Raw genomic sequence first — 57,671 nt, forward strand, 5'->3', positions numbered from 1 at the left:
TGATGAAATCAGCGTAGTAGAGCCCACTCAACCACTGCGTCTTGCTCGACAATCCAAAAATAATTGAGAGGCTAGGATTTTTGTCCCAGCCTCGTTTTTGCTTGGATCGATTTGAAAAGAAGCTGACCGATCTAAGAGAGCTTGAATGGATGAACACAATGAAAACTTTATGAGAATTTCACAATTTTGGTTGACAGTCTTGAAAAAAAGGAGTAGAATAACCCCTGTTTTATGAAAAGAGGCAGGGAATTCCCGGCCTCATGATCTTTTTTCAAGGAGTTTTTTATGTTTTCAACATTGAAAAAATGGTTTATTGGCCGTCCGTTGAAATCTGGTGCAGAAGGTGAAGGCGGATTGCTAGGGAAAATGCAGGCTTTGGCCATGCTCTCTAGTGACGCACTTTCTTCTATCGCCTACGGTCCAGAGCAAGTTATCCTGGTCTTGATGACCGTATCAGCAGGAGCCATTTGGTGGTCCATTCCAATTGGGATTGTGGTCCTGATTCTCCTAGCCAGTTTAACAATTTCTTATCGCCAGGTCATTCATGCCTACCCTCAAGGGGGAGGGGCCTACATGGTGACTACGGAGAACTTGTCTCCCAAAGCGGGTTTGATTGCTGGTGGTAGTCTCTTGGTCGATTACATGCTGACGGTAGCGGTATCTGTTTCTTCCGGTGCAGATGCCATCACGTCAGCGATTCCATCTCTTCATCCTTATAATCTTCACATTTCCATTTTATTGGTCTTGATCTTGATGCTGATGAACCTTCGGGGACTGCGCGAATCGGCTACTTCCTTGATGATTCCGGTCTATCTGTTCATTGTCAGTACCATTGCCTTGATCGGCTATGGTGTGATCCAAATCTTGACGGGTCACTTGGCCTATAACGCAACTGCTCATGTGGGTCAAACCATTTCAGGGGTTAGTGTCATTCTCTTATTGCGGGCCTTTACGAGTGGATCGGCTTCACTAACAGGGGTTGAAGCCATCTCCAATTCGGTTCCTTTCTTTAAGAAACCAAAAGCAAAGAATGCAGCCTCTACCTTGACCATCATGGCTTTGATTTTGGGGATTATGTTTGCAGGGATTACCTTCCTCAATTACTGGGTGGGTGTCGTTCCGGCAAAAGGGGTAACAACTCTAGCCCAAATGGCCCAAGCCATCTTAGGGAATTCCCCAGTCGGACAAGCCTTCTTTTACGTCTTCCAATTATCAACAGCCTTGATCTTGGCAGTTGCGGCTAATACCGGTTTCTCAGCCTTTCCAATGTTGGCCTTTAACATGGCTAAAAATAAATACATGCCACACATGTATATGGAAAAAGGGGATCGTCTGGGCTATTCTAATGGGATTTTGACCTTGGCGATTGGTGCCATCGTTTTGCTCTTGATCTTTGATGGGCAAACAGAAAGCTTGATTCCGCTTTATACCATCGGGGTCTTCATTCCTTTTGCCCTTTCTCAAACAGGGATGGTGATCCACTGGAAACGCCAATATCAAAAAGGATTTCTTAAGTATTCGCTTGCCAATATCCTGGGGGCAGCCATCTGTTATGGGATTGTCTTGATCCTCTTATTATTCCGTTTGCGTGAGATCTGGCCCTTCTTCCCTATTATTGGTCTCTTGCTTTGGATGTTCTTGAGTATCCGTAATCACTATGATAAAGTTGCGGCTCAATTGCGCTTGGGAGGTAAGATTGAAAAGACAAGTTATGCGGGCAATACCGTGATTGTCCTTGTTGGGAATGTCACTCAGGTAAGTGTGGGAGCTATGAGTTATGCAAATAGCCTAGGAAACGATGTTATAGCTATGCACGTCTCAACGGAAGAAACCAAGGTTAAAGATGCGGAAGTGGCGGAAGAATTTAAGCATTATTTCCCTCATATTCGCTTTGAAAATGTCATGACCAGTTACCGGGATATTATCCAGCCAACAGTTGAATTTGTCTCAAAAGTAGCTGAGGAAGCCAAGGAAAAAGGCAACACTGTTACAGTCTTAGTTCCTCAATTTATTCCTAAAAAACATTGGCAAAATATTCTCCACAACCAAATGAGTTTGAAATTGAAGTATGCACTTCGTTGGCATGAAGAAGTGGTTGTGGCAAGCTATTCTTACCATTTGTCTGAATAAACACCGTATATAGAAAAGATGTCTGCTTGAGCAGGCATCTTTTTGGATTTTCTTACACGAAAAAAACCACTCGAAAGTCTTGTAAGATACAGCCTTGATCTTGAAAAAATGTTTAAAAAATGCTAGAATAAAAAGAACATTTTAGATTTTGAAAAATTCAAAGTAAGGAAAAAAATGGCAAATTTATTAAAAACAATTATTGAAAATGATCGAGGCGAAATCAAACGCCTTGAAAAAATGGCTGACAAGGTCTTTTCTTATGAAGACCAAATGGCAGCTTTGACGGATGACGAATTAAAAGCGAAAACAGTTGAGTTTAAGCAACGCTACCAAGATGGTGAGTCTTTGGATGATCTCTTGTACGAAGCTTTTGCAGTTGTTCGTGAAGCTGCAAAACGGGTTCTTGGTTTGTTCCCATACAAGGTTCAGGTCATGGGGGGAATCGTCCTTCACCATGGTGACGTTCCAGAGATGCGTACAGGGGAAGGAAAAACCCTGACAGCAACCATGCCGGTATACTTGAATGCCTTGTCTGGCAAAGGGGTGCACGTTGTCACCGTCAATGAATACTTGACCGAGCGGGATGCAACAGAGATGGGAGAACTATACTCATGGCTTGGCCTTTCAGTAGGGATCAACCTTGCAGCAAAATCTCCAGCTGAGAAAAAAGAAGCTTACCTCTGTGATATCACTTACTCAACCAACTCAGAGATTGGTTTTGACTACTTGCGTGACAACATGGTTGTGCGTGCAGAAAACATGGTTCAACGTCCATTGAACTATGCCTTGGTCGATGAGGTAGACTCCATCTTGATTGACGAAGCCCGTACTCCGTTGATCGTTTCTGGTCAGACAGCTTCTGATACGAGCCAGCTCTATCACATGGCGGATGCTTATGTGAAGACCTTGACAGAGGACGATTACATTATCGATGTCCCATCTAAAACCATCGGTTTGTCTGATTCAGGAATCGATAAGGCAGAAAGCTACTTTAATCTTGAAAACTTGTACGATATTGAAAACGTAGCTTTGACTCACTTTATCGACAATGCCCTTCGTGCCAACTACATCATGATTTTGGATATCGACTATGTGGTCAGCGAAGATCAAGAAATCTTGATCGTCGACCAATTTACTGGTCGGACCATGGAAGGACGTCGCTATTCTGATGGACTTCACCAAGCGATTGAAGCCAAAGAAGGTGTTCCAGTTCAAGAAGAAACCAAAACATCTGCGTCGATTACTTACCAAAACCTCTTCCGTATGTACAAGAAGTTGTCAGGGATGACAGGGACAGGGAAAACCGAAGAAGAAGAATTCCGTGAAATTTATAACATTCGCGTGATTCCAATTCCAACAAACCGTCCGATTGCCCGTATTGACCATCCAGACCTTCTCTACCCAAGCTTGAAATCAAAATTCAAAGCTGTTGTGGAAGATGTCAAGTCTCGTCATGAAAAAGGTCAACCAGTCCTAGTAGGTACCGTTGCCGTTGAAACCAGTGATTACCTTTCTCAATTGTTGGTTCAAGCAGGTGTCCCTCACGAAGTTTTGAATGCGAAAAACCACTACAAAGAAGCGCAAATCATCATGAACGCTGGTCAACGTGGTGCTGTTACTATCGCGACTAACATGGCCGGACGTGGTACCGATATCAAGCTTGGTGAAGGTGTTCGCGAACTCGGTGGACTATGTGTTATCGGGACAGAACGTCACGAAAGTCGTCGGATCGATAACCAGCTTCGTGGACGTTCAGGACGTCAAGGGGATCCAGGTGAATCTCAATTCTACTTGTCTCTTGAAGATGAATTGATGCGCCGTTTCGGTTCTGAACGGATCAAAGCAGTGCTTGATCGCTTCAAGTTGAGCGAAGAAGAATCGGTGATCCGTTCAAATATGTTCACCCGTCAAGTAGAGGGTGCACAAAAACGGGTTGAAGGAAACAACTACGATACCCGTAAACAAGTCCTTCAATACGATGACGTGATGCGGGAACAACGGGAAATTATCTATGCTGAACGCTATGATGTTATCACAGCTAACCGTGACTTGGCACCTGAGATCAAGGCCATGATCAAACGGACCATCAAACGGATTGTTGAAGGAGCCAGCCACTCAAGTAAGGAAGAACGCGTTGAAGCGATTCTGAACTTTGCCAAATACAATTTGGTTCCAGAAGATACGATTTCTGAAAGCGATATTGAAGGAAAATCTGACAAGGAAGTTATCGATTACTTGTATGGACGAGCAGAAGAAATCTATGCCAGTCAGGTAGCGAAATTGCGTGACGAAGAGTCTGTACAAGAGTTCCAAAAAGTCTTGATCCTTCGCGTGGTGGACAGCAAGTGGACAGACCACATCGATGCTTTGGATCAATTGCGAAATGCCGTTGGACTCCGTGGGTATGCGCAAAATAACCCAGTAGTGGAATACCAATCAGAAAGTTTCCGTATGTTTAACGATATGATCGGATCGATTGAATTTGATGTGACTCGTCTTATGATGAAAGCCCAAATTCACGAACAAGAACGTCCACGTACGGAACACAGTATTTCAACAACTGCGACTCGCAACATTGCAGCGCAACAACAAGATATTCCAGCAGATATTGACTTGTCACAAGTGAAACGCAACGATTTGTGCCCTTGTGGTTCAGGCAAGAAATTTAAAAACTGTCACGGACGTAAATTTTAAGAGCTCCTCTGAAATAGAAAGAGGATGGGTCTAGCTAGCATAAGGAGGCCGTATGGTATTCATTACGAAGAGCAATAAGATTGATGAGCAAGAGATCACTTCGCTTTACCGCTTGGAAGGTCCAGCCTTGGAGCGCAAAGAAGCGCGTGATCGAGAATTGGAAGCTATTATCAAAGGAGAAGACCAACGGATCCTTCTTGTGATCGGGCCTTGCTCTTCTGATAATGAAGAAGCTGTGATGGACTATGCCCGTCGTTTGGCAGACTTGCAAGAGCAAGTCAAAGATCAGATTTTCATTGTGATGCGGGTCTATACGGCTAAACCTCGGACCAATGGGGATGGCTATAAAGGCTTGATGCACCAACCAGATACACATGCAGCACCAAGCTTTGTGGACGGTTTGAAAGCAGTCCGACATCTCCACTACCGTGTGATTACAGAAACTGGTTTGACAACTGCGGATGAGTTGCTTTATCCAGCAAGTCTTCCGTATGTTGAGGATTTGATTTCTTATCATGCCATTGGAGCGCGTTCAGTTGAAGACCAGGAGCACCGCTTTGTATCTAGTGGGATCTCTGCTCCGACAGGCATGAAGAATCCAACTTCTGGAAATCTTTCTGTCATGTTCAATGCGATTTATGCAGCCCAACATCCCCAAAACTTTTTGTTCAATGCCCAAGCAGTGGAAACATCAGGAAATCCTTTAGCTCATGCGATCCTTCGTGGAGGCTTGGATGCAAGTGGTAAGAATATTCCAAACTACCATTATGAAGATTTGCTAGCGGCAGCAAAACGCTATAGCGAAATGGGCTTGCAACATCCCTTCATCCTGGTGGATACCAACCATGACAATTCTGGCAAACAATTCGAAGAGCAAGTACGCATCGTGAGAGAAACCATGATGAACCGTGCTTGGAACAAGGATTTGGCAACTTTAGTTCGTGGTTTCATGATTGAATCCTATCTAGAAGATGGCCGTCAAAATGAACCAGTGGTTTATGGTCAATCCATCACAGACCCTTGCCTGGGTTGGGAAAAAACACAGGCCTTGGTCAAAGAAATTGCAACGATGAATAAGTAAAAGGCAGGGGCGGAAGGAGTGATTCTTTAGCCTCTTCTCTTTTGTCAGTAAAACGATACTGAAACGATAAATAAGGATAAAACAAGATGATCAAAGGACATGGCATCGATATCGAATCGATCGCTGCGATTGAAAAAGCCTATCAGAAGAATACCCGATTCGCTGAAAAAGTCTTAACCGAGGCTGAGCGAGAGCGCTTTGAGGAATTGTCTGGAAAACGGAAAATGGAATACTTAACGGGCCGATGGTCCGCCAAAGAAGCCTTTTCAAAGGCAATGGGAACAGGGATTGGACCGGTTGGTTTTCAAGAGTTAGAAATTTTAAATGATGCCCACGGAGCTCCCTATTTTTCCAAGTCTCCTTTTTCTGGGAAGGTATGGATTTCGATCAGTCATAAGGGAGACCTAGTGTCGACCAGTGTCATTTTGGAGGAAGAAAATGAAAGCAAGTAAACATAGACCAACGGTTGCAAGAGTCGATTTGGATGCCATTGCCTTTAATGTGCAACAAGTCAGTGAGCATATTCCAAGTCAAGCCTTGAAATATGCAGTCGTCAAGGCCAACGCCTATGGTCATGGGGTCGTTGCGGTGACCAAAAAATTGGCACCTCAGGTAGATGGTTTTTGTGTTTCCAATATGGATGAAGCCCTTGAAATTCGTGAAGAAGGTTTGCAACACCCTCTTTTGATTTTGGGAGTTGTGCCGAGTGAAACAGTGAATCTAGCCAAAGAGCATGACATCCGCTTAACGGTGGCTAGTCTTGCTTGGTTGGACCAATTGCTTGGACAAGAAGCAGATCTTTCAGGATTGAAGGTCCATATCAAGGTGGATTCAGGAATGGGGCGGATTGGATTCCGAAGGATCGAAGAGATCAAAGAAGCTGAACGCCTTCTCTTAGCAGCTGGAGCTGAAATTGAAGGGATCTTTACTCATTTTGCGACAGCAGATGAGGCAGATGATCGAAAATTTCAAGCGCAATACCAGTTTTTCAAAGAAGTATTGGCTGCTCTTGAAACCCTTCCTCCCATTGTCCATGCGAGTAATTCTGCCACCTCTTTGTGGCATGCGGATACGATTTTCACAGCTGTGCGCTTGGGAGATGTCATGTACGGTTTGAATCCCAGTGGTTCTGTGTTAGACTTGCCTTATGAAATCAAGCCAGCCTTGAGTTTGGTGAGCGAATTAGTTCATGTGAAACAGTTAGAAGCTGGTCAAGATATTGGTTACGGGGCAACCTATACGACGGAAGAACCCCAATGGATTGGAACGATTCCTATCGGCTATGCGGATGGTTGGATCCGAGAGATGCAAAACTTTCATGTGCTGATTAAGGGGGACTATTGTCCCATTGTTGGTCGCGTTTCGATGGACCAGATTACTGTTCGCCTTCCAGAAGAATTGCCTCTGGGGACCAAGGTTACCCTAATTGGCCGAGATGGAGAAAAAGAAATTACGGCAACAGAGGTTGCAGATTACCGTGGGACCATTAATTATGAAGTGGTCTGTCTCTTGAGTGATCGGATTCCTCGTGACTATACAGGTGAAGAATAAGAAGAAGCAGGTGGGATTTTCCCGGATGGGCCTGCTTTTTTATAAAAGAAAGGAGGAAAAATGAATCTACACCAACCCTTATCCGTACTTCCTGGAGTCGGTCCAAAATCGGCGGAAAAATTTAAAAAGTTAGGGATTGAAACCTTAGAAGATCTGCTCTTGTATTTCCCCTTTCGCTATGAAGACTTCAAAACGCGCAATGTTTTAGAGTTGGAAGATGGTGAAAAAGCCGTCATCTCTGGGGTGGTAGCAACACCAGCCAATGTCCAATATTATGGCTACAAACGAAATCGCTTGCGTTTTTCGATCAAACAGGGAGACCAGGTCATTGCGGTTAATTTTTTCAACCAACCCTATCTAGCAGACAAAATTGAGGTTCAGCAGACAGTGGCGATTTTTGGGAAATGGGACAAGGCCAAAGGCAGTTTGACAGGAATGAAGCTCCTGGCTCAAGTGGAAGATGATTTGCAGCCGGTCTATCGAGTGACGCAAGGAGTCAGCCAAAACAGTCTGGTGAAATTGATCAAAATAGCATTCGACCAGGGCTTGGACCAGCTTTTAGAAGAGAATGTACCCCAAATCTTACGAGAGCGTTATCAACTCATGTCCCGTTCCCAAGCAGTGCAAGCTATGCATTTCCCTAAGGATCTGGCAGAGTACAAGCAAGCCCTTCGCCGGGTAAAATTTGAAGAGCTCCTCTTTTTCCAGCTGCAACTCCAAGTGCTAAAAGAAGAAAATCACGATGCAAGCCAAGGGATTTCCTTGGCCTGGGATCCAGAAAAATTAGCAGAACGAAAAAAACAGCTCCCTTTTGAGCTAACGCAAGCTCAAGAAAACAGCTTGAATGAAATCTTGACAGATATGGCTTCTCCTTATCATATGAACCGCCTCTTACAAGGGGATGTGGGAAGCGGGAAGACAGTCGTGGCCGGTCTTGCCATGTATGCAGCCTTAAGCGCTGGTAAGCAAGCTGCCTTGATGGTTCCAACGGAGATTTTGGCAGAGCAACACAAGGAAAGCTTGCAAAATCTTTTTCCAGATTTGCCAATTGCCCTTCTAACAGGAGGATTAAAGGCGGCTGAGAAACGAGAAGTCTTAGAAGAGATCGCCTCAGGAAAAGCCCAATTGATTGTGGGGACACATGCCTTGATTCAAGAGGGAGTTCACTACCAAGATCTAGGCTTGGTCATTATTGATGAACAGCACCGTTTTGGGGTTTCCCAGCGCCGTATCCTTCGAGAAAAAGGACAAAATCCAGACGTCCTGATGATGACGGCTACCCCTATTCCCCGGACCTTGGCTATTACAGCCTTTGGAGATATGGATGTGTCCATCATTGATCAGATGCCTGCGGGACGCAAGGAAATCATCACACGTTGGGTCAAGCATGAGCAGTTAGAAGTGGTCCTCGACTGGTTAGTCAAAGAACTTGGCAAAGGTTCTCAAGCCTACTTTATTTCTCCATTGATTGAGGAGTCAGAGGCGCTAGATTTGAAAAACGCCCTTGCCCTCCAAGAAGAGCTAGAGACCTTCTTTGGACAGCGAGCACGCGTTTCTCTGCTTCACGGGAAGATGAAAAGTGAAGAAAAAGATGCCATCATGCAGGCCTTTAAAGAGCACCAAGTCGATGTTTTGGTGTCTACGACCGTTATTGAAGTAGGAGTCAACGTACCCAATGCAACCGTTATGGTCATTATGGATGCAGATCGGTTTGGTCTTAGCCAACTTCACCAGCTACGAGGCCGGGTTGGTCGGGGAAACAAGCAATCCTATGCTATTCTAGTAGCCAATCCTAAGACAGATAGTGGCAAGCAGCGCATGAAAATCATGACAGAGACAACCAATGGGTTTGTGCTGGCGGAAGAAGATTTGAAAATGCGGGGTTCAGGTGAAATCTTTGGAACCCGTCAATCTGGGATCCCAGAATTTCAAGTGGCGGATTTGGTAGAAGATTATCCCATTCTGGAAGAAGCGCGGAAAGTTGCCAGCAAGATCGTAGCCACGCCAGATTGGCGCGAACACCCCGATTGGCATTTGCTCTCGCTTTATTTAGAAAAGAAAGAACATTTAGACTAAAATATAAAAAGGGAGTAGAGTGGAAATTCTTTGGATTCCACTCTACTCCCTTTAAGATGGCATTTTACGGGCTTTGTATCTTAGTTTACCCTTCGATATAGTCTTTGAGTTCTTGTCCTTTTAGGCCGGCATTGAGGGCGATGAGGAGTTTGATGCGCGCTTTGGGTGCATTTAATTCTTTGATGAAAAAGACACCTGCTTGATGGAGTTGGACGCCTCCTCCTTCATATGCGTAGACGGGTTCAGCGATTCCATTGAAGCAACGGGATACTAAAGCGATTGGAAGGCCTGCATCTATAAACTCTTGGAGTTTATGTGCCGTTTCTTTAGGGATGTTTCCAGCTCCAAAGGCTTCGATAATGAGGCCATCGAGCTTTGAAAGATCCAGCATGTCCAGCAGATCGGTTTTCATCCCTGCATAGGTAGCAATGATCGGAACGAAACCATCGATTGTCTCGAGATCAAAGCGCACCCTTGGCTCGGCTGTTTTAAAGAAGAGGATCTCCTTTTTCATGACCAAACCTAGTGGACCGTGGGTTGGTGTCTGAAAGGTGCTGACATTGGTGGTATGGGTTTTGGTGACGTACTTAGCCGCATGAATTTCATCGTTCATGACGACTAAGACGCCTTTATCGCGTGCTTTTGGATCGGCAGCTACTCGAAGGGCTGTCAGAAAATTGTAGACACCATCGCTTCCGAGCTCGTTGGAGCTTCGCATAGCTCCTGTAATGACCACAGCGATCTCTGGTAACTCCATGGTATCCAAGAAATAAGCCGTTTCTTCCAGCGTATCTGTTCCGTGGGTAATAACGATGCCGTCGTAGTTGTGAGCTTCCTCTTTGATTTTTTGATATAGAGCTAACATGTGACGAGGAGTCATTTGAGGGCTGGGAAGGTTGAAGAAGTCCTCTGAGGTGACTGCAATTCCTTCAATTGGTGAAGTAACTTGGGTCATGGGATTGACTTCATTGGTAATCACTGCCCCAGAGTCATCTGCCGCCATCGAAATGGTTCCTCCGGTATGTAGTGCTAAAATTTTCTTAAACATGTGAAGCTCCTTGGAATATGTGATATAATTTATTTTATCATAAAAAGAAAGAAACAGTAGACATGGAAATAAAAGCAGTCTTTTTTGATATCGATGGAACCTTGGTTAATGATAGTCGAGCGGTCCTAAAATCAACAGAAAAAGCCATTCAGTCTTTAAAGGAAGAAGGGATCTATGTAGGCCTTGCGACAGGGCGGGGACCGGCCTTTGTCAAACCCTTTATGGAACGCTATGGTTTTGATTTTGCAGTGACCTATAATGGTCAGTATATTTTGACCAAGGACCGCGTGCTGTTTACTAGCCCAATCGATAAAAAGAGTCTGCACCAGCTAATTGACTATGCTCGAGAACACCGCAAGGAAATTGCTCTCGGTAGCAAGGATGGGGTATTTGGTTCTCGGATTATGAGTTTTGGGATGAGTCCTATTTCAACCTGGTCCAGTCGCTTTGTGCCCCGCAAAATGGCCCGTACAGTCAGTCGTGGATTTAACAAAGTGGTCAGCAAGGTTGTCCCACAAGATCAGGACACCCTCTATGCACTAGCGCAAGAACCAATCTACCAAGTGTTGATCTTATCGAGTCCAGAAGAGACTGCAAAAATTGAAAAAGAGTTTCCACATCTGAAATTCACACGTTCTAGTCCTTTTGCAGCAGATGTCCTCAACCCAGGGATTTCCAAGTTAGAAGGGATCCGCATCGTTGGTCAGGAATTTGGTTTTGACATCGATGAAGTGATGGCTTTTGGAGATTCTGATAATGACTTAGAGATGCTGTCAGGTGTTGGCTTGTCTATTGCGATGGGAAATGGGACGACCAGTGTCAAGGCAATTGCCAAGCATACCACGACCAGTAATGGCAAGGATGGCATTCAAAAGGCCCTGCAACACTTTGGTATTCTCTCAGAGAAAGAACTCTTTCTTTCTAAGGATGATCACTTCAATAAGGTCAAAACCTTCCATGGTGTGATGGATGGGGAAACCCAGGAGAAACCAGTTGTTTGGCAGCCTCAAGATGCCCTTTATCGAACCATGTTCAAGCAAGAGGAGTTGGTAGAATTTGTTCGAGCAGCTAGCATAAGTGAGGAAGAATTTGATCGCTCGGTAGCAGCTCTTCACGAAGCCTTGGATAAGGCTGCAGATAAGGTTCGTGGCAAGCATCCAGCTGAGATCTCCATGGTAGGGCAGGTTGATGCCTTAATTGATACCCTCTATCTGACTTATGGTAGCTTTGTACTAATGGGGGTCGATCCTGAAGAGGTCTTTGAGATTGTTCACCGGGCCAATATGGGCAAGATTTTCCCAGATGGAAAGGCGCACTTTGATCCAGTAACCCACAAAATTCTGAAGCCAGATGATTGGGAAGAAAAATACGCCCCAGAACCAGCCATCAAAAAAGAACTCGATCGCCAGCTCAAGGCCTACGAAAAACATGCAAAACAAAAAGAAGCAAAAAAAGACAACTAAAAAGAGAGTGGGACAGAAATCGGTAATTCGTTAGAATTCGATTTCGTCGTCCCACCTCCGCACAGTTGAGTAGGGCTGTAAAAGCTGATGAAATCAGCGTAGTAGAGCCCACTCAACCACTGCGTCTTGCTCGACAATCCAAAAATAATCGAGAGGCTAGGACTTTTGTCCCAGCCTCTTCAGATTGAAGATAAAGTCTTCTGAAAAACTTTCCTTAGGTGAGTACGGACGTCAGCGAACTTCTACGAAGTTCCATGACTTAGTTTTGAGCCTAAGGTCTCAAAACTCCCGAGTGCTAGAAACAATAGCGTTTCTAGCACTTTTCTCACGGCGGAAAGTTTTTAATCTTCAAAAAATAAAAGTCATTTTTTGAAAATCATCTAGCTGTTTTATGTAAAACAATAGTTTGTCTACATTCAAAAAGTTTGGAACAGAAGTTCCAAACTTTTTCTTTCTTACATGGTTTTATCCTTATCACGTACCACTAGTAAGTCTACTTTGGCGTGGCGAAGGATATATTCTGAGGAGGATCCGACCATTAACCGTTCGAAGGCATTGAGTCCGGTAGCTCCGACCATAATAAGGTCAACCCCTTCTTTACTTGGGATATCATTGGCTAAGAGGACTTTTGGATTTCCCATTTCTACAACAGTCACAACATTTTGAACGCCGACTTTTTCAGCACGTTCCTTGTAGCCCTTGAGCAATTCGTTGGCTTCTTCTTGCAATTCTTCGTAGACCTCAGCATCAAAAGTTGAGACGCTTTGAAGGGCACGGGTATCGATGACGTGGGCAATCGTCAATTTAGAGCCGTTGCGAAGAGAAACGTTAACCCCTTTTTCAAAGGCTAATTCTGCTTCATGAGAACCGTCGACAGCGACCATAATGTTTTCGTATTTTTGAGACATAATCCTACCTCCTTATAGCTTGAAAACATGGATAGAATAGAAGGGAATCCTATTCTTTATACACTTATATTTTATCTCTTTTGAGCTAGAATGTAAAGGTAAAGTCTCTCTTTTCTGCTATAATTTTGCAGAATTTTTAAAGTCCTCGGTTTGTACTCTATTTCAACTAGTGGTATAATAGAGATAATTTCGTGAATCGAGGCAGAATATGAAGGAATATAATAAATCAAGCAAACTCGAACATGTCGCTTATGATATTCGTGGTCCAGTCTTGGAAGAAGCCATGCGCATGCGAGCAAATGGAGAAAAAATTCTCCGTTTGAATACAGGGAATCCTGCTGAATTTGGCTTTACAGCTCCAGATGAAGTTATCCATGATTTGATCATGAATGCGCGTGATAGTGAAGGCTATTCAGACTCAAAAGGAATCTTTTCAGCCCGCAAGGCTATCATGCAGTACTGCCAGTTGAAAAAAATTCCAAATGTGGATATTGATGATATTTACCTTGGGAATGGAGTGAGTGAGCTGATCGTCATGTCCATGCAAGGACTGCTCGACAATGGGGATGAAGTCTTGGTTCCCATGCCGGACTATCCTCTTTGGACAGCAGCCGTCAGCCTAGCTGGTGGGAATGCGGTTCACTATCTTTGTGATGAAGAAGCAAACTGGTATCCAGATATTGAGGATATCAAGTCGAAAATCACCTCAAACACCAAGGCTATTGTTGTCATCAACCCGAATAACCCAACAGGTGCCCTCTATCCGGATGAGATCCTGCTTGAGATTGTAGAGATTGCTCGTCAAAATAACTTGATCATATTTGCGGACGAGATCTATGATCGCTTGGTCATGGATGGGGAAAAACACACAGCTATCGCAAGTTTAGCGCCGGATCTCTTCTGTGTGAGTATGAATGGCTTGTCAAAATCTCACCGGATTGCCGGTTTCCGTGTTGGTTGGATGGTTCTGTCCGGACCCAAGCATCACGTGAAGGGCTATATCGAAGGCTTGAACATGTTGTCCAATATGCGTCTTTGTTCAAATGTCTTGGCTCAACAAGTTGTACAAACCTCTCTTGGAGGCTACCAATCTGTGGATGAACTCTTGCTTCCAGGTGGTCGCATCTACGAACAACGGAACTTCATCTACAAAGCTATTAATGATATTCCAGGCCTCTCAGCTGTTAAGCCAAAGGCTGGTCTCTATATCTTCCCTAAGATTGATCGGGACATGTACCGCGTGGATGATGATGAACAATTTGTTTTAGAATTCTTGAAGCAAGAAAAGATTCTCTTGGTTCATGGCCGCGGCTTTAACTGGAAAGATCCAGATCACTTCCGGATCGTTTACCTTCCACGTGTCGATGAGTTAGCTCAAATTCAAGAAAAAATGACTCGTTTCTTGAAACAATACAAACGCTAATCAGATGAAAGATTGAAGATGAAGGTCTTCAGTCTTTTTTGATTCATTTTATAAAATCCATGTCATCGAATCGACATTTTTCTGAATTGCGCATAATTGTAGAAAAAATAAATAATTTTCAGATAATTTGATTGAAATTCCCACACTTATATGATATACTTGAGCTGACTATATGCGAGGTTTATTATGGCAAACTTATTAGAAAAGACACGTAAAATTACATCCATCTTGAAACGGACTGATGAACAGTTGCAGTTCGAGATGCCTTACAATGATATTGCCCAACAATTAGCGGATATTATCCACTGTAATGCCTGTATCATTAATAGCAAGGGAACCCTTCTTGGTTATTTCATGCGTTACAAGACCAACAATGACCGGGTAGAAGCTTTCTTTCAAAATAAAAAATTACCAGAAGATTATGCCAAGTCAGCTAGTTTGGTCTACGATACAGAAGCTAATTTAGATGTGGACCATGATTTGAGTATCTTTCCGGTCGAAACCAAGTCTGAATTTCCTGATGGCTTGACGACCATTGCGCCTATTCATGTTTCTGGGATTCGATTGGGTTCCTTGATCATTTGGCGCAATGATAAACAGTTTGCGGATGATGATTTGATCTTGGTTGAGATTGCGAGTACCGTGGTAGGGATTCAAATGTTGAACTACCAACGCGAGGAAGACGAGAAGAATATTCGTCGTCGGACAGCGGTGAATATGGCTGTCAATACCTTGTCTTACTCTGAATTGCGTGCTGTTTCTGCCATCCTTAGTGAATTGAAAGGAAATGAGGGACAGTTGACTGCTTCTATCATTGCAGATCGGATTGGTATCACCCGCTCTGTGATTGTCAATGCACTCCGGAAATTGGAGTCAGCTGGTATTATTGAAAGCCGTTCTCTTGGAATGAAGGGAACCTATCTCAAAGTGTTGATTCCAGATATCTTTGAGGAAATTAAGAAAAGAGATTACTAATGACTAAAGCTTTGATTTCAATTGACTACACTGTCGATTTCGTAGCAGATGATGGTAAGCTTACAGCAGGTGCTCCTGCACAAGCTATTTCTGAGACTATTGCTCAGGTGACTCAGTTGGCCTTTGACCAAGGAGCCTATGTCTTTTTTGCCATTGATGCGCATGATGTAGAGGATCCATTTCATCCTGAAAGCAAGCTCTTCCCACCTCATAATATCATTGGGACTAGTGGACGTGATTTGTACGGCCCTTTGGCAGATTTTTATCAGGAGCACAAAGCGGATCCACGCGTCTTTTGGATGGATAAACGTCATTATTCTGCTTTTTCAGGAACGGACCTAGATATCCGCCTGCGGGAACGCCATGTAGATACCGTTATTTTGACAGGTGTCTTGACTGATATCTGTGTCCTTCATACAGCGGTTGATGCCTACAATCTCGGCTACCAGATCGAAGTCGTAGAACCTGCAGTGGCGTCGCTCACTCCTGAAAATCACCAGTTTGCCTTGAATCATTTCAAGCATGTCTTAGGGGCAAGCTTGGTAGACGGCGCACTAGCTGTATTAGATACTAAATAAGAAAACATTGTAAAAGAGGTCATAGACGGTTGTCTAGGCCTCTTTTTCGGGCCTAGAAATTGTTTTCCTCTCTTGAAAATGGTATTCTAATGAAAGAAAAAAGGGGAAGTTATGAGTAAAAAAGCTGTCGTGTTTTCAGCCAATCTGTCTTATATGGAAAAGTTGGAAACCGCTATGAAGTCACTGTGTGCCCATCAGGACCGGTTGAAAATTTATGTCTTAAATGAAGATCTACCAACTGAGTGGTTTACTATCATGAATCAGCGCTTGCGCCAGTTGGATTCAGAAGTGATCAATTGTCGGATGTCTCCCGAGCAATTCCAGTCCTTTTCGCTTCCAAGTGACCATATTCACTATGCGACCTATTTCCGTTACGCTATTCCAGAGATGGTGGAGGAAGAGCGGATTCTCTATCTGGATTGTGACATGATCTTTACACAGGATTTATCGCCTTTGTTTGCGGTCGATCTACAGGGTTATGGACTGGGGGCAGTGGTCGATAAGCCAACGACGACAGATGGATTTAATGCTGGACTTTTGGTGATTGATAAGACTTGGTGGCAAGAGCACCAAGTAACAGAGGCTCTTTTTGACCTCACTCGTGAACACCATCAGCATGTTTATGGAGATCAAGGAATTTTGAATCTGTATTTCAAAGATGCTTGGTATCCATTACCTTGGACCTATAATTTACAAGTAGGTTCTGATAAGGATCAATACCTCTATGGAGATCTAGACTGGTATGATGCCTTTCAAGGGATTCCGGCGGTCATTCACTACACCTCTCATAATAAACCATGGACCTCCAAACGCTTCAATCGTTTTCGGGAACAATGGTGGTTTTACTATGCCCTCTCTTGGGAGGAAATTGTGCTTCGAAAGCCGATTTTGAAGCAAACCTATCAAGACCTAGTGGGAGAATTTCCTTATCATGCTGCCATTTATACCCATACAGCAGATATCCACGAGTTGGAGACGTTGTTAAAAGAGTTGCCAGACGTAGCGATTCATGTCCTTGCCCATAGCCATTTTGGTTTTAATTTGGTGCAATTGGAACGCTACCCCAACCTCTTTCTTTATCCCTCTTTTGATCCCTTGACCAGTCGAAAGGTCCTAGAAAAATTGGATTTCTATTTGGATATCAATCCTTATGATGAGGTGGATCAGATGACGCAAACGATCCATCAATTGGGCTTACCGATTTTTTCTTTTGAAGGAACCAATCATGTAGAGAATAGAGAAAATCAAGTGTTTGCGGATGATCAGGTGCAAGAGATGGTGGCAGCGATTCGCGATTATTTAAAGAGAAATGAGAAGAAGCATGGAAACAAATGAAGTAGTGAGTATCATCATTCCCATCTATAATGTAGAAGCTTATTTGAGACAATGTTTAGAAACGGTTATCCATCAGACCTACCCTCATTTGGAAATTATCCTGGTCAATGATGGTTCGCCAGACCAGTCAGAAGAGATCTGTAAAGAATTTTTTAGGAAGGATGCGCGCATCCGCTACGTTCGCCAAGAAAATGGGGCCTTATCTGCTGCTCGGAATACAGGGATTGAGCTAGCGACTGGTGATTACCTCACCTTTATTGATCCAGATGACTGGGTGACGGAGGATTATGTAGAAGTGCTCTATCGCCAACTTCAAAAGTATGATGCGGATGTTTCCGTAGCCAACTATAACCTCTATGATGACAGTAGTAGCAAATACTTGATCAAGGTAACGGACGACGATTATTCAGAGACCCTTTATGAGGGACGTGAGATCATGGACCACGATGCCATTCAGGAAACTAGAGATATGGCCTGGGCTTGTGCCATGATGAAGCTCTATAAGCGTAGCTTATTTGAAGGGCTTCGTTTTCCAGTTGGAAAAAATGTCGAAGACAACTTCCTCATGTACAAGCTCTTCTTAAAAGCCCATCGGGTAGTTCATACGGAGAAATGTATTTATTGGTATCGCGTGGGCCGTGCAGATACTCTGTCCCAGGTTTGGACAGAAAAGCGAGTCGTCGATGAGATGGAAGCTAAGCAGGAGAAGTTGGCTCTACTGGGGATGTTGGGCTATGATTTGACTTGGCATCGCTATATCTACAAAACGCGCTTGAAACGGGCCCTTGAAAAATTAGAGGAAGCAGGCTTGCAAGGGACAGAAGCCTATGAGCGCGTGGTGACCAACCTCCGTTTTATTGAAACGATGGAATAACCCCTTATTGATGAGAAAGGATCAGCATGTTCATTATTGCATCAGAGCAGACCAGAGAGCTGGATCGTTTGCAAAAATACTTGGACAAACTTAGCCAGCCCTACCGAGTATTTGTGACCAATCTGGAAACAGATTTGGACCAACAGACAGAGAGTCTTGCGACCTTTTTTACCCAAAAAGACCCAGCATCAAAAATTGGAAAACCTTTATTTTTCAATGATCTAGCAGTTCCAGAATTATGGGAATGTTGGACACTAGGGATCACAACCTATCTTTTTGATGGGGAGGAACGTCGTGCCAACGTGGTTTTGCGAGAGGATATCTTGTCTCGAACAGTTGAAAGAGTGGAATGGTTTGGTCAGGGAGAAGAGATCGTATCCATTGATGTCTACAACCGCTATGGCTGGAGAAGCAAACAGAGTCTCCTTACGGAATCTGGCCAATCCTATTTAGACATCTATTTGAACCGTCAACAAGAAGAAGTCTTGCTTCACTTTGTCTCACAAGGAACCTTTTTGCTTCAAACTCCTAAAAGACGGGATCGCCTGTATGCCAATAAGAAAGAGCTGCAAAGAGCTGTCCTAGAACAAGTCTTACCGGAAGATGAAGCCGTTCTTTTGATGGACAAGGCATTGCTAGATGTTGTGAAAGAGAAACCAAAGGAAAGACTCGCCTACTGTGCCAGTGACGCGCATGATCTAGACGAGATCAAAGAACAAGTCAGTCAGATTTTGTTGGTAGAAGATGGTCTGTTGAGGGAGAAAATAGACGGAATCACAGCCTTGTCAGGATTTGTAGATGTGGAGCAGGAAAGTTTTCAACCAGAAGCGCTGGTTATGACGGCTTCTCAAGAGGTCGAAGGCCTATCTAGCCTAGTCCATCAATTCCCACAAGTCACCTTTTACATTGCTGCCTTGACGGCTATGGGGCCAAAATTAACAGACTTAGCGACTCGCTCCAATGTGCGCCTCTATCCAGGGATTTCGCTGGACAAATATGAGGACTTGTTATCCAGCTGCTCTATTTATCTGGATTGCAACCAGGGAGAAGAAGTGTGGAGTAGTAGTCTTCATGCTCTTGAAAATGGGCAAGTCTTATTTGGTTTGAAGAGCACGGTGCATCAGGAAGCCTATAAAAACTTGAGCACAATCACAGATACAGTCGAAGAAATGGAACAGCAACTAGATACCTTGCTCCAGCAGCCAGAGACCTACAAAGAATTGGTAAGAGAGCAGGCACGAATCTTGAAATTGCCTGAAAAAGAAACTTTGGAAGAGCTGTTTAAGCGATTAGAGGGAGGGACCGCATGACCATTTATACCTTTAATCTATTAGTGGGATTCGAACCCAATGGGGTCGATGTTGCACAAGCCTCTCGGGCAAAGATGCTCCGAGGACTAGGAGTGGCAGCGAAGTTTGTCTTTACCACTTGGCCCACTCCAGAAAAATTGGCCTATTACCTCTCATTGGGGCACCGGGATGAGGAACTGCTTTTTGCTCATTTAGCTTTTACGGATCAACAGACTACGGTCCCTCAAAAGACGGTTGGGGCCTTGCAAATGGAGTTTCAACTGACGCGCCTGGATGTTGTTGAAAAAACGGAAAGAGCCATTCGCTACCAATTTGCGGATGGAAACGCCCTGACCTTTCATCTGGATCCCTATCATCCAAACTGTGTCCGCTATGTAGACTATCTTTTGGCTGGAAATAGAATCAAGCGAGAGTATTATGGAGCTTGTAAACTTGTCACAGAGTATTTTCAGTATGGTAGTGTACTCAGACGGACCTATCACCATCAAGATGGGACTATCGCTTTTGAAGAATCGAGGTTCGGTGGTAGCTGGCTCTATAAACTGGGGCCTGAGGTTTTGAGCAACCATACAGAAGTGATGAGACGTTTTTTGTCGCAGCTGTCGCTAAAAGAAGAAGATTTGATTCTGCTTGACCGGGCTTCGCGCATGGATTTTGCCCGTCCTTTGTTGGAGAAACCTGCCCCTTCAAAGCTCGCCATGGTGTTTCATTCGGAGCATGAATTTGAAAATGGCCATCTCAACTATGAGTATTATTATGTGTTCAAGTATGCCAAACGCTTCGATTATTTCATCACAGCAACGGATCTTCAAAAAGAAGTCTTGGAGCAGACACTTGCTAAACAAGGATGCCAAGGAATTCCAATCTATAGCATTCCAGTAGGGCATCTAGAAGAATTGACGGAATCACTAGGAGACAGACCTCCCTTTAGTGTGCTCACAGCTTCCCGTTTGGATCCAAGAAAACGCATCGATTTGGCCATTCGAGTAGTGGCCCAAGCTCATGAACAACTCCCAACCCTTCAGTTTGATATTTATGGAAAGGGTGGAGAAGCGGACAACTTGTGCCACCTGATTCAGGAGCTTGCAGCACAAGATTATATTCACCTACGAGGTCATGCGGATCTTCAGCAGATCTATCCTTGCTACCAAGCCTACCTCACTACTTCTCAGTGGGAGACCTTTGGTTTGACTTTGATGGAGGCGGCTGGAGCAGGTTTGGCCTTGCTGGGCTTTGATGCTCGTTATGGCAATCCGACTTTTATAAAAGAGGGTGAAAATGGCTTTTTGGTAGCTTATAGCGAGACAGTGCCAGAAGAACAATTGGTGAAAGAGTTGGCGGACAAGCTGGTCCAGCTCTTTAAAAGCGACCTTGCTCCATTTCACCAGGCTTCTTATGACTTGGCCTCTTCCTACCTCGCTTCTAACGTCCAGGAAGTCTGGAAAGAGACTCTAATGGAGATGGGGCAATTCGGCGGAAAAGAAATATAAAAAGAAGAATCTGTAGCGACAAAAAAGTCCTACAGATTTTTTCTAAGGCAAGCAAATTGGGCTAAATTATGGTAAAATAGAGGGTATTGAATAATCATCATTTCACGAAAGGAAGCAAGATGAAAATTACGCAAGAAGAGGTAACCCACGTTGCCAATCTTTCAAAATTGAAATTCTCTCCAGAAGAGACAGCTGAGTTTGCGACAACCTTGTCTAAAATTGTCGACATGGTGGAATTGTTGGAAGAGGTGGACACAACCGGTGTTGCCCCAACAACGACCATGGCGGATCGTAAAACCGTATTGCGTCCGGATGTTGCTGAAAAAGGGACTGACCGAGACCGCTTGTTTAAAAATGTACCTGAAAAGGATAACTACTACATCAAGGTACCAGCTATCCTAGAAGATGGAGGAGATGCCTAATGTCATTCAACCATAAAACCATTGAAGAGTTGCACGACCTCCTTGTCTCTAAGGAAATCTCAGCAACGGAATTGACACAAGCGACGCTTGACGATATCAAGGCGCGTGAAGAAGCGATCAATGCCTTTGTAACGGTGGCTGAAGAAGCTGCCCTTGCGCAAGCCAAGGCTATTGATGAAAAAGGAATTGATGCAGATAACCTTATGTCAGGGATTCCGCTCGCAGTCAAAGACAATATCTCAACAGATGGCATCTTGACCACTGCAGCTTCAAAAATGCTCTATAATTACGAGCCAATCTTTGATGCGACAGCTGTTGCCAATGCCAAAGCCAAAGATATGATTATCATCGGAAAGACCAACATGGATGAGTTTGCCATGGGTGGATCTGGTGAGACTTCTTACTATGGACCAACCAAGAATGCTTGGGACCAGAGCAAGGTGCCTGGTGGATCTTCTAGTGGTTCAGCAGCTTCTGTCGCTTCAGGTCAAGTCCGTTTGTCCCTTGGTTCAGATACAGGTGGTTCTATCCGTCAACCAGCTGCTTTTAACGGGATTGTTGGTCTCAAACCAACTTATGGAACGGTTTCCCGTTTTGGTCTCATTGCTTTTGGTAGCTCACTCGACCAAATTGGACCTTTCGCTCCAACGGTTAAGGAAAATGCCCTCTTGCTTAATGTCATTGCCAGTGAAGATGCCAAGGATTCAACATCTGCGCCTGTTCGTGTAGCAGACTTTACTTCTAAGATTGGTCAAGACATTAAAGGCATGAAGATTGCACTTCCTAAGGAATACCTCGGTGAAGGGATTGATCCAGAAGTCAAAGAAACCATCCTCAATGCGGCTAAACACTTTGAAAAATTGGGAGCAACTGTCGAAGAAGTCAGCTTGCCTCACTCTAAATACGGGGTTGCCGTTTACTACATCATCGCTTCATCTGAAGCTTCTTCAAACTTGCAACGTTTTGACGGGATTCGTTATGGTTTCCGTGCGGAAGATGCTAAGAACTTGGATGACATCTATGTGAACACTCGTAGCCAAGGCTTTGGTGATGAAGTGAAACGCCGTATCATGCTGGGAACCTTCAGTTTGTCATCTGGTTACTACGATGCTTACTACAAGAAAGCCGGACAAGTTCGTACCCTCATTATCCAAGACTTCGAAAAAGTCTTTGCGGATTACGACCTCATCCTTGGTCCTACAGCTCCAAGCGTGGCCTTTGATTTGGATTCGCTTAACCATGATCCGGTTGCCATGTACTTGGCGGACCTCTTGACCATTCCAGTTAACTTGGCAGGTATTCCAGGGATTTCGATTCCTGCAGGATTTGCGCAAGGTCTTCCAGTTGGTTTGCAGTTGATTGGTCCGAAGTATTCGGAAGAGACCATCTACCAAGCTGCAGCTGCCTTTGAAGCAACGACGGATTACCACAAGCAACAACCCCTTATTTTCGGAGGTGACAATTAATGAACTTTGAAACAGTCATCGGACTTGAAGTCCACGTTGAATTGAATACAAACTCAAAAATTTTCTCACCAACCTCTGCTCACTTTGGGAACGAGCAAAATGCCAATACCAATGTGATCGACTGGTCTTTCCCAGGGGTGCTTCCTGTCTTGAACAAGGGTGTTGTGGACGCTGGTATTAAGGCTGCTTTGGCCCTGAATATGGATATCCACCAGCACATGCACTTTGACCGTAAGAACTATTTCTATCCTGATAATCCAAAAGCCTACCAAATCTCACAATTTGACGAGCCAATCGGTTACAACGGTTGGATTGAAGTGCAATTGGAAGACGGCTCAACCAAGAAAATCGGGATTGAACGGGCCCACTTGGAAGAAGATGCCGGTAAAAACACCCACGGAACAGACGGTTTCTCTTATGTAGACCTCAACCGTCAAGGAGTGCCATTGATTGAGATCGTATCTGAAGCAGATATGCGTTCTCCGGAAGAAGCCTACGCCTATTTGACAGCTTTGAAAGAAGTCATCCAATATACTGGTATTTCTGACGTCAAGATGGAAGAAGGATCGATGCGGGTCGATGCCAACATTTCTCTTCGCCCATACGGTCAAGAGGAATTTGGTACCAAGACGGAGTTGAAGAACTTGAACTCCTTCTCAAACGTCCGTAAAGGTCTTGAATACGAAGTACAACGCCAAGCGAAAATCTTGCGTTCAGGTGGGATTATTCGTCAAGAAACACGCCGTTATGATGAGGCCAACAAGAGCACGATTCTTATGCGTGTCAAAGAAGGGGCAGCGGATTACCGTTACTTCCCAGAACCAGACCTTCCCTTGTTTGAAATCTCAGATGAGTGGATCGAGGAAATGCGTACGGAGTTGCCAGAGTTTCCAAAAGACCGCCGTGCGCGCTATGTGGCAGAGCTTGGTTTGTCTGACTATGATGCCAACCAATTGACAGCGACGAAAGTCACTTCTGACTTCTTTGAAGCAGCGGTAGCCCTTGGTGGAGATGCCAAACAAGTGTCTAACTGGCTCCAAGGTGAAGTCGCACAATTCTTGAACGCAGAAGGCAAAACGCTGGAAGAAATCCAATTGACACCAGAAAACTTGGTCGAAATGATTGCCATTATCGAAGATGGAACGATTTCATCTAAGATTGCCAAGAAAGTCTTCGTTCACTTGGCGAAAAACGGTGGCGGTGCGCGTGAATACGTCGAAAAAGCCGGATTGGTACAGATTTCAGACCCTGAAGTCTTGATTCCAATCATCCACCAAGTCTTCGCAGACAATGAAGCAGCCGTAGCCGACTTCAAGTCAGGGAAACGGAATGCGGACAAGGCCTTCACAGGCTTCCTCATGAAAGCAACCAAAGGCCAAGCTAACCCACAAGTAGCCCTCAAGTTACTTGCTCAAGAATTGGCGAAGTTGAAAGAAGAGTAATAGAGAAAAAACCAGCCGAGAGGTTGGTTTTTACTATCCATAAAATTGTGTTAGAATAGGAAAGACCATTACATATCAACTATCATTAGGAGGAGTCACATGAACAAATTTTTAAGAGTTTTATTTATCCTAGTCATTATCGCCATGTCTGGAGCGATTATCTTCCAACTATTCTTTCCATCCTATATGGGAAGTCATTCGGGATATGGTATTTCTGTCGGTTGGCAACGGGAGATTGGGATTTGGAATATGGCAGTCCTTGTGATCTTGATTGCCGTCAATCTCAAATACGATTGGTTTTATCTTCGGACGGTACTAGTGGCCTTGATCATTGGTGGGTTTGGAATTGGGACCAATCATCTTTTCAGTTATTTTCACTATCATCTGCCGGTCAATGGGATTGGTGCGCTTGAAAATTATCTCCTTGTCCTTGGTTGGATTGTGGGCTGGAGAATAGAGAATTCACGAATCAAGAAGAGGTAAGAAGGAGCAGTCGAAGGGCGGCTCTTTTTTCATCTTCAGTTTTTTCTTGACAAAGTTTGTGAAAAGGCTTACAATGGATTTGTTGAGTTTCCTGAAAAGGAAAATGCAAATCATGGAAATATAAAGGAGATTATCCTATGGCTACTATGAAAGCAGCTCGCTGGCATGCAGCAAAAGACGTTCGTATCGAAGAAGTGGAAGTACCTGAAGTACAACCACATCAAGTAAAAGTGGCAGTTAAGTTCACAGGGATCTGTGGGACGGACTTGCATGAATATTTGGATGGACCGATCTTCATCCCAACTGAAGAACATGTGTATTCTGGTCAAAAAGCACCGGTTACTTTGGGACATGAATTCTCTGGTGAAATTGTAGAAGTCGGAAGTGATGTGACTCGTGTCAAAGTTGGGGATCGCGTGACGATTGAACCAATTTTGGCAAAACATAACCTAATCGGTGACTATAACCTTGATCCAAACTTGAACTTTGTCGGCCTTGCTGCAGATGGTGGTTTTGCGAAATACTGTGTCCTTGACGGTGACATTGTCCATGTGATTCCAGATGGCTTGAGCTATGAACAAGCTGCGCTTACAGAACCTGCTGCTGTAGCTGTGTATGCCGTTCGTCAATCTGCATTGAAAACTGGGGATACAGCCGTTATCTTTGGCTTGGGTCCAATCGGTCTTTTGATTGTTGAAGCCCTTCGTGCAGCAGGAGCATCAAAAATCTATGCGGTTGAATTATCTCCTGAACGCCAAGCGAAAGCGGAAGAATTGGGAGCAATCGTTGTTCGCCCAGAAGAAGGAGAAACAATCGTCGAAGCCATCCATCGCTTGACAGGTGGTGGAGCAGATGTTTCTTATGAAGTGACTGGAGTTCCAGTTGTTTTAGGTCAAGCCCTTGCAGCTGTTCATAAAGCTGGGGAATGTATGGTCGTATCTATCTGGGAACGTGAAGCTAGCATCAATCCAAATGAATTCGCTATCCAAGAAAAATCTCTCAAAGGAATTATTGCCTACCGTCATATTTTCCCTAAAGTATTGGAATTGATGGAACAAGGCTACTTCTCTGCTGAAAAATTGGTTACCAAGAAAATTAAATTGGAAAATATCGTTGAAGAAGGATTTATTGAATTAACACAAGATAAATCTCAAATCAAGATTTTGGTTCAACCTGAATAAGCGAATAAATTTATATGAAATATATGAGGCTGAAACGTTTCGTTTCGGCCTTTTATGATACAATAAAAGTAAGGAACAGATTTAGGAGGGGACTATGTCAAAGACGATGAAAGGAACACTCATGACCTTGATCGCCGGGATCGCTTGGGGACTATCCGGAGTTAGCGGGCAATATTTAATGGTTCATGGATTTTCGGCTATTGAGTTAACAAATCTCCGTTTGCTTTTTTCTGGAATTGTCCTTATTCTTCTTTCCTACGTTGCAGATAAGGAGAAGTTTTTGGCCTTTGCCAAAGATAAATCTTCCTACCTTCCCCTTCTTATTTTTGCCTTTTTAGGATTGTTATTGACTCAGTTGACCTATTTAGAGGCGATTGCTGAAACCAATGCTGGGACTGCTACGGTGTTACAGTATCTCTGTCCAGTGGGAATTTTAGCCTATACCTGTATCATGGATAAGGTGGCCCCTACACTAGCAGAAGTGTTTTCGATGCTTCTAGCGATTGGTGGCACATTCTTAATAGCAACCCATGGTCAACTCAATCAATTGGCCATCAATCCCAAAGGTTTGGCTTGGGGAGTGGTGTCAGCATTTGCCTATGCCCTTTACATCATTCTACCTCTGAACTTAATTCAAAAATGGGGAAGCATGCTGGTGATTGGAGTTGGGATGACTATTCCAGGAATCCTAATGCTCCCTTTTAGTGGTCTTCTCTCTTCTTCTGGAAACTACAGACTCGATACCTGGATGGCCCTTTTTGGCTTGGTGGTGATTGGGACGATTTTTGCCTATACAGCCTTTCTGAAAGGAACCTCTTTGGTAGGAGCCGTTAAAGGAAGCTTGCTGGCGTCCTTTGAGCCTGTTTCGGCAGTTTTCTTTGCCTTTGTCATTATGAAGGAGCATTTTTTTATGGTTGATGTGATTGGGATGGCCATGATCCTCCTTGCAGTTCTCTTGATTTCCCTCAAGGATTTCATGATTCAAAAAGAAAAAGGAATCTTGTAAAACCAAAACCAATCATATTTTAGTTAAAAGGTTGAGACGAAGGTCTTGGCCTTTTTGTAATCCTCGCCCTCTGAGGGAGAGTTATCACTATATAGCGTATACATCGCTAGAAAAAGATGTTAAAATAGAACAAAACTTTTTTAAGGAGATGAGGATGAAAAAGATTTTTAAATGGACCCTATTTGCTGTAGCGACCTTGAGTTTAGCGGCTTGTGGAATCAGTGCTCAAAAGACAAATTCGCAGCAAGCAAAGACAGAAAAAGCAGCGAAAAGCTCTGCATCTGACGGTCAAGTCGAGGTGAGTTTAAAAGGAGGGCAATACATCAAACCACCTGTCCTCAATGACTCAGAAGACGGAAGCTATTTAGCCCTTCAATTGGAATTTAAAAATGTTGCCAAAGAATCTATCAACGTGTCAGATTCAGATATCACCATTTACGATGCGAATAATAACAAGGTCAAATTGCAGTCAGGAATTTATGACCACAGTGAAGCCTTCCAACTGCTCAAGAGTGATCAGTTGGCCCAGGATAAAAAATTAACCGGCTATATCGTTTTTCCAGTCGAAAAAGGTAAAAAATATGAAGTGCAGTATGAACGAAAAACCTATAGCTCTGATAAAAAATCCAAGCCTTTAAAATTTGCGGTGGATTCTTCTCAGTATGAGGACAAGGTGGAAGCTTCCACTATTCTAGCAGATGAATACATCAATCAAGTTTACTTCAGTGGCCAACGAAAGGTCAAAAAGGATGACGCTTTTGTTTTGGGAACTGATTTGAAAAAGGAACGCAGTGATTTCCGTGCGAAATTTGCGGCTGATTTTACCCGTCAATTGCATGATTACCAATTCCCTGAAGAAGAAGTGACCCAGTTTATCGATGCTTATGAAAAAGAAAATGCTAAGCGTGCGAAATTAACCTATAAGGTTAAACAATATCTCCCGGACAAGGTGGTCATTAGTCTAAATCCTGAGACGGTCAGCATGGAAAAGACGATTTTAAACCACATGCAGACCTTCTATCAAGAACATCGGAAAGATTATTCGAGTATCATTGAGGCCAATCAGGCTCAAAACAAAGCCTATAGAGAGGAAATGATGGCTTCTCTTGCAGATCGCCCCTTGACGACGCCGGATCGATACGACTACCAGTTGACCTTTGTTAAGAAAGATGGCAAATGGGAAGTAGAAAAAGCCTACAATAGTGATAGCTTTATGGAAAAATTCGAGGGAAATCTTTCTTAATGCTGAAGTTGGCACTCCTAGGACATGAATCTAGGAGTGTTTTTGTCTATAGCTTTAAACTATATCAAAATCCAAGAAACAGGAATTAGACGGAAACACCTATTAGTGATAAAATAATTTTAAGTTTGAAAGGAGATGAAGGCTTGTGTCTTTTTCTTATGAAGAGTTAGCAGAGATTCGCCACTATATCCACCAACACCCAGAATTGTCTGGTCAAGAATACCAGACAACCGCCTTTCTAAAAGAGCGTCTCGAAGAGTTTGGGATTCGTATTTTAGAGAGTGGATTAAAAACTGGTCTGATTGCAGAAATTGGGTCCGGCCAACCGGTGGTGGCACTTCGAGCAGATATCGATGCCCTTCCAATTTTGGAACAAACGAATCTGCCCTACCAAAGTCAGAATCCAGGCGTCATGCATGCCTGTGGCCATGATTTTCATCAAACCAGTCTTCTGGGAGCAGCAGCACTTCTCAAGGAAAAAGAAGACCAGCTGGAAGGAACTGTACGCTTGATCTTTCAGCCAGCAGAAGAAATCTCAGAAGGTGCTTCTGATGTTTTGGCAACAGGACTGTTGGAGGATGTTCAAGGAATTATTGGTTTTCACAACATTCCCCAGCTAAAAGCAGGGCAACTTGCCTTGAATGCTGGAGCCATGATGGCAGGGGTTGAGAAATTCAAGGTTACCGTGACAGGGGTTAGTAGTCATGCTGCAAGACCGGATTTAGGAGTTGATACGGTAACAGCCGTCACAACCATGGTTCAGAATGTACAATTATTAATTTCACGGACCGTTTCTCCTTTTGAAACAGCTGTTTTGTCCATTACGCACCTGGATGTGGGCTCAACCTGGAATGTACTTCCTAAATCAGGCTATTTTGAAGGAACCATTCGTTCCTTTAATCCGAGTGTGCAAAGAGAGTTGAAGGAACATTTCATTTCGATTATTCGTCATATAGCAAAAAGCCTGGAAGTAGATGTGGCTTTTGAGTGGGGTGTGACCCCGCCCGTTACCTTTAATGATGAGGAATTGACGCAGGTGGTTTGGGAAGCTTCACAAGGTTTGGCTGAAGTGATTCCAGCAAATCCTTCTACTGCTGGAGAAGACTTCGCCTTTTACCAAGAGCGAATTCCTGGAGTCTTTGCCTTTATCGGTTCGAATGGAGAGCCGGATGCGCCAGACCTCCATCATGATCACATGACCATCGATGATGCAGCCTTTGAGGTATCGGTTCCCTATTATGTTGAAAATGCGCAAGCTTTATTGCGATATTTTAAGGCCAAAGAAGTGTGATAAAGAAAAACTATCACCTCCATAAAAAATATATATTAGGCAAGTAAATGCTTTTTTGATAAAATTAAAAAATACTTTTAAAATGGCGTTTTATGTGCCTGAAACGAATAAGGAGATCCTATGAATCTAAAAAAAGTGATTAAGTATTCTGCTTTAGGATTAGTTGCAGTCCTTGCAACCAGTGCTTTAGTAGCATGTTCATCTGGTAAATCAGCCAGTGGTAAGAAAACCATTGAAGTTGGGACCGTTGGAACAACCAAACCATTCTCTTACGAAGAAAAAGACGGCAAGCTAACCGGTTATGAAATCGAAGTTTTGCGTGAAATCTTCAAAGGTTCAGACAAATATGAAGTAAACTTTAACAAAACAGAGTGGTCTTCAGTCTTTGCTGGCTTAGATAGTGACCGTTTCCAAATCGGTGCCAACAACATTAGTTACTCAAAAGAGCGGGAAGAAAAATACCTCTATCCAAATCCATATGCTCGCAATCCATTAGTATTGGTCGTACCAAAAGATTCTTCTATTAAATCTTTGGATGACATTGGTGGCAAGAAAACAGAAGTTGTTCAAGGAACATCTACTGCTAAACAATTAGAAGATTACAATAAAAAACATTCAGATAATCCAACTGACTTGCAATACACAGATGGAACGATTCAAACCATTATGGCTAATCTAGCGGATGGTCGTACAGATTACAAGATCTTCGAACGGATCTCAGTGGATACCATCATTCGTGATCAAGGCTATGACAACCTGAAGGTTATCGAGCTTCCAAGCGACCAACAACCTTATGTGTATCCAATTATTGCAAAAGAAGATAAAGACCTTCAAAAATTTGTCAACAAACGTATCAAGGAACTCTATGACAATGGAACCCTTGAAAAACTGTCTAAAAAATACTTTGGTGGAGTTTATCTACCAGAAGCAAAAGATATTAAAGAATAATATTTAATTAAAGGAGACTTCAAAATGAAATTGAAAAAAATTCTTGGTTTAACAGCTCTTGCAGCTATTGCAACATTTGCTCTTGCAGCATGTGGTTCTTCAAAATCATCTAGCAAAGATGGTGAAACAACTGTAAAAGTGGGTGTTATGACTTTGAGCGACACTGAAAAAGCTCGTTGGGATCAAGTTCAAAAGAACTTGGATGACGCTAAAACGGGAATCAAATTGGAATTCACTCAATTTACAGACTACTCACAACCAAACGTGGCTGTAAAAGATGGTAGCGTGGATATCAATGCTTTCCAACACTACAACTTCTTGGATAACTGGAATTCTAAAAATGACAATGCCCTTGTTGCAGTAGCAGATACCTACATCGCTCCAATCCGTCTTTACTCTGGTACAGAAAACGGTAAAAACAAATACACTTCAATTAAAGAAATTCCTAAAGGTGGAACAATCGCTGTACCAAATGACCCAACAAATGAAAGCCGTGCCTTGTATGTCTTGCAATCAGCAGGTTTGATTAAATTGGATACCAAAGATGGTCAATTGGCAAACGTGTCAAACATCAAAGAAAATTCAAAAGATTTGAAGATTTCTGAATTGGATGCTTCACAAACACCATCTGCTCTTCCATCAGTAGATGCTGCAGTCATCAACAATACCTTCGTTCGTGAAGCAGGCGTTGATTTCAAAAAAGCTATCTATGTTGAAAAGAAAGACAACAACTCAAAACAATGGTACAACGTGATCGCTGCTAAGAAAGATTGGGAAAAATCTGATAAAGCAAAAGCAATCAAAGAAATCATCAAAGCCTATCACAAAGACAATGTGAAGAAAGTGATCGAAGAATCTTCAGAAGGAATGGACCAACCAGTCTTCTAAGATTTGATCTCAAGTGTATGAAGGAGGTGGAGAAGCAATTCTCTACCTCTTATCGTGTATTAGGAGGAATGCATGCCTTTTGCAACAGAAGCGGAACAAATCCGTAAATTTGAAAATGATGAGGTCGCACAACATTATTTTGAAGTGTTGCGAACCTTGATTTCAAAAAAATCCATCTTTGCCCAACAAGTTGGTCTCAAGGAAGTAGCCAACTATTTGGGGGAAATTTTTACAGCTGCAGGAGCCAAAGTCGAAGTGGATGATAGCTATACAGCCCCTTTTGTGATTGCCAAATTTTTCTCGCCAAATCCTGAAGCCAAAACCATCATTTTTTATAACCACTATGATACAGTACCAGCGGATGGAGACCAACCTTGGACGGGAGATCCTTTTACCTTATCAGTTCATTATGGAAACATGTACGGTCGAGGGGTTGATGATGACAAGGGGCATATCACGGCTCGTCTCACAGCTCTTCGAAAATACATTCGTGAAAGTGGCGATTTGCCAGTCAATATCACTTTTATCATCGAAGGGGCAGAGGAGTCTGCATCGACTGACTTGGATAAATACTTAGCTAAACATAAGAAACACTTGCGTGGGGCAGACCTCCTAGTTTGGGAACAAGGTACCCGAAATAATCAGGGTCAGTTGGAAATTTCTGGTGGTAGCAAAGGGATCGTCACCTTTGATATGGTGGTGAAGAGTGCAGAAGTGGATATCCATTCCAGCTATGGTGGTGTCGTAGACTCTGCTTCCTGGTATTTGTTAAATGCCATTGCAAGTCTACGTGACAAAGAAGGTCGAATCTTGGTGGATGGGATTTACGATCAGATTCAAGAACCCAATGAACGCGAGCTCGCTTTGATTGAACAATATGCCAACAAAGGCCCAGAAGATGTTGCAGAAACCTATGGTCTTACTCTCCCCGTCTTGAAGGAAGACCGGAAAGAATTCTTGCGCCGTTTCTATTTTGAACCAGCCTTGAATATTGAAGGTTTTGGTTCTGGTTACCAAGGTCAAGGTGTCAAGACCATTCTTCCAGCAGAGGCGCGTGCCAAGATGGAGGTGCGCTTGGTTCCTGGACTAGATCCTAAAGATGTCTTAGAAAAGATCAAGCAGCAATTGAAGAAAAATGGCTATGATCAGGTAGAATTGGTCTACACTCTCGGTGAAATGAGTTACCGAAGTGATATGAGTGCCCCATCGATTTTAAATGTTATTCAGCTGGCCAAAGATTTCTATAGAGAAGGAGTTTCTGTTCTTCCAACAACTGCCGGAACCGGCCCCATGCATACAGTCTTTGAGGCCTTGCAAGTCCCCATGGCAGCCTTTGGAATTGGCAATGCCAATAGCCGTGATCACGGGGGGGATGAAAATGTGAAAATCGCCGATTATTACACCCATATTGAATTGATAAAGGAGTTAATAGCAAGTTATGAGTAAAGCAATGATTCAGCTGGACCACATTGATGTGACTTTCCAGCAAAAGAAACGTCAGATCCAAGCCGTTAAAGATGTGACCATTCACATCAATGAAGGGGATATCTATGGGATTGTCGGGTATTCAGGAGCTGGAAAATCAACCTTGGTTCGGGTAATCAATCTCCTCCAAGTACCAAGCGCAGGGACTATCACTGTTGATGGAGATGTGATTTATCGAGATCAGGTGACCTTAAAACCAGCTGCTCTTCGGGAGAAACGTCGGGATATCGGGATGATCTTTCAACACTTCAACTTGATGGCTCAAATGACCGTCGCAGAAAATGTGGCCTTCGCTCTCAAACATTCTAAATTAAATAAAGAACAAAAGGATGAAAAAGTTGCGAAATTATTGGATCTAGTAGGTCTAGCAGACCGTGCAGAAAATTACCCAGCCCAATTGTCTGGTGGACAAAAGCAACGGGTGGCCATTGCACGTGCCCTTGCTAATGATCCAAAAATCTTGATCTCTGATGAATCAACTTCAGCCTTGGATCCGAAGACGACCAAGCAAATTCTAGCTTTGTTGCAAGAGTTGAACAAAAAGCTTGGCTTAACGATTGTTTTGATTACCCATGAGATGCAAATTGTCAAAGACATTGCCAATCGCGTAGCCGTGATGCAAAATGGTGAACTGATCGAAGAAGGTTCTGTTTTAGATATCTTCTCCAATCCTAAAAATGCTTTGACCCAAGACTTCATCACAGTCGCAACAGGAATCGATGAAGCCATGGTGAAAATCAATCAACAAGCCATTGTTAAAAACTTGCCAGATGATTCGATCTTAGCGCATCTCAAGTATGCAGGCTCTGTAACAGATACAGCCATCATGAATGATATCTACAAACAGTACCAAATCTCTGCCAACATTTTATTTGGGAATATCGAAATCCTTGATCACACTCCTGTCGGAGAATTGGTGGTTATCTTATCAGGTGAGACTCAAAATCTGGAAACAGCTAAATCTGAGTTAGAAAATGCAGGTGTTTCTGTGACTATTGTGAAAGATGGGAGAAAAGCATGATCCAATTAATTCAAACGTATTTACCAAATGTTTATAAATTAGGGTGGTCTGGCCAGTATGGATGGGGAACCGCTATTTACTTGACTCTTTACATGACCGTTATTTCCTTCATTATTGGTGGATTTTTAGGTTTGGTGACAGGACTTTTGTTAGTCTTGACCCGTCCAGGTGGTGTCATCGAAAATAGAATCGTTTTCCAAATTTTGGATAAGATTACTTCCTTGTTCCGCGCCATTCCCTTCATTATCTTGTTGGCCTTTATTAATCCATTGACCTACTTGCTCTTGAAAAATACCATCGGACCTACAGCAGCCCTTGTTCCATTGTCCCTAGCTGTCTTTCCATTCTTTGCTCGCCAAGTCCAAGTGGTCTTGTCAGAATTGGATGGAGGCGTGATTGAAGCGGCCCAAGCCAGTGGGGCAACCTTCTGGGATATTGTCGGTGTCTACCTTCGTGAAGGGCTTCCTGATTTGATCCGTGTGACAACCGTGACCATCATTTCCTTGATCGGGGAAACCGCCATGGCGGGTGCCGTTGGTGCAGGAGGACTAGGAACCTTAGCCATCAACTACGGGAAAAATATGTTTAACAATGATGTCATCTTTGTAGCGACCTTGTTGATTCTCATTCTGATCGTTCTGGTCCAATTTATGGGGGACTTCCTTTCGAAGAAAATTAGCCACCGTTAGGATCAGTATCCAATGAATAGAATAAATGTGAATCAAATAAAACAAGTTGGAGCCTTCACTTTCCTCTATTTTCTTGCGATTGGACTGGGGGTCTTAGTTGGAAATCTGGTCGATCATCAAGGAAATATGTTTTATGCTCCTGCCTTTTCAGCCTTGTTTGGCGGGACGATCTACCGCTATTATCTAGAAAAAATAAAAGGAGTTGGATCTATCTTTATAGTTGGCTGCGTGATCGGATCCTTCTTCCTCTTTTCACGTCACGGCGCAGGGGCCTTTATTCCAGCCTTGATCGCCGGAAGTTTTGCGGAGATGGTCGCCTCAAGTGGTCGTTTTCGCTCGAATTTACGAAATGCCTTGTCTTTTGTTATTTTTGCCTTTGCGACAACAGGGCCCATTCTTATGATGTGGTTCTATCAAGCCAGTTACCGCATGTCGTTACTGGATCGTGGTAAATCGATAGACTATGTCAATCGGGTGATGGTATCACCAGATCTAGCGACCATCACTTGGTTTGTCCTCACAGTTATACTGGGTGCTGGATTAGGGTGGGGACTATCGAACATCCTTCTTCCATTATTGGCCAAAAAAGGAGATAAAGATGCACAATAATTTACTAGTTCTTCAGTCAGACTTTGGTTTGGTGGATGGAGCAGTATCAGCTATGATTGGGGTTGCTTTAGAAGAATCACCAACCCTTAAAATTCACCACTTAACTCATGATATTACCCCCTACAATATTTTTGAAGGGAGTTACCGTCTCTTTCAGACAGTAGATTACTGGCCAGAAGGGACAACCTTTGTTTCGGTGGTCGATCCTGGTGTCGGTTCCAAACGAAAGAGTGTGGTAGCTAAAACGGCGAAAAATCAATACATTGTCACTCCGGATAATGGAACTCTCTCTTTTATCAAGAAACATGTAGGGATTGTTGCTATCCGTGAGATTTCAGAAGTGAAGAATCGTCGAGCTAATACAGAGTTTTCTTATACCTTCCATGGGCGTGATGTCTACGCCTATACAGGAGCTAAGTTGGCCAGTGGCCATATTAGTTTTGAAGACGTCGGACCAGAACTCAGTGTCGAACATATTGTGGAAATCCCAGTGGTTGAGACAGTTCTGGAGGACAATCTTGTTAAAGGTGCGGTTGACATCCTAGATGTGCGCTTTGGTTCTCTTTGGACTTCCATTACTCGGGAAGAGTTCAATCATTTGGCACCCGAATTTGGGGAACGTTTTGAAGTAACCATCTATAACAATGACATGCTGGTTTACCAAAACCAAGTAACCTACGGTAAGTCTTTCGCCGATGTGCGAATTGGACAGCCAATCCTTTATATCAATTCCCTTTATCGTGTTGGTCTTGCCATCAACCAGGGATCCTTTGCCAAGGCCTATAATGTAGGAGTTGGGGCTTCTTGGCATATCGAGATTAGAAAAATGGAAAATTAACAGGAGATATCAGAATGAAACAGAAATCATTATTTTCAATTAAAGATGTTGTAGCTATTGGGGTTGGAGCAGCCCTCTTTGTCGTGATTGCTATGTTGCAAATCCCTGCACCTGCACCGAATACGAGCATTCAGTTGCAATATGCCCTTCAAGCTCTCTTTAGTGTAGTTTTTGGTCCGATTGTCGGTTTCTTAATCGGCTTGATTGGTCATGCCATTAAGGATGCTATGTCAGGTGGTCTTTGGTGGACTTGGATCATTTCAAGTGGTTTGTTTGGACTTTTTGTTGGTTTCTTCCGCAAACAAATCGGTGAATTCAAAGGGGAAGTGACAAAGAAAGAATTAATTGTCTTTAACATCGTTCAAATCGTATCCAACCTTGTGATCTGGGGCTTGATTGCTCCGGTTGGAGATGTCTTGATCTACAAGGAAAGTGCCAATAAAGTCTTCCTACAAGGTGTTGTTGCGGGTTCTTTTAATGCATTAACAGTGGCTGTTGCAGGTTCTCTTCTCTTGATCGCTTATGCACGGACTCAAACAAAAGATGGAAGTTTGACCAAAGATTAAATGTACAGAAGATAAGAGAGTGGGACAGAAATCGGTAATTCGTTAGAATTCAATTTCGTCGTCCCACCTCCGCACAGTTGAGTAGGGCTGTAAAAGCTGATGAAATCAGCGTAGTAGAGCCCACTCAACCACTGCGTCTTGCTCGACAATCCAAAAACAATTGAGAGGCTAGGATTTTTGTCCCAGCCTCTTTTTTGTTTTATCAAAAATATTTTTTACAAAATGGAAGATATATATTGCAAAATAGAAAATATAGTGTATAATAAAGCTATAAAAACAAGAAAGGAAAAGCCTGTGGCGAAAAATCTCAAATTAAAAATGGCCCGGGTCGAGCATGATATGACCCAGGGGGATCTTGCAGATGCCATCGGGGTGACACGCCAGACCATTGGCCTGATCGAGGCAGGGAAATACAATCCAACCCTCAGCCTCTGCCTTGCCATTTGTAAGACCTTGGATAAGACGTTGGATCAACTGTTCTGGGAGTAACAGTTTTAACATAGAAAGAGGAAACATATGAAACAAAAGAAAGAACCAATTGTAAAAGATGAACGGACCATGCTACTTGATGGAAAAATCGCAGGAGAACTTGTCCTTGGCATGACCTGCTTTATTGCCCTATCCGCCTTTGTGAAATCCAGTATCCTGGACTTAGACCTAGTCGCTTATCTCCCTGAGATGTTCCTTCTGATTGCCATGGGAGCCTATGCCTTTGTGAGAAGGATCAGTTCAGGGATTGATGTTCGAGATATGTTAGAAAAAGATAGCTGGTTGAGTCGCCTTGGGTCAGGTCTATTCTTTGCTGTGCTGATGACAGCTATGGATGTGATTGGAAAGAGAGAAGCAATGAGCTTTATCTTGAGTCCCAAGTATCTGGTCAAAATTCTATTAGAAATTCTCGTCTTTGCCATCCTGACAGATCTGCTTGAAAAACCACTTGCTCTTATCAATCGGAAAAAACAAGCAAAGATCGAGGCAGAATTAGAGGATGAAGAATAAGGAGGAAGAGATGAGATTACAATTGCTGAACAAACAAATCATAGATGAACGAGAAGAAGGCCTAGCTAATAAGGCTGGTGCTGAGACAGCTGGTTTTCTTTTCCTTGCCTTAACTGTTTTTAGTGTAGGATCCATTTTTACATCTAAGGTGGGGCTGAGTCCAATCATGGTGGTAGCCTTACTCATCGTCTCAGGATTGTATTATTCGGTGCGTTGTCAACGATTGGGTGTGAGATTTATCAGTTATAGCTATCTAAATGTGACGGGAATTGTAGTAGTAACCTCTATTCTCTCCTTGTTCATCTGGGCTCAAAATTTTCAATTAAACCAAGCTGTCTATCAGGCAAATCCCTTCCATTCAAAATTCTTACTAGTACTTCCTATTACCTTTTTACTAAATCTTCCAATTGTATGGGGAGTGAATACCCTTGTGACGCTTCTTGCAAAAGTTGAGAAAAAACGCTATGAAGCCTATCTGGATCAGTTGGAAAAGGAAGAGTAGAAAGTTGAAACCCTGGTTTCGTCCTATAAAAGTCTGGGAAACCAGGCTTTTATTTTTCAGTCAAATAAATTGCATTCGTTTTCTTGGGAGAGTATACTGGTATAGTTGAATGAAAAATTCTGATAATTTAATCTTAGAAAAGAGAATGACATGGCAAAACCTATTCGTGTATTACTTTACTATAAATATGTTCCCATCGAAAACGCGGAACAATTTGCGGCTGATCACTTGGCCTTCTGTAAATCAATCGGCCTTAAAGGACGTATCCTAGTTGCTGATGAAGGGATTAACGGAACCGTTTCTGGTGACTACGAAACAACGCAAAAATACATGGACTACGTTCACAGCCTTCCAGGGATGGAAGACCTCTGGTTCAAGATCGATGAGGAAGAAGAGCAAGCTTTCAAGAAGATGTTTGTACGTTATAAGAAAGAGATTGTCCACCTTGGTTTAGAAGATGATAACTTCGATAACGATATCAATCCCCTTGAAACGACAGGTGCTTATTTGTCTCCAAAAGAGTTTAAAGAAGCTCTTCTCGACGAAGATACCGTTGTCCTTGATACTCGGAATGACTACGAGTACGATCTTGGTCACTTCCGTGGGGCTATTCGTCCAGACATCCGCAATTTCCGTGAATTGCCGCAATGGGTCCGTGATAACAAGGAAAAATTCATGGACAAGCGTGTTGTCGTCTACTGTACTGGTGGAGTCCGTTGTGAGAAATTCTCGGGTTGGATGGTGCGTGAAGGCTACAAAGATGTTGGTCAATTGCACGGTGGTATCGCGACTTACGGAAAAGACCCAGAAGTTCAAGGCGAACTGTGGGATGGGAAAATGTACGTCTTTGACGAGCGGATTGCAGTCGATGTCAACCATGTCGATCCAAGCATTGTCGGAAAAGACTGGTTTGATGGAACACCATGTGAACGCTATGTCAACTGTGGAAATCCTTTCTGTAACCGTCGCATCTTGACCTCAGAAGAAAACGAAGACAAGTACCTCCGTGGCTGCTCACATGAGTGCCGGGTTCACCCTCGCAATCGCTATGTAGAAGAACACAACTTGTCACAAGCAGAGGTTGCTGAGCGTTTAGAGATTATCGGTGAGACGCTTGATGGAGCACCTGCATAATGGAAACAAGCAGTCTGAAAACTCAGGCTGTTTTTTATATGGAAATTGATTGAAAATTGTGCTATACTTTAGGTAAGCGATTTCACAAAGGAGAAAACAAATGAGTATCGTGTTTTCAATCAAAAATAAAAAGAGCTTATTTGGCTATCAGAAAGTACTCGCAGCACAGGAAGTTCTTAAATTAGTGGAAGGGTTGACGACCTACAACTATGATCCTGCCACCCTTCATCGTCCCTTAAATGATTTTGAAAGCTTGAACTGTATCGTATTTGGCAAGAGCGGTCTTCCTCTGCAGTTACGCTATTTTGATGAGGAAGAGTCTTATCAGATTCAGGTGCCCTCTTTTGCGATAGAAGAAGATTGGCAGTTGGCCCTTCGCTGGATCAGTCGCCTAGGAGAAGTATTAGGAACGGAGATTGTGGCTAGCGACGGCGTGAGCTATACTCCAGATTCTATTTTCCATTTTGATTATGAAGTCGTTATCCTAGAAACGCTGGGTAATGTGACAAAAGAAAAAGATCTAAAAGAGTTTGAAGTGCAAGGCTTCGCTCATCCAGTCTATTTGGATCGGGATACAGTGCAGGAAGTATTGAACCATGTCCATCCACTAGAAGCCTACTCTGCCTTTATCAAGAAGATTCAATATAGTGCAGCTTATTTCAGTCAAGTCCGTTTTTATCAACAGGAGGAGACAGGAGCCTTCTTAGCCAGCTATAGCTTGACAGAAGATACGGATACGGTCTTGCCAAGCGTGCCACATGTTCCTGCAGAATATGTAGAAATTGTGGGCTTAGCGGGTATCATTGATTGGCGGGTTCTATTGGTAGCGATCGATGGAGATCCTGATAAGCCAGAAAATTACCATCCAATTGGGTCTCTTGCACTGAAGAATCTATTGGCAACGCTAGAGCCAGATGAATTCCAGCTGCTAGATGCTAGTCAAATTGAAATCAAAAAATTGTCCAAAGAACGGTTGCTAGAATTAGCGCAATTGGAAAACAAGAAAAAAATATCGAAGTGAACTGTCCTTCCGACGTTTGATCCGAAAAATCTAACGTCTGGAAGCAGTTCTTTTTTATGCTCCTTCCTTTGATCAAAAACCAATGACTAGGCTAATTGTGGTATAATAGGGGCCTAGAAGTAGAATGAAAGAGGTGCACGAAATGCTGTTAGAAGAATTTGATGCCAATCGACAGGCGATTATCAATCCACAAGACTTACACCAACCAATTGAAGGATTTCCCAAAGTAGTCATCTCTTGCTTTTCAAGAGTAACTTTTGCTCGCCTCCTTGAAAATTATGAACATGGGGTCATTGCAAGAACCTCCATGGCCAATTTTGAAGTCGTGGTCTATGGGATCACTATTGGAGACCAACAGATTGGTGCCTTTAATGCACCCGTTGGGGCTGCTTCCTGTGTGGGGATTATAGAGGACCTGATTCAATTTGGGATGGAAAAACTGGTGCTCTTTGGAACCTGTGGGGTTTTAGACCGTGATATCGAAGCGACTTCCATCATCATTCCAACGGCTGCTCTTCGCGACGAGGGGACCAGTTACCACTATCTTCCGGCTAGTGATGAAGTGGAAGTAAACAAGAAAACCCTCCCTCTCTTCCAAGCCTTTCTGGACAGTCACAAGGTTTCTTATCAGTCAGGAAAAGTGTGGACGACAGATGCCCCCTACCGGGAAACCATCGACAAGATGAAGAGACGAATGGAAGCAGGAGCCATCTGTGTGGATATGGAATGTTCGGCAGTGGCAGCCTTAGCAGCTTATAGGGGCTTTGAGCTCTGCCATTTCTTCTATGCAGCTGACCACCTCTCGGAAGAAAAATGGGATATCCGAACCTTATCTAGTCATGAGGATTTAGATAGCAAGGATCGCATCGCGGAGTTAGCCATCCAATTTGCGCTCTTTTGGGAAAAGGCAAACTAAATGAAAGAAGCAATGATTGAACTGAAGGATTTTTCCTTCCAATACAAGGCACAGTCTGAGCCAACTTTAAAAAATCTCAACTTAACCATTTATAAGGGGGAAAAGGTTCTGATTGTTGGGCCATCTGGTTCTGGAAAATCAACGATTGGCCAGTGTCTAAATGGGATTATCCCCAATATCTATAAGGGAACCAGTAGTGGAAAATTCCTCATTCAGGGGAAAGAAGCCTTTGATCTCAGTATTTATGAGAAATCTCATTTGGTCAGTACGGTTTTGCAAGATACAGATGGCCAGTTTATAGGTTTGAGTGTCGCAGAAGACTTGGCTTTTGCCCTTGAAAATGACATGGTGGATCTGAGAACGATGAAAGAGCGTGTGCAGAGTTGGGCAGAACGCTTAGATTTGATGAAGCTCTTGGATCATCGGCCACAAGATTTGTCCGGTGGGCAAAAACAGCGAGTGAGCTTAGCAGGTGTCCTGATTGACGAAAGTCCGATCCTGCTCTTTGATGAGCCACTGGCTAATCTAGATCCCAAATCGGGTCAGGATATCATAGATCTGATTGATCAGATTCATGAAGAGCAGGGAACGACAACTATTATCATCGAACACCGTTTAGAGGATGTACTCTACCGTCCGATTGATCGGGTTATCTTGATCAATCAAGGTCAAGTTCTCTTTAATGGTCAACCTGATGATTTATTGAGGACGACACTGCTGGCTGAAAATGGGATTCGTGAACCTCTCTATTTAACGACTCTTCGCCAGTTAGGCCAGGATATCAGCAAGCTACCGCATTTGGACAAGGTAGAAAAACTACCACTTGGTGATGTATCAGTGGATATCCCAACTCCTCATTTTGAAAAAGGAGCAGAGGCAGAGACAATCCTAGAACTTGGTCATTTGAACTTTGCTTATCGAGAAGGCCAGCCCATTCTAAAAGACCTTTCTCTAACCATTCCAAAAGGCCAACGGTTGGCTATTGTTGGTAAAAATGGGGCTGGAAAATCAACCCTTGCTAAGGCGATTTGTGGCTTCATCCAGACGGAAGGAACCTATTTCTCAAAGGGAGAGGATATCAAGGGTGATAGTGTCAAGGAGCGGGCAGAGCGCGTGGGCTATGTCCTGCAAAACCCCAACCAGATGATCTCGACCAACATGATTTTTGATGAGGTGGCTCTGGGTCTTCGCTTGAGAAATGTTCCAGAGGCCCAGATTGAAAGTCGTGTCCATCAAGCCTTGAAGACCTGTGGTCTCTACGAATTTCGTAAGTGGCCGATTTCTGCTCTATCTTATGGTCAGAAAAAGCGGGTGACCATCGCCTCTATCCTTGTCTTGGGACCAGATGTTCTCGTCCTCGATGAGCCGACGGCTGGTCAGGACCAACGAAACTATACGGAAATTATGGATTTCCTTGATGAACTCCATCAAAAAGGGCATACCATTGTCATGATTACCCATGATATGCAGCTCATGCTGGATTATTCGGACCGGGCAGTCGTGGTCATGGATGGGCAGGTTTTGGCTGATTTGACACCGGCAGAGCTCTTGACCCAACCAGAAATTTTGAGACGGGCTTATTTGAAAGAAACGTCTATTTTCGCCTTGGCAAATCGACTTGGTGTCGATCCTCTTGCCTTGACCCAGTTTTATATGAATCAGAAGGGGGAAGGTCATGAATAATCGCTTAGTCGGCTACCATGCCGGAACCAGTTTTCTGCATCGCCTTTCAGGCGCTAGCAAGCTTCTTTTCTTACTCTTGGTATCATTAGCTGCCATGTTGAGTTACGATACTCGCTTGTTGTTGGTCATTGGTCTAGGTGCCCTCGCCTTATTTGCAACCTCAGGCATTCGTTTGAAAGACATCTCCTTTGTTCTGAGCTTTGCCCTAGTCTTTGCCCTTCTCAATGTCTTGATGGTCTATCTTTTTGCCCCTCAATATGGGGTAGAAATCTATGGAGCAAAGACAGTTCTTCTAGATGGTTTAGGGGCATATAGTATTACAGCCCAAGAGTTATTTTATCTCTTCAACCTCGCTTTGAAGTATGTGTGTACCATTCCCTTAGCTCTCATTTTCTTGATGACCACCCATCCCAGTCAGTTTGCTTCGAGTCTCAACCAGATTGGGGTGTCATACAAGATTGCTTATTCAGTGAGCTTGACCCTGCGCTATATTCCAGATGTGCAGGAGGAATACCAGATTATCAAGCTCTCGCAAGAAGCCAGAGGCTTGGAGTTGTCCAAAAAGGCCAACTTTGTCCAGCGGGTGAAGGGAAATCTTCAGATGATTTCTCCCTTGATTTTTAGTTCTTTGGAGCGGATTGAAACGATCTCTACGGCCATGGAACTGCGTCGCTTTGGAAAAAATAAAAAACGGACCTGGTACACCTATCAGGAGATGACCACTCGTGATCGCTTGATTATCTTGGGGTCAATCTTCATGGTGATTTTGAGTATCGTCCTGATTTGGGTAAACAAAGGTCGCTTCTATAATCCTTGGAGGTAAGAAAATGGCAGAAACAATTTTAGTAACGGGAGCATCTGCTGGCTTTGGCCAAGCCATTTGTCACCGCTTAGTTGCCGATGGGCATCGAGTGATTGGCGCTGCTAGACGCATTGAAAAACTACAGGCTCTTCAAGAAGAGCTGGGAGAAGCTTTTTATCCCCTTCAAATGGATGTGACGGATCTTTCTCAGGTGGATCATGCACTTGCCAGTTTGCCAAAAGCTTGGGAGAGAGTGGATGTTTTGGTCAATAATGCTGGCTTGGCCCTAGGTCTCGCTCCAGCTCATGAAGCAGAGCTTGCAGATTGGCTGACCATGATCCAGACCAATATAATCGGTCTGACCTATCTGACAAGGAAAATCTTGCCTCAGATGGTGGAACGAAATGATGGTTATGTTATCAATATGGGGTCAACTGCTGGGACGGTGCCTTATCCAGGGGCCAATGTTTATGGTGCTTCCAAGGCCTTCGTTAAACAGTTCTCATTAAATCTGCGTGCGGACTTGGCTGGAAAACAAATTCGGGTGACCAATATTGAGCCAGGTCTCTGTGAAGGGACCGAGTTTTCGACGGTACGCTTTAAAGGGGATGAAAAACGGGTAGAGGCTCTCTATCGAGATGCCCATGCCATTCAACCAGAAGATATTGCCAATACCGTAGCTTGGCTCATTCAACAGCGCAAGCATGTCAATGTCAACCGCATTGAAATCATGCCGGTTTCCCAAACCTTTGGACCACAACCGGTCTATCGGGGAGACTAGTTTTACTAACCAGCACGATCCGGTGCTGGTTATTTTTCCATGTTGAGGATAGAGAATAGGAGGGAGGAAACCCATGTCAAAAGCCTTAGTGATTGGTTCTACTGTTTGTGATGTTATGGTCTATCTGGATCGACTACCGAGTCGGGAAGGAGACGCCCATATCCATGAGCAGACTTGGTCTCTTGGAGGGTGTGCCTTTAATGTCGTCACCGTACTTCATGCTTTGGGTCAAAATGTTGACTTCATCTCGCCAGTGGGGACGGGTGTCTACGGGGACTTTGTCAAGGCAGAACTCAAGAGGCTGGGCATCCAGACTCCAATCTCAGTAACCGGAGCAAATGGTTGTTGTTATTGCTTTATTGAGTCGGATGGTGAACGGACCTTTTTATCAGATCATGGAGTAGAATATAGTTTTCAGAAGGAATGGCTCCAGTCTCTGGAGCAGGAAAGCTACGAATTTATTTATCTCTGTGGCCTTGAAGTAGAAGAGCCGACTGGATCGGAACTGATTCAATCTGTGTCAAAAGTCAAAGGCCAAGTCATCTTTGCACCAGGACCTCGAGGACTCTTGATTCCTGAGGAGCGTTTGGAAGCCATCTATGATCTCCACCCCATTCTCCATGTTAATGAAGCAGAAGCCAAGGCTTTTTCAGCTTGTGAAGAGATTGCTGACGCAGCTAAGAAACTCTACCAAAGAACGGGGCAGTTAGTCATCGTCACCTTGGGAGAAAAAGGAGCGATCGCATACGATGGTATGTTCTACGAGGTGGCCGGATTTCCGACAGAAATCGTCGATACTGTAGGCGCAGGAGACAGTCATCTGGGAGCCTTTTTAGCGGCATCTTTGCAAGGGCTAGATGTGAAAGAAGCGCTAACCTTTGCTAACCATCTAGCAAGTATGGTTGTGGCGACCAAGGGAGTTCATTTAGAGCGCCATCACTACCATACCCTAGAGCAAGAGTTAAAAAAATTAGTTTATTCAAAAAGAAGCTGACAAACTGTCAGCTTCTTTTTAGTATCATCTTATAACGGACGCTTATTGGGCATGCCTGCTTTTCTTGGGTATTTATTAGGGGTTTCTTTTTTCTTTTCTACAAGAGTGATATAGCGTGGATCCCCATTAGGCAATTCATACTGTAGATTGTCTTCAACCTTGCTAAACAGTAAGTTAAGGGCATTTTTAGCTTCTTCCAACTCTTCTGGAGCATTGCTAGCCTTGAGAGCAAGAAGCCGTCCCCCTACTTTCAGATAGGGAATGGTCAGCTCAGAAAGGACCTGCATGCGGGCTACAGCACGGGCAGTTACGATATCAAATTGGGCACGAAAGGCTTTGTCTTGTGCAAAGTCTTCAGCTCGTCCATGGTAGAAATGTACTCCGCTCAAGCCCAACTCTTCAGCCAGCAAGTGAAGGAAATTGATCCGCTTATTGAGGGAATCAATGATGGTCACATCTAGCTCAGGGAATAGGATTTTCATTGGTAGGCTTGGGAAGCCGGCACCAGCTCCGATATCCAAGAGACGGATGGGGTGGTTTCCAATTAAACCCTGCAAAATGGGTGCGATAGAATCATAAAAATGCTTGAGATAGACTTCGTCTTTTTCTGTGATGGCAGTGAGATTAATTTTCTCATTCCATTCCACGAGGAGCTCAAAATAGCGTTCGTATTGCTCTTTTTGACGATCAGTTAATGGAAAGCCGAGGTCGGCTAAACGGACATAAAATTCTTCTGGTTTCATGCTTTTATTTTACCACAAAATAAGGGAAATTTGATATACTGGTAGAAAGAAATGAAAGGAATTCAATAAAATGATTTGGATTATTCTTGGGATCATTGTGGTCCTTGTGTTGATTGTAGTAGGAGTTTACAACGGTTTGGTGAAAAGCCGGATGCAAACTCGCGAAGCTTGGAGTCAAATTGATGTACAATTGAAACGTCGAAATGACTTGATTCCAAACTTGATTGAAACCGTTAAAGGGTATGCCAAGTACGAAGGAGATACACTAGCAAAAGTGACTCAACTTCGCCAACAAGTGGCTCAAGCTACTTCACCTGCAGAAGCGATGGCAGCCAGTGATGCTCTTTCACGTCAAGTGGCAGGCATTTTTGCGGTTGCTGAAAACTACCCAGACTTGAAGGCTAACACCAACTTCATGCAATTGCAAGAAGAATTGACCAATACAGAAAACAAAATTTCTTATGCCCGTCAATTGTACAACAGTGTCACAAGCAATTACAATGTGAAATTGGAAACTTTCCCAACAAACGTAATTGCTGGAATGTTTGGCTTCAGACAAGCCGAATTCCTTCAAGTGCCTGAAGAAGAAAAAGCTGTACCAAAGGTGGATTTTAGCGGATTAGGAGACTAATATGCTTTTTGACCAAATTGCAAGCAATAAAAGGAGAACCTGGATTCTCCTTATTGCTTTTTTCATACTCTTGGCCCTCATCGGAGCAGCCGTTGGCTACCTCTGGTTAGGCTCCTCACTTGGTGGCGTCATCCTAGCTTTGATTATTGGGGGAATCTATGCCTTTAGCATGATTTTCCAATCAACTGAAGTTGTCATGCGGATGAATGGAGCGCGTGAGGTGACGGAAGAGCAAGCCCCTCAACTCTACCATATTGTCCAAGATATGGCCATGGTAGCCCAGATACCCATGCCTCGGGTCTATATTGTGGATGATCCTTCTATGAATGCATTTGCGACAGGGTCTAATCCTCAAAATGCTGCTGTTGCAGCAACGACAGGTCTTCTAGCTGTGATGAACCGTGAGGAATTGGAGGGAGTCATCGGACACGAAGTCAGCCACATTCGCAATTACGATATTCGCATCTCTACGATTGCGGTTGCCCTTGCCAGTGCCATCACCATGCTTTCTAGCATTGGTGGCCGGATGATGTGGTGGGGCGGTGGCCGTAGCCGGGACGATGATCGAGAAGGTAGCGGTGGTTTGGAGATTGTTATGTTGATCCTTTCCCTGCTTGCCATCGTTTTAGCGCCATTAGCAGCGACCTTGGTCCAGTTAGCCATCTCTCGTCAACGGGAGTTCTTAGCAGACGCTTCCAGTGTCGAATTGACACGGAATCCTCAAGGGATGATCAATGCTTTGTTAAAACTAGACAATAGCGAACCAATGCAACGACATGTCGATGATGCGAGCAGTGCTCTTTTTATCAACGATCCAAAAAAAGAATCCGGATTGCAAAAACTCTTTTATACCCACCCACCCATTGCTGAGCGGGTGGCTCGCCTAAGAAAAATGTAAAAAAAATCCACCAAACGGTGGATTTTTTATTTGGTTGTTAAGAGGAGGGTAGTGAAACCAAGGATGGCAAAGATCCCCCAAGCTAGGGGAAGGCTCCAGATAGCTAGACTAGAAAAGAGAGCTGTCCCAAGTGGCATGGCAAAGCTGACCATCAGTCCCAAAAAGCTAGAGGTAGAAGCTAATTTTTCAGCGGGTAATTTGCTCATTAAAAGGCTGGAAACTTTTGGGTTGATTTTTGCTACAAGATAACCAAGGAAAGTGATGAGTAGAAGGGAAAGAATGTCCCAGTGCATCAGGATGTTTGTAAGCCCAAGCATGGTCAGTCCACCTGCGATCCACAGGAGGGTATGGTGGAGCGATTGCTTGGAAAAATAATCGTGGGGTGTCAGACTAGCCCAGACCATACTTAAAATAGTCACAGCCTCTAGGATCAAGAGGGATTGGCTAAAGCTCAACTGAAAGAAGGGAGAGTGAAGCAGTTGCAAATTGTAGATACCAGAGATGGATCCACCTAAGGCATTGATGAGAACCAATGAGAAGAGCAACTTGCCAAAGTGGTGGACCTCCTCATCTGCAAAAATACTTTTAGCGTTCTGGTACATCTCTTGGCATTCGTGTATCAAAGAATTCTTGCTTTTGGGCTCAATGACGGGATCATGTGTCAGCTGCTTTTTTCTCATCAGGAGACAAGTGGAAGACAGGAGAAAAGTCACTGCATTGATCGAAGCGACCAGGGCGAAATTTTGATGGCTGATGGCTAGTAGCCAAACTCCTAGAGCTTGTCCAGAAATCGAGCAGACCATACTAAGTAATTGGTTGAAGGAATAGGCCTCCATCAAATCCTCGTCGGGGATGTTCTTTTTCATGATAGGGAGTTGCAAGCCTCCGCGATAATCGCTCAAACAATCTGAAACAATGTTTAAAAAGCAAACAATCGAAAAGGCTAGGTAACCCGGAATCTTGGTCATGAGAGCAATAAGGATGAAGAGGATGGCTTGAAGATAGCCAATGCGGATCAACCAGTTAGCTTTTTTCTTCGTGCGGTCAGCCTTCATACCAACAAAAATGGTAAAGAGGCTAGGAATAAATACAATTAGATTGGCAATGCCAACTGCCAGACTAGGCTGAGGCATGCTGGCAGCAAAGACCACAAAGACCAGATTGTAGATGGCAGCACCAAGGGTATTTAAAAAGCGAGAAAGGCTGAGTAAGGCAAAAATATTATTACGAGCTAAGAGTTTCATAAGCCTTCCTCTTTCACGTGATCAGTTGCTAGGACTTGTTTGATAGATCGAACGATCTGTTTGAAGAGGTCTAGTTTCTCATCATCAGAGAGAAGAAGTTCCTGATCCTTCAGATAAACGCTGGTATGTGAGAGAAGAAAGCGGAGGAAGTGGCTTTTTAGTTTGGTTATCATGGGAAGAACCTTCTTTCTTTACTTGATAGTCCTATTGTAAAACTAAAAAACAAGAAAAAATAAATGTTGCATATTTTCAACAAAAAGAGGCTGGGACAAAAGTCCTAGCCTCTTTATTTTTTTGGATTGTCGAGCAAGACGCAGTGGTTGAGTGGGCTCTACTACGCTGATTTCATCAGCTTTTACAGCCCTACTCAACTGTGCGGAGGTGGGACGACGAAATCGAATTCTAACGAATTACCGATTTCTGTCCCACTCTCTTTTCAGGCTTCCTTGATGAGTTCTTGCATGCTCTGTTTGTAGTAGTTGGTGCTGTCCTTGCAATCAAGAATGGATAGGACCTGAATGGCCTGCTCCATCTTTTCAAGACCGATTTCTTTTTCTCCCTTTCGATAGAGAAATTCTCCTTTGGCGTAGAGATAAACCGTCCGAAGGTAGGCTTCGTTCTCAGAGTAAAAGTGGTCGTTAATTAGGTGATCAAAAAAAGATGCATCTTCAAATTCATTTGAACTAATGGCGAGAAAGAAGCCATTAAGAAAAATAGAGTTAAGGGCAGAACGAGAAGAGTCTAGGAGAAGCTTGAAATCCTCCCTTTGGACCAACTCCTCTGTGTATTGGCGATAGAGGTGACTAGAGAAAAGTGGAGAGGTCAGAGAAAACAGGTTTAATTCAAAATTTCCCCAGATTGTGACAGAGAAGAGATAATCATGGAGGAAATCCAGTTCCTCTTGGCTAGCGGTGAGCTCCACCTCAGGATAGAAGCCAAGCATTTGGACTTTGAGAATAATGCTGGCTAAGAGGTCTTCTTTTTTGTGATGTTTCTGATAGGCTAGCTGGTAAGTTTGGTACAAGGCTTGGTCGTGTTCCAAGCTCATGTTTTCATAGTGCTCTTTCAACAATTTGGGAATAAAAGAGTGCTGATCGATTCCAGCTAGATGGGAAAACTCACTGAGGCTGGTTTTGATCTGTTGAAGGGCCTGAAAAAAACGTTGCGTGGTCAGGTCATTTTCCCCTCTTTCAAATCGAGATAGCATGGAGCGTGAAAATTCGCCACCCGTAGCCTCCTCTAAAGAGATGTGGCGACTTTCACGTATTTGCCGAAAAACTGCTCCGATATCTTTCATGAATTCTCCTCTATCTAACAATGCCCTAGCAAGTGACTCTCTTTTGTCCAAGAGATGGTGAGACCCTTGTGTACAACACCAATTGCCTAGTTTCTGTATCTTTTTTCATGATTATAACAAATTTTTGAGGAGACTTCTTGGTTGAGGGGCAGCTTCATGATATACTAGTAGTATCTAGAAGATTTGAGGACAAAAGAATGAACCTATTTACACAAGAAATCCGTAAAAATCCTGAAGGACTAGCTTTTGATCAAGAGTTGGATTTGCTCAAGGAATTGCAAAAGCGTAATCCAGAAATTCTTGATTTAAAGAATGTGACAGCGGCAGGACGAGTAGCCTATGATACAGGCCTCTATGTCTTGGATTACCAGTTGACCTACACCATCGTTTTGGCATCTAGCCGAAGCATGGAGCCTGTTGAGCTTCAAGAGAGCTATCCTGTAACAGAGGTGTTTGCGGAGGATGTACAGTCTGACGCAGATATCGAGGCCCTAGAGGAAGACTTGATCCTTCCAATCGAAGGTGGGAAGATTGACCTGAGTGAGAGTGTAGCGGATAATATTCTGCTCAATATTCCTCTCAAGGTTCTCACTCCAGAAGAAGAGGCTGGACAAGGTTTTATCGAAGGCAATGATTGGAAAATCCTATCCGAAGAAGAATACCAAGCCGCTCAAGCGATTAAGAAAGAAGAAAACAGTCCTTTCGCCGGTCTAAATGGCTTGTTTGACGAAGAATAAGCTAGAGATTGCATTTGATAAATTTAGACATAAATACAGGTCTTTTCTTTGAGGAAAGGCCTTCTTTTGATATACTAGGATTAATAAATAACAGAGGGGAGACCTCTAAAAAAGGAGAAAAAGTATGGATACTTTATTTATTCCAGGTTGGTTGATTACCGGCCTAATAGTCGCAGTTATTATTTTGATTTTGCTTGTTAAAGGTTATGTGAACGCTAAACCCAACGAAGTCGTGGTCATTACCGGTCTTCGGAAGCAACGTCACTTGCGTGGGAAAGCTGGCTTTATGATTCCCTTTGTCGAACAACGCTCTTATCTTGATATTGAGCAATTCTCGACAGATGTTCGGACGTCAGAAGCAGTCCCAACATTGGACTTCATTAACGTCCGTGCCGATGCAGCTGTTAAATTAAAAATCGGTACAACCGATGAAATGATTGCCCGGGCTGCAGAAAACTTCTTGAACTGGAATACGACAGATATTTCCAATTCTGTCCAAGATGTCTTGGAAGGAAACTTGCGGGAAGTGATCGGTCAGATGGAGCTCCGTAAGATGGTCAATGACCGTCAAGAGTTTGCCTCAAAAGTGCAGGACAACGTAGCACCAGACTTGGCAAAAATGGGTCTAGAAGTCATCGCCTTTACGGTTCAATCCTTCTCTGATGAAGGGGGAGTCATCGATAACCTCGGGATTGAAAATGTTGAAACCATTAAGAAAGATGCCTTGATTGCCAAAGCCAAAGCAGAACGTGAACGCAAGGAAGTCGAAGCAGAACAAGATAAATTGGCTAACGACAAACGCGTCGCTGCCGATCTTGAAATTGCGCAAAAACAAAATGAACTGAAACTCAAACAAGCAGCCCTCAAGCAAGAAGCAGACATTGCCCAAGCAAAAGCAGATGCCGCTAAAGGAATTGAGGCAGAAGTGCAACGTCGTGAACAAGAGCGCGTGGCAGCCGAAGCCAATATCATGAAACAGGAAAAAGAAGCGGAAGTCAAAGAGCGCGAAGTTAAGGTTCGTGAGCAAGAATTGGATGCCAACATCCGCAAACAAGCTGAAGCTGAAAAATATGCGCGTCAACAAGCTGCAGAAGCAGAATTGATCGAACGCCAACGCAAGGCCGAAGCTGAACTCTTCGAAACACAAAAAGAAGCCGAAGCTCGGAAAGCCCAAGCCGAAGCTGAGAAATTTGCCCAATTGCAAGAGGCCGAAGCTATTGAAGCCAAAGGTCGTGCCGAGGCTGAAGCTATTCGCTTGAAACTGGAAGCCGAAGCCAAAGGTTTGGACCAAAAGGCCGAAGCCATGAAGAAAATGCAAGAAGCAGCCATTACTGAAATGGTCGTTGACAAGTTGCCTGAAATTGCGCGTGCTGTCGCAGAACCATTAACCAAGGTTGATAAGATCACCATGTACGGGGAAGGCAATGCTTCTAAGATGGTGGGCGATATTATGCAAAGTATCGACCAAGTCTCTCAAGGAGCCGGATTTGATATTCGTCAATTGCTAGCAGGAGCTCTTGGGGTCAATATGACGGTCAACAAACTCAAAGAAGGAGAACAACCGGTCATTGAAGCAGAGGAGTTAGCTTCTAAAGAAGATTAATGCCATTCATCAAGAAGTGTCTGAGAACTGTTTCTCGGGCACTTTTGTTTTTAAGATCAAATGACTTGCATGATCTTCTCCCTCTTGGAGAAGGCGGGAAGCTATTTTCTGCTTTCTTTTGAGGAGGAAAAATGGTAGAATAAAGGCAAACTATAAAGAGGAGTGTCACATGACTAAAGCAAACTTTGGTGTTGTTGGTATGGCCGTAATGGGTCGTAACCTTGCCCTTAATATCGAATCTCGTGGCTATACAGTTGCCATTTTTAACCGTAGTAAAGAAAAAACAGAAGATGTGATTGCTTGCCATCCTGATAAAAACTTTGTGCCAAGCTATGATATCGAAAGCTTCGTAAACTCAATCGAAAAACCACGTCGTATCATGCTCATGGTTCAAGCAGGACCTGGTACAGACGCAACTATCCAAGCCCTTCTTCCACATTTGGATAAAGGTGATATCTTGATCGACGGAGGAAACACTTTCTATAAAGATACCATCCGTCGTAACGAAGAGTTGGCGAATTCAGGGATCAACTTTATCGGTACAGGTGTATCTGGTGGTGAAAAAGGTGCCCTTGAAGGTCCTTCTATCATGCCTGGTGGACAAAAAGAAGCATATGACTTGGTAGCTGACGTTCTTGAAGAAATCTCTGCAAAAGCACCTGAAGATGGAAAACCATGTGTGACATACATCGGTCCTGATGGAGCTGGTCACTACGTGAAAATGGTCCACAACGGGATCGAGTACGGGGATATGCAATTGATCGCAGAAAGCTATGACCTCATGCAACACTTGCTTGGCCTTTCTGCAGAAGACATGGCTGAAATCTTCACTGAGTGGAACAAAGGTGAATTGGACAGCTACTTGATTGAAATCACTGCGGATATCCTTGGACGCAAAGACGATGAAGGTCAAGACGGACCAATCGTAGACTACATCCTTGATGCTGCAGGAAACAAAGGAACTGGTAAATGGACTAGCCAATCAGCGCTTGATCTTGGTGTGCCATTGTCACTGATTACTGAGTCGGTATTTGCGCGCTACATTTCAACTTATAAAGAAGAACGTGTACACGCTAGCAAGGTGCTTCCAAAACCAGCTGCTTTCAAATTTGAAGGAGACAAGGCTGAGTTGATTGAAAAGATCCGTCAAGCCCTTTACTTCTCAAAAATCATTTCTTACGCACAAGGTTTTGCGCAATTGCGTGTAGCTTCTAAAGAAAATAACTGGAACTTGCCATTTGCAGATATCGCATCTATCTGGCGCGCTGGATGTATCATCCGTTCACGTTTCTTACAAAAGATTACAGATGCTTACAGACGTGATGCAGATCTTGCCAACCTTCTTTTAGATGAGTATTTCTTGGATGTAACAGCTAAGTACCAACAATCAGTTCGTGATATCGTAGCTCTTGCTGTTCAAGCAGGTGTTCCAGTACCAACCTTCTCAGCTGCCATCACTTACTTTGATAGCTACCGTTCAGCTGACCTTCCAGCAAACTTGATCCAAGCACAACGTGATTACTTTGGTGCCCACACATATAAACGTAAAGACAAAGAAGGTACCTTCCACTATTCTTGGTACGACGAAAAATAATCTTGCTCTATGGTCAAACGAGTTCTACTAGTAGAAAATGAGAAGCAAATCGCTCGCTTCATTGATTTGGAACTTCAAAAAGAGGGGTATCAAGTTGATGTGGTCGAAGATGGAAAAGCGGGTCTGTCCTTGATTGCTGCGACCAAATATGATCTGATCTTGTTTAATTACGATTTGTCAGATATGTCTGGTGAAACATTCGCAGAGGAAATCAGTCGGATTCGCCCAGCTTCTGTTTTGATTGTTTTGGATAGCCGCGAAAAAATTGCTGAGCACAAAGAGAGTATTCAGCGCTTTGCCGTTTCCTATATGGTCAAACCCTTTATTATCAGCGATTTGGTAGATAAGATCACAGCCATTTTTAGAGGACGTGATTATATTGACCAACATTGTAGCCAGATGAAAATCCCAACATCATACCGCAATTTGCGCATTGATGTGGAACACCATACCGTCTATCGTGGGAAAGACATGATTAGTTTGACCCGCAGGGAGTATGATCTCTTAGCGACTCTGATGGGAAGCAAAGGGGTGGTGACACGAGATCAGTTGTTGGAAAGTGTCTGGAAGTACGAGAGTACAGGTGAGACTAATATTGTGGACGTCTATATCCGTTATCTCCGTGGGAAAATTGATCTACCCGGTCAAAAAAGCTATATTAAGACCGTTCGTGGGATTGGCTATGCCATGCAAGACGCATTAGAATAAAATATTCGAACCCTTAGAGGGTTCGAATATTTTTATACTTCAAGGGAAACGTTTGCGTTCGGGAAGAATAGGTTTTAAAAAGGATTTGGCTTAAAAAAGATAAAATTTGGAGAAAAAAATGGATGTAAGGCTTTACAAATTTTTAAAATATGGTATACTAGAAACAAATTAAGCGCAAACGTTTTCTTAAAACAAAGCCTTAAACAATATAAGGAGGTTGAATGATGAACAAAGGATCATTCAAAAGTTTATTTAGCTTTGAATTCTGGCAGAAGTTCGGTAAGGCCTTGATGGTCGTTATCGCTGTCATGCCAGCGGCTGGGTTGATGATTTCAATCGGGAAATCAATCCCTATGATCAACCCGAATTTATCTCCACTTGTTATTACAGGTGGGATTCTCGAACAAATCGGTTGGGGGGTTATCGGTAACCTTCACATCCTCTTTGCACTCGCTATCGGTGGTAGCTGGGCCAAAGAGCGTGCAGGGGGTGCCTTTGCAGCTGGTCTCTCTTTCATCTTGATTAACCGTATTACCGGTGCAGTTTTCGGAGTGACATCTGCAATGTTAGCTGATAAAGCTGCAACGGTTCATACAATCTTCGGTGGATCGATTAAAGTTGCGGATTATTTCATCAGTGTTCTTGAAGCACCAGCCCTTAATATGGGGGTATTTGTAGGGATTATCTCAGGTTTCGTTGGAGCAACTGCCTTCAATAAATACTACAACTACCGTAAACTCCCAGAAGCCCTTTCTTTCTTCAATGGGAAACGCTTTGTACCATTCGTTGTTATCGTCCGTTCAGCTGCTACAGCCTTGGTTTTGGCAGCCTTGTGGCCAGTAGTTCAATCAGGAATTAATGGATTTGGTGTTTGGATTGCCAACTCACAATCAACAGCTCCAGTATTGGCACCATTCTTGTTTGGTACCTTGGAACGTCTTCTCTTGCCATTTGGTCTTCACCACATGTTGACCATTCCAATCAACTATACTCAATTGGGTGGTAGCTACCAAGTTCTTACAGGTGCTGCCAAAGGAACAACTGTATTTGGACAAGATCCACTTTGGTTGGCTTGGGTAACAGACCTTGTCAACTTGAAGAAAGCTGATCCTAGCCAATACCAACACTTGCTTCATGCTTACACACCAGCTCGTTTCAAAGTTGGTCAAATGATCGGATCATTTGGTATCTTGATGGGGATTGTGGTTGCCATCTACCGCAATGTGGATCCAGATAAAAAAGAAAAATACAAAGGGATGCTTTTTGCAACTGCCCTTGCAACATTCTTGACAGGTGTAACAGAACCAATTGAATACATGTTCATGTTTATTGCTACACCATTGTACATCATCTATGCTCTTGTTCAAGGGGCTGCCTTTGCAATGGCTGACTTGGTTCACCTTCGTGTCCACTCATTCGGTTCAATCGAGTTCTTGACACGTACCCCAATGGCCATCAACGCTGGTTTGGCATTAGATATCTTTAACTTTGTATGGGTAACAGTCCTCTTTGCCTTTATCATGTACTTCATTGCTAACTTCATGATTAAGAAATTCAATTATGCAACTCCAGGACGTAACGGTAACTATGAACAAAATGATGATGCCCCTGCAGGAGATGGTGCAGCAGCAGGTGCTGCTACAAGCTCAGCAAGCTCACAAGTCATTAACATTATCAACCTTCTTGGTGGACGTGCCAATATCGTAGACGTTGACGCATGTATGACTCGTCTTCGTGTAACTGTTAAGGACGCTGAAAAAGTCGGAACAGAAGAACAATGGAAAGCTGAAGGCGCTATGGGTCTTGTCATGAAAGGACAAGGTGTCCAAGCGATCTACGGACCTAAAGCTGACGTATTGAAATCTGATATCCAAGACGTACTTGATTCAGGTGAAGTTATTCCTGAAACACTTCCTAGCCAAATGACAGCAGTTCAAAAGGCTGAAGCAACCTTTAAAGGGGTAACAGATGAAGTTCACTCCGTTGCAGATGGTGAAGTTATCAATATTGAAGATGTGAAAGATCCTGTATTCTCACAAAAAATGATGGGAGACGGATTTGCAGTTGAGCCTGAAAATGGCCATATCGTTTCACCAGTTGCTGGTAAAGTTACTAGCGTCTTCCCAACCAAACATGCCCTTGGTTTGGTAACAGATAATGGTTTGGAAGTCTTAGTTCACATCGGTCTAGATACAGTTAGTCTTGAAGGAAAACCATTTGAGGTTAAAGTTACTGAAGGTCAAACAGTGGCTACTGGAGACCTCTTGGTAGAAGCAGACCTTGATGCAATCCGTGCAGCTGGTCGTGAAACTTCAACAATTGTTGTCTTCACAAATGCAGATGCGATTAAATCCGTTAAGGTCGAACATACTGGTAAATTGGCAGCAAATGCACCAGTTGCAACAGTAGAATTATAAGAGATGTCGGCAAAGAAAACGAGGTTGGGGCAGTGTACCCGGCCTCTTGCCGTTTCTTGATTTGAAAAGAAGGAGAAATCAGGGGATGAAATTTTTAACATTAAATTCCCATAGTTGGATGGAAGAGAATGCCCAGCAAAAATTTGAGACCCTCAAGGAGCAAATTTTAGAAGCACAATATGATGTGATCTGTTTCCAAGAGGTCAATCAAGAAATGGCCTCAGAAGTAGTCAAAACGGATGAGTATTATCAAGCTTTGCCATCAGCTGTAGCCATTCACAAGGATCACTTTGTTCGCGTATTGGTTGAGGAGTTGGCTGCTCAAGGTCTTCACTATTACTGGACTTGGGCTTACAACCATATTGGCTATGATCACCTCAATGAGGGGGTAGCCGTTCTTTCGCGTCAACCTTTGAAGGCGGATGAGATTTTGGTCTCCAATATGGATGATCC

At 43.5% G+C, this 57,671-nt stretch carries 54 protein-coding genes (1 of these 54 only partly in view); 48 read left to right on the forward strand and 6 right to left on the reverse strand.

Annotated elements, in window-relative coordinates:
• Positions 1–285: 285 nt before the first annotated feature.
• The 6 genes from SM122_RS09740 to recG all read left to right on the forward strand — a co-directional run bounded on the left by SM122_RS09740 (position 286) and on the right by recG (position 9,532).
• Positions 286–2,130 carry an APC family permease gene (locus SM122_RS09740; protein ID WP_155170152.1) on the forward strand — a complete coding sequence of 615 codons (1,845 nt, stop codon included), beginning with the start codon at positions 286–288 and terminating at the stop codon, positions 2,128–2,130.
• Positions 2,131–2,304: 174 nt separating this feature from the next.
• Complete coding sequence (gene secA, locus SM122_RS09745; RefSeq protein WP_155170150.1) at positions 2,305–4,824, forward strand: preprotein translocase subunit SecA; 2,520 nt, start codon at positions 2,305–2,307, stop codon at positions 4,822–4,824.
• A gap of 52 nt (positions 4,825–4,876) precedes the next feature.
• Positions 4,877–5,905 carry a 3-deoxy-7-phosphoheptulonate synthase gene (locus SM122_RS09750; RefSeq protein WP_003014498.1) on the forward strand — a complete coding sequence of 343 codons (1,029 nt, stop codon included), beginning with the start codon at positions 4,877–4,879 and terminating at the stop codon, positions 5,903–5,905.
• 86 nt (positions 5,906–5,991) lie between these two features.
• Complete coding sequence (acpS, locus tag SM122_RS09755; RefSeq protein WP_031572889.1) at positions 5,992–6,357, forward strand: holo-ACP synthase; 366 nt, start codon at positions 5,992–5,994, stop codon at positions 6,355–6,357.
• Positions 6,344–7,456 (forward strand): alanine racemase, encoded by a 1,113-nt coding sequence (alr, locus tag SM122_RS09760; RefSeq protein ID WP_155170148.1) that lies wholly within the window; start codon positions 6,344–6,346, stop codon positions 7,454–7,456. Before acpS ends, alr begins: the two co-directional genes overlap by 14 nt.
• Positions 7,457–7,516: 60 nt before the next feature.
• Positions 7,517–9,532 (forward strand): ATP-dependent DNA helicase RecG, encoded by a 2,016-nt coding sequence (recG, locus tag SM122_RS09765; RefSeq protein ID WP_155170146.1) that lies wholly within the window; start codon positions 7,517–7,519, stop codon positions 9,530–9,532.
• An 85-nt stretch (positions 9,533–9,617) separates the two neighbouring features.
• Here the strand turns inward: recG and SM122_RS09770 are convergent, their stop codons facing one another.
• Positions 9,618–10,580: an asparaginase gene (locus SM122_RS09770; protein ID WP_125826558.1), complete on the reverse strand. Its 963-nt coding sequence runs from the start codon at positions 10,578–10,580 to the stop codon at positions 9,618–9,620.
• 62 nt (positions 10,581–10,642) lie between these two features.
• Between SM122_RS09770 and SM122_RS09775 the strand changes: the two genes are divergently transcribed.
• A complete protein-coding gene (locus SM122_RS09775; RefSeq protein WP_195326714.1) occupies positions 10,643–12,043 on the forward strand; it encodes a Cof-type HAD-IIB family hydrolase in 1,401 nt (466 codons plus the stop codon).
• A 455-nt stretch (positions 12,044–12,498) separates the two neighbouring features.
• Here the strand turns inward: SM122_RS09775 and SM122_RS09780 are convergent, their stop codons facing one another.
• Positions 12,499–12,951, reverse strand: a complete 453-nt coding sequence (locus SM122_RS09780) for a universal stress protein (RefSeq protein ID WP_003008541.1) — start codon at positions 12,949–12,951, stop codon at positions 12,499–12,501.
• Positions 12,952–13,159: 208 nt separating this feature from the next.
• On the opposite strand from SM122_RS09780, the gene SM122_RS09785 reads away from it, so the two are divergent.
• From SM122_RS09785 to SM122_RS09945, 33 genes are all read left to right on the forward strand, one after another.
• Positions 13,160–14,374, forward strand: coding sequence for a pyridoxal phosphate-dependent aminotransferase (locus SM122_RS09785; RefSeq protein ID WP_049473129.1), 1,215 nt, complete (start codon positions 13,160–13,162; stop codon positions 14,372–14,374).
• Between the two features lie 186 nt (positions 14,375–14,560).
• Positions 14,561–15,349 carry a GTP-sensing pleiotropic transcriptional regulator CodY gene (gene codY, locus SM122_RS09790; protein WP_324738300.1) on the forward strand — a complete coding sequence of 263 codons (789 nt, stop codon included), beginning with the start codon at positions 14,561–14,563 and terminating at the stop codon, positions 15,347–15,349.
• The gene (locus SM122_RS09795) at positions 15,349–15,927 is read left to right on the forward strand and encodes a cysteine hydrolase family protein (RefSeq protein WP_031572912.1); all 579 of its coding nucleotides are present in this window, start codon (positions 15,349–15,351) and stop codon (positions 15,925–15,927) included. Before codY ends, SM122_RS09795 begins: the two co-directional genes overlap by 1 nt.
• A 111-nt stretch (positions 15,928–16,038) precedes the next feature.
• Complete coding sequence (locus tag SM122_RS09800) at positions 16,039–17,262, forward strand: glycosyltransferase (protein WP_155170140.1); 1,224 nt, start codon at positions 16,039–16,041, stop codon at positions 17,260–17,262.
• Entirely contained in the window at positions 17,249–18,136 is an 888-nt protein-coding gene (locus tag SM122_RS09805) for a glycosyltransferase family 2 protein (RefSeq protein WP_195326715.1), read from the forward strand. The genes SM122_RS09800 and SM122_RS09805 overlap by 14 nt, the downstream gene beginning before the upstream one ends.
• 26 nt (positions 18,137–18,162) lie before the next feature.
• Positions 18,163–19,446 carry an accessory Sec system glycosyltransferase GtfB gene (locus SM122_RS09810; RefSeq protein ID WP_155170137.1) on the forward strand — a complete coding sequence of 428 codons (1,284 nt, stop codon included), beginning with the start codon at positions 18,163–18,165 and terminating at the stop codon, positions 19,444–19,446.
• Complete coding sequence (locus tag SM122_RS09815; protein ID WP_155170135.1) at positions 19,443–20,936, forward strand: glycosyltransferase; 1,494 nt, start codon at positions 19,443–19,445, stop codon at positions 20,934–20,936. The genes SM122_RS09810 and SM122_RS09815 overlap by 4 nt, the downstream gene beginning before the upstream one ends.
• 119 nt (positions 20,937–21,055) lie before the next feature.
• Positions 21,056–21,358 (forward strand): Asp-tRNA(Asn)/Glu-tRNA(Gln) amidotransferase subunit GatC, encoded by a 303-nt coding sequence (gene gatC / locus SM122_RS09820; protein ID WP_002884769.1) that lies wholly within the window; start codon positions 21,056–21,058, stop codon positions 21,356–21,358.
• The gene (gene gatA, locus SM122_RS09825; protein ID WP_324738302.1) at positions 21,358–22,824 is read left to right on the forward strand and encodes an Asp-tRNA(Asn)/Glu-tRNA(Gln) amidotransferase subunit GatA; all 1,467 of its coding nucleotides are present in this window, start codon (positions 21,358–21,360) and stop codon (positions 22,822–22,824) included. Before gatC ends, gatA begins: the two co-directional genes overlap by 1 nt.
• Positions 22,824–24,266: an Asp-tRNA(Asn)/Glu-tRNA(Gln) amidotransferase subunit GatB gene (gene gatB, locus SM122_RS09830; protein WP_195326716.1), complete on the forward strand. Its 1,443-nt coding sequence runs from the start codon at positions 22,824–22,826 to the stop codon at positions 24,264–24,266. Before gatA ends, gatB begins: the two co-directional genes overlap by 1 nt.
• A gap of 99 nt (positions 24,267–24,365) precedes the next feature.
• A complete protein-coding gene (locus SM122_RS09835; RefSeq protein ID WP_003013311.1) occupies positions 24,366–24,749 on the forward strand; it encodes a hypothetical protein in 384 nt (127 codons plus the stop codon).
• A gap of 137 nt (positions 24,750–24,886) precedes the next feature.
• On the forward strand, positions 24,887–25,930 hold the full coding sequence (locus SM122_RS09840) for a 2,3-butanediol dehydrogenase (protein WP_070449886.1): 1,044 nt from the start codon (positions 24,887–24,889) through the stop codon (positions 25,928–25,930).
• A gap of 94 nt (positions 25,931–26,024) precedes the next feature.
• Positions 26,025–26,936 (forward strand): DMT family transporter, encoded by a 912-nt coding sequence (locus tag SM122_RS09845; protein WP_003013343.1) that lies wholly within the window; start codon positions 26,025–26,027, stop codon positions 26,934–26,936.
• 154 nt (positions 26,937–27,090) lie between these two features.
• On the forward strand, positions 27,091–28,179 hold the full coding sequence (locus tag SM122_RS09850; protein ID WP_229042336.1) for a DUF4352 domain-containing protein: 1,089 nt from the start codon (positions 27,091–27,093) through the stop codon (positions 28,177–28,179).
• 145 nt (positions 28,180–28,324) lie between these two features.
• Positions 28,325–29,470, forward strand: a complete 1,146-nt coding sequence (locus SM122_RS09855) for an amidohydrolase (protein ID WP_195326718.1) — start codon at positions 28,325–28,327, stop codon at positions 29,468–29,470.
• A 120-nt stretch (positions 29,471–29,590) separates the two neighbouring features.
• Positions 29,591–30,418 (forward strand): amino acid ABC transporter substrate-binding protein, encoded by an 828-nt coding sequence (locus SM122_RS09860; RefSeq protein WP_031572958.1) that lies wholly within the window; start codon positions 29,591–29,593, stop codon positions 30,416–30,418.
• Between the two features lie 24 nt (positions 30,419–30,442).
• Positions 30,443–31,306 (forward strand): MetQ/NlpA family ABC transporter substrate-binding protein, encoded by an 864-nt coding sequence (locus SM122_RS09865; RefSeq protein WP_049492388.1) that lies wholly within the window; start codon positions 30,443–30,445, stop codon positions 31,304–31,306.
• Between the two features lie 72 nt (positions 31,307–31,378).
• Positions 31,379–32,752 (forward strand): M20/M25/M40 family metallo-hydrolase, encoded by a 1,374-nt coding sequence (locus tag SM122_RS09870; RefSeq protein ID WP_195326719.1) that lies wholly within the window; start codon positions 31,379–31,381, stop codon positions 32,750–32,752.
• A complete protein-coding gene (locus SM122_RS09875; RefSeq protein ID WP_195326720.1) occupies positions 32,745–33,812 on the forward strand; it encodes a methionine ABC transporter ATP-binding protein in 1,068 nt (355 codons plus the stop codon). The genes SM122_RS09870 and SM122_RS09875 overlap by 8 nt, the downstream gene beginning before the upstream one ends.
• A complete protein-coding gene (locus SM122_RS09880) occupies positions 33,809–34,501 on the forward strand; it encodes a methionine ABC transporter permease (protein ID WP_129299796.1) in 693 nt (230 codons plus the stop codon). The genes SM122_RS09875 and SM122_RS09880 overlap by 4 nt, the downstream gene beginning before the upstream one ends.
• A gap of 12 nt (positions 34,502–34,513) precedes the next feature.
• The gene (locus SM122_RS09885; protein WP_195326721.1) at positions 34,514–35,110 is read left to right on the forward strand and encodes an MptD family putative ECF transporter S component; all 597 of its coding nucleotides are present in this window, start codon (positions 34,514–34,516) and stop codon (positions 35,108–35,110) included.
• Complete coding sequence (locus SM122_RS09890; protein WP_003008482.1) at positions 35,100–35,948, forward strand: SAM hydrolase/SAM-dependent halogenase family protein; 849 nt, start codon at positions 35,100–35,102, stop codon at positions 35,946–35,948. Before SM122_RS09885 ends, SM122_RS09890 begins: the two co-directional genes overlap by 11 nt.
• A gap of 14 nt (positions 35,949–35,962) precedes the next feature.
• Complete coding sequence (locus SM122_RS09895) at positions 35,963–36,514, forward strand: ECF-type riboflavin transporter substrate-binding protein (protein WP_049472837.1); 552 nt, start codon at positions 35,963–35,965, stop codon at positions 36,512–36,514.
• Between the two features lie 294 nt (positions 36,515–36,808).
• A complete protein-coding gene (locus tag SM122_RS09900; protein WP_003005328.1) occupies positions 36,809–37,003 on the forward strand; it encodes a helix-turn-helix transcriptional regulator in 195 nt (64 codons plus the stop codon).
• 27 nt (positions 37,004–37,030) lie between these two features.
• Positions 37,031–37,513: a DUF6773 family protein gene (locus SM122_RS09905; protein ID WP_195326722.1), complete on the forward strand. Its 483-nt coding sequence runs from the start codon at positions 37,031–37,033 to the stop codon at positions 37,511–37,513.
• A gap of 10 nt (positions 37,514–37,523) precedes the next feature.
• A complete protein-coding gene (locus SM122_RS09910; protein WP_195326723.1) occupies positions 37,524–38,015 on the forward strand; it encodes a DUF6773 family protein in 492 nt (163 codons plus the stop codon).
• A gap of 150 nt (positions 38,016–38,165) precedes the next feature.
• Positions 38,166–39,149 (forward strand): oxygen-dependent tRNA uridine(34) hydroxylase TrhO, encoded by a 984-nt coding sequence (gene trhO / locus SM122_RS09915; RefSeq protein ID WP_195326724.1) that lies wholly within the window; start codon positions 38,166–38,168, stop codon positions 39,147–39,149.
• Positions 39,150–39,249: 100 nt separating this feature from the next.
• Positions 39,250–40,170 carry a DUF4299 family protein gene (locus SM122_RS09920; protein ID WP_195326725.1) on the forward strand — a complete coding sequence of 307 codons (921 nt, stop codon included), beginning with the start codon at positions 39,250–39,252 and terminating at the stop codon, positions 40,168–40,170.
• A gap of 142 nt (positions 40,171–40,312) precedes the next feature.
• Positions 40,313–41,086 carry a nucleoside phosphorylase gene (locus SM122_RS09925; RefSeq protein ID WP_049472830.1) on the forward strand — a complete coding sequence of 258 codons (774 nt, stop codon included), beginning with the start codon at positions 40,313–40,315 and terminating at the stop codon, positions 41,084–41,086.
• Positions 41,087–42,769, forward strand: coding sequence for an ABC transporter ATP-binding protein (locus SM122_RS09930; RefSeq protein WP_195326726.1), 1,683 nt, complete (start codon positions 41,087–41,089; stop codon positions 42,767–42,769). It abuts the gene before it with no gap.
• On the forward strand, positions 42,762–43,592 hold the full coding sequence (locus SM122_RS09935) for an energy-coupling factor transporter transmembrane component T family protein (RefSeq protein ID WP_126404720.1): 831 nt from the start codon (positions 42,762–42,764) through the stop codon (positions 43,590–43,592). Before SM122_RS09930 ends, SM122_RS09935 begins: the two co-directional genes overlap by 8 nt.
• A 4-nt stretch (positions 43,593–43,596) precedes the next feature.
• Complete coding sequence (locus SM122_RS09940) at positions 43,597–44,352, forward strand: SDR family oxidoreductase (RefSeq protein WP_155170119.1); 756 nt, start codon at positions 43,597–43,599, stop codon at positions 44,350–44,352.
• 73 nt (positions 44,353–44,425) lie between these two features.
• Complete coding sequence (locus SM122_RS09945; protein ID WP_155170117.1) at positions 44,426–45,346, forward strand: carbohydrate kinase family protein; 921 nt, start codon at positions 44,426–44,428, stop codon at positions 45,344–45,346.
• A 29-nt stretch (positions 45,347–45,375) separates the two neighbouring features.
• Here SM122_RS09945 and rsmG read toward each other — a convergent pair whose 3' ends face one another.
• The gene (gene rsmG, locus SM122_RS09950; RefSeq protein WP_155170115.1) at positions 45,376–46,089 is read right to left on the reverse strand and encodes a 16S rRNA (guanine(527)-N(7))-methyltransferase RsmG; all 714 of its coding nucleotides are present in this window, start codon (positions 46,087–46,089) and stop codon (positions 45,376–45,378) included.
• 70 nt (positions 46,090–46,159) lie between these two features.
• Between rsmG and SM122_RS09955 the strand changes: the two genes are divergently transcribed.
• Positions 46,160–46,720 (forward strand): LemA family protein, encoded by a 561-nt coding sequence (locus SM122_RS09955; protein WP_049472048.1) that lies wholly within the window; start codon positions 46,160–46,162, stop codon positions 46,718–46,720.
• Between the two features lies 1 nt (position 46,721).
• On the forward strand, positions 46,722–47,618 hold the full coding sequence (gene htpX, locus SM122_RS09960) for a zinc metalloprotease HtpX (RefSeq protein WP_003017370.1): 897 nt from the start codon (positions 46,722–46,724) through the stop codon (positions 47,616–47,618).
• Positions 47,619–47,644: 26 nt separating this feature from the next.
• Here the strand turns inward: htpX and SM122_RS09965 are convergent, their stop codons facing one another.
• The 3 genes from SM122_RS09965 to SM122_RS09975 form a co-directional block, all read right to left on the reverse strand.
• Positions 47,645–48,862: an MFS transporter gene (locus SM122_RS09965; protein ID WP_155170110.1), complete on the reverse strand. Its 1,218-nt coding sequence runs from the start codon at positions 48,860–48,862 to the stop codon at positions 47,645–47,647.
• Positions 48,859–49,035: a hypothetical protein gene (locus SM122_RS09970; RefSeq protein WP_173018902.1), complete on the reverse strand. Its 177-nt coding sequence runs from the start codon at positions 49,033–49,035 to the stop codon at positions 48,859–48,861. The genes SM122_RS09965 and SM122_RS09970 overlap by 4 nt, the downstream gene beginning before the upstream one ends.
• A 263-nt stretch (positions 49,036–49,298) precedes the next feature.
• Positions 49,299–50,159, reverse strand: a complete 861-nt coding sequence (locus SM122_RS09975; RefSeq protein WP_155170108.1) for a helix-turn-helix domain-containing protein — start codon at positions 50,157–50,159, stop codon at positions 49,299–49,301.
• Positions 50,160–50,356: 197 nt separating this feature from the next.
• Between SM122_RS09975 and SM122_RS09980 the strand changes: the two genes are divergently transcribed.
• The 6 genes from SM122_RS09980 to SM122_RS10005 all read left to right on the forward strand — a co-directional run.
• Entirely contained in the window at positions 50,357–50,896 is a 540-nt protein-coding gene (locus SM122_RS09980; RefSeq protein WP_023918923.1) for a YceD family protein, read from the forward strand.
• A 124-nt stretch (positions 50,897–51,020) separates the two neighbouring features.
• Positions 51,021–52,499, forward strand: coding sequence for a flotillin family protein (locus tag SM122_RS09985; RefSeq protein WP_003005145.1), 1,479 nt, complete (start codon positions 51,021–51,023; stop codon positions 52,497–52,499).
• Between the two features lie 169 nt (positions 52,500–52,668).
• Positions 52,669–54,093 (forward strand): NADP-dependent phosphogluconate dehydrogenase, encoded by a 1,425-nt coding sequence (gndA, locus tag SM122_RS09990; RefSeq protein ID WP_155170106.1) that lies wholly within the window; start codon positions 52,669–52,671, stop codon positions 54,091–54,093.
• A 9-nt stretch (positions 54,094–54,102) separates the two neighbouring features.
• Positions 54,103–54,801: a response regulator transcription factor gene (locus tag SM122_RS09995; RefSeq protein WP_070845689.1), complete on the forward strand. Its 699-nt coding sequence runs from the start codon at positions 54,103–54,105 to the stop codon at positions 54,799–54,801.
• A 224-nt stretch (positions 54,802–55,025) separates the two neighbouring features.
• On the forward strand, positions 55,026–57,218 hold the full coding sequence (locus SM122_RS10000) for a PTS transporter subunit IIBC (protein ID WP_155170322.1): 2,193 nt from the start codon (positions 55,026–55,028) through the stop codon (positions 57,216–57,218).
• A gap of 85 nt (positions 57,219–57,303) precedes the next feature.
• Positions 57,304–57,671, forward strand: the 5' end (the start) of a protein-coding gene (locus SM122_RS10005; protein ID WP_195326727.1) for an endonuclease/exonuclease/phosphatase family protein. The gene runs 445 nt beyond the window's last position; the window shows 368 of its 813 coding nt (coding positions 1–368); its start codon is at positions 57,304–57,306; the stop codon falls past the right edge of the window.

Origin of the sequence: Streptococcus gingivalis, from assembly GCF_035544715.1 — a bacterium.
In the GTDB taxonomy this organism is placed as follows: Bacteria; Bacillota; Bacilli; order Lactobacillales; family Streptococcaceae; genus Streptococcus; species Streptococcus gingivalis.

Bases quoted from the DNA above. Each gene is read 5' to 3' on its own strand.
- SM122_RS09740 (WP_155170152.1), top strand. From the start codon at position 286: ATGTTTTCAACATTGAAAAAATGGTTTATTGGCCGTCCGTTGAAATCT.
- secA (WP_155170150.1), top strand. From the start codon at position 2,305: ATGGCAAATTTATTAAAAACAATTATTGAAAATGATCGAGGCGAAATC.
- SM122_RS09750 (WP_003014498.1), top strand. From the start codon at position 4,877: ATGGTATTCATTACGAAGAGCAATAAGATTGATGAGCAAGAGATCACT.
- acpS (WP_031572889.1), top strand. From the start codon at position 5,992: ATGATCAAAGGACATGGCATCGATATCGAATCGATCGCTGCGATTGAA.
- alr (WP_155170148.1), top strand. From the start codon at position 6,344: ATGAAAGCAAGTAAACATAGACCAACGGTTGCAAGAGTCGATTTGGAT.
- recG (WP_155170146.1), top strand. From the start codon at position 7,517: ATGAATCTACACCAACCCTTATCCGTACTTCCTGGAGTCGGTCCAAAA.
- SM122_RS09770 (WP_125826558.1), bottom strand. From the start codon at position 10,580: ATGTTTAAGAAAATTTTAGCACTACATACCGGAGGAACCATTTCGATG.
- SM122_RS09775 (WP_195326714.1), top strand. From the start codon at position 10,643: ATGGAAATAAAAGCAGTCTTTTTTGATATCGATGGAACCTTGGTTAAT.
- SM122_RS09780 (WP_003008541.1), bottom strand. From the start codon at position 12,951: ATGTCTCAAAAATACGAAAACATTATGGTCGCTGTCGACGGTTCTCAT.
- SM122_RS09785 (WP_049473129.1), top strand. From the start codon at position 13,160: ATGAAGGAATATAATAAATCAAGCAAACTCGAACATGTCGCTTATGAT.
- codY (WP_324738300.1), top strand. From the start codon at position 14,561: ATGGCAAACTTATTAGAAAAGACACGTAAAATTACATCCATCTTGAAA.
- SM122_RS09795 (WP_031572912.1), top strand. From the start codon at position 15,349: ATGACTAAAGCTTTGATTTCAATTGACTACACTGTCGATTTCGTAGCA.
- SM122_RS09800 (WP_155170140.1), top strand. From the start codon at position 16,039: ATGAGTAAAAAAGCTGTCGTGTTTTCAGCCAATCTGTCTTATATGGAA.
- SM122_RS09805 (WP_195326715.1), top strand. From the start codon at position 17,249: ATGGAAACAAATGAAGTAGTGAGTATCATCATTCCCATCTATAATGTA.
- SM122_RS09810 (WP_155170137.1), top strand. From the start codon at position 18,163: ATGTTCATTATTGCATCAGAGCAGACCAGAGAGCTGGATCGTTTGCAA.
- SM122_RS09815 (WP_155170135.1), top strand. From the start codon at position 19,443: ATGACCATTTATACCTTTAATCTATTAGTGGGATTCGAACCCAATGGG.
- gatC (WP_002884769.1), top strand. From the start codon at position 21,056: ATGAAAATTACGCAAGAAGAGGTAACCCACGTTGCCAATCTTTCAAAA.
- gatA (WP_324738302.1), top strand. From the start codon at position 21,358: ATGTCATTCAACCATAAAACCATTGAAGAGTTGCACGACCTCCTTGTC.
- gatB (WP_195326716.1), top strand. From the start codon at position 22,824: ATGAACTTTGAAACAGTCATCGGACTTGAAGTCCACGTTGAATTGAAT.
- SM122_RS09835 (WP_003013311.1), top strand. From the start codon at position 24,366: ATGAACAAATTTTTAAGAGTTTTATTTATCCTAGTCATTATCGCCATG.
- SM122_RS09840 (WP_070449886.1), top strand. From the start codon at position 24,887: ATGGCTACTATGAAAGCAGCTCGCTGGCATGCAGCAAAAGACGTTCGT.
- SM122_RS09845 (WP_003013343.1), top strand. From the start codon at position 26,025: ATGTCAAAGACGATGAAAGGAACACTCATGACCTTGATCGCCGGGATC.
- SM122_RS09850 (WP_229042336.1), top strand. From the start codon at position 27,091: ATGAAAAAGATTTTTAAATGGACCCTATTTGCTGTAGCGACCTTGAGT.
- SM122_RS09860 (WP_031572958.1), top strand. From the start codon at position 29,591: ATGAATCTAAAAAAAGTGATTAAGTATTCTGCTTTAGGATTAGTTGCA.
- SM122_RS09865 (WP_049492388.1), top strand. From the start codon at position 30,443: ATGAAATTGAAAAAAATTCTTGGTTTAACAGCTCTTGCAGCTATTGCA.
- SM122_RS09870 (WP_195326719.1), top strand. From the start codon at position 31,379: ATGCCTTTTGCAACAGAAGCGGAACAAATCCGTAAATTTGAAAATGAT.
- SM122_RS09875 (WP_195326720.1), top strand. From the start codon at position 32,745: ATGAGTAAAGCAATGATTCAGCTGGACCACATTGATGTGACTTTCCAG.
- SM122_RS09880 (WP_129299796.1), top strand. From the start codon at position 33,809: ATGATCCAATTAATTCAAACGTATTTACCAAATGTTTATAAATTAGGG.
- SM122_RS09885 (WP_195326721.1), top strand. From the start codon at position 34,514: ATGAATAGAATAAATGTGAATCAAATAAAACAAGTTGGAGCCTTCACT.
- SM122_RS09890 (WP_003008482.1), top strand. From the start codon at position 35,100: ATGCACAATAATTTACTAGTTCTTCAGTCAGACTTTGGTTTGGTGGAT.
- SM122_RS09895 (WP_049472837.1), top strand. From the start codon at position 35,963: ATGAAACAGAAATCATTATTTTCAATTAAAGATGTTGTAGCTATTGGG.
- SM122_RS09905 (WP_195326722.1), top strand. From the start codon at position 37,031: ATGAAACAAAAGAAAGAACCAATTGTAAAAGATGAACGGACCATGCTA.
- SM122_RS09910 (WP_195326723.1), top strand. From the start codon at position 37,524: ATGAGATTACAATTGCTGAACAAACAAATCATAGATGAACGAGAAGAA.
- trhO (WP_195326724.1), top strand. From the start codon at position 38,166: ATGGCAAAACCTATTCGTGTATTACTTTACTATAAATATGTTCCCATC.
- SM122_RS09920 (WP_195326725.1), top strand. From the start codon at position 39,250: ATGAGTATCGTGTTTTCAATCAAAAATAAAAAGAGCTTATTTGGCTAT.
- SM122_RS09925 (WP_049472830.1), top strand. From the start codon at position 40,313: ATGCTGTTAGAAGAATTTGATGCCAATCGACAGGCGATTATCAATCCA.
- SM122_RS09930 (WP_195326726.1), top strand. From the start codon at position 41,087: ATGAAAGAAGCAATGATTGAACTGAAGGATTTTTCCTTCCAATACAAG.
- SM122_RS09935 (WP_126404720.1), top strand. From the start codon at position 42,762: ATGAATAATCGCTTAGTCGGCTACCATGCCGGAACCAGTTTTCTGCAT.
- SM122_RS09940 (WP_155170119.1), top strand. From the start codon at position 43,597: ATGGCAGAAACAATTTTAGTAACGGGAGCATCTGCTGGCTTTGGCCAA.
- SM122_RS09945 (WP_155170117.1), top strand. From the start codon at position 44,426: ATGTCAAAAGCCTTAGTGATTGGTTCTACTGTTTGTGATGTTATGGTC.
- rsmG (WP_155170115.1), bottom strand. From the start codon at position 46,089: ATGAAACCAGAAGAATTTTATGTCCGTTTAGCCGACCTCGGCTTTCCA.
- SM122_RS09955 (WP_049472048.1), top strand. From the start codon at position 46,160: ATGATTTGGATTATTCTTGGGATCATTGTGGTCCTTGTGTTGATTGTA.
- htpX (WP_003017370.1), top strand. From the start codon at position 46,722: ATGCTTTTTGACCAAATTGCAAGCAATAAAAGGAGAACCTGGATTCTC.
- SM122_RS09965 (WP_155170110.1), bottom strand. From the start codon at position 48,862: ATGAAACTCTTAGCTCGTAATAATATTTTTGCCTTACTCAGCCTTTCT.
- SM122_RS09970 (WP_173018902.1), bottom strand. From the start codon at position 49,035: ATGATAACCAAACTAAAAAGCCACTTCCTCCGCTTTCTTCTCTCACAT.
- SM122_RS09975 (WP_155170108.1), bottom strand. From the start codon at position 50,159: ATGAAAGATATCGGAGCAGTTTTTCGGCAAATACGTGAAAGTCGCCAC.
- SM122_RS09980 (WP_023918923.1), top strand. From the start codon at position 50,357: ATGAACCTATTTACACAAGAAATCCGTAAAAATCCTGAAGGACTAGCT.
- SM122_RS09985 (WP_003005145.1), top strand. From the start codon at position 51,021: ATGGATACTTTATTTATTCCAGGTTGGTTGATTACCGGCCTAATAGTC.
- gndA (WP_155170106.1), top strand. From the start codon at position 52,669: ATGACTAAAGCAAACTTTGGTGTTGTTGGTATGGCCGTAATGGGTCGT.
- SM122_RS09995 (WP_070845689.1), top strand. From the start codon at position 54,103: ATGGTCAAACGAGTTCTACTAGTAGAAAATGAGAAGCAAATCGCTCGC.
- SM122_RS10000 (WP_155170322.1), top strand. From the start codon at position 55,026: ATGAACAAAGGATCATTCAAAAGTTTATTTAGCTTTGAATTCTGGCAG.